General features: G+C 38.3%; 62 protein-coding genes (2 of these 62 only partly in view). 20 read left to right on the forward strand and 42 right to left on the reverse strand.

The features are described from left to right. The 3 genes in view from crcB (NY607_RS10085) to NY607_RS10095 are tightly spaced (at most 14 nt apart) and all read left to right on the forward strand, a layout consistent with a single transcriptional unit that may run on beyond the window. Positions 1 to 119, forward strand: partial view of a fluoride efflux transporter CrcB gene (gene crcB / locus NY607_RS10085; protein ID WP_131521435.1) — the final stretch only. It extends 247 nt beyond the left edge of the window; the window shows 119 of its 366 coding nt (coding positions 248-366); its start codon lies off the left edge, out of view; the stop codon is at positions 117 to 119. Continuing rightward, positions 116 to 445, forward strand: a complete 330-nt coding sequence (crcB, locus tag NY607_RS10090; RefSeq protein WP_131521436.1) for a fluoride efflux transporter CrcB — start codon at positions 116 to 118, stop codon at positions 443 to 445. The genes crcB (NY607_RS10085) and crcB (NY607_RS10090) overlap by 4 nt, the downstream gene beginning before the upstream one ends. A gap of 14 nt (positions 446 to 459) precedes the next feature. Beyond that, positions 460 to 807: a hypothetical protein gene (locus NY607_RS10095; RefSeq protein ID WP_048392463.1), complete on the forward strand. Its 348-nt coding sequence runs from the start codon at positions 460 to 462 to the stop codon at positions 805 to 807. A gap of 30 nt (positions 808 to 837) precedes the next feature. On the opposite strand, the gene NY607_RS10100 is transcribed toward NY607_RS10095, so the two are convergent. From NY607_RS10100 to NY607_RS10110, 3 genes are all read right to left on the reverse strand, one after another. Then, complete coding sequence (locus tag NY607_RS10100; protein ID WP_259419618.1) at positions 838 to 1,539, reverse strand: SIR2 family NAD-dependent protein deacylase; 702 nt, start codon at positions 1,537 to 1,539, stop codon at positions 838 to 840. 54 nt (positions 1,540 to 1,593) lie between these two features. Beyond that, a complete protein-coding gene (locus NY607_RS10105; RefSeq protein ID WP_259419693.1) occupies positions 1,594 to 2,220 on the reverse strand; it encodes a trimeric intracellular cation channel family protein in 627 nt (208 codons plus the stop codon). Positions 2,221 to 2,448: 228 nt separating this feature from the next. After that, the gene (locus NY607_RS10110; RefSeq protein WP_131521452.1) at positions 2,449 to 3,375 is read right to left on the reverse strand and encodes a helix-turn-helix transcriptional regulator; all 927 of its coding nucleotides are present in this window, start codon (positions 3,373 to 3,375) and stop codon (positions 2,449 to 2,451) included. A 163-nt stretch (positions 3,376 to 3,538) separates the two neighbouring features. On the opposite strand from NY607_RS10110, the gene modA reads away from it, so the two are divergent. Both modA and modB read left to right on the forward strand, forming a co-directional pair. Beyond that, on the forward strand, positions 3,539 to 4,318 hold the full coding sequence (gene modA / locus NY607_RS10115) for a molybdate ABC transporter substrate-binding protein (protein WP_259419619.1): 780 nt from the start codon (positions 3,539 to 3,541) through the stop codon (positions 4,316 to 4,318). Between the two features lie 3 nt (positions 4,319 to 4,321). Then, positions 4,322 to 4,978, forward strand: coding sequence for a molybdate ABC transporter permease subunit (gene modB / locus NY607_RS10120; protein WP_259419620.1), 657 nt, complete (start codon positions 4,322 to 4,324; stop codon positions 4,976 to 4,978). Between the two features lie 37 nt (positions 4,979 to 5,015). Here modB and moaD read toward each other — a convergent pair whose 3' ends face one another. Genes moaD through NY607_RS10145 form a run of 5 tightly spaced genes read right to left on the reverse strand, consistent with a single transcriptional unit; the run spans position 5,016 to position 8,526 of the window. Beyond that, a complete protein-coding gene (moaD, locus tag NY607_RS10125; RefSeq protein ID WP_131521454.1) occupies positions 5,016 to 5,249 on the reverse strand; it encodes a molybdopterin converting factor subunit 1 in 234 nt (77 codons plus the stop codon). Then, positions 5,246 to 5,722 carry a molybdenum cofactor biosynthesis protein MoaE gene (locus NY607_RS10130; protein ID WP_048392456.1) on the reverse strand — a complete coding sequence of 159 codons (477 nt, stop codon included), beginning with the start codon at positions 5,720 to 5,722 and terminating at the stop codon, positions 5,246 to 5,248. Before NY607_RS10130 ends, moaD begins: the two co-directional genes overlap by 4 nt. Continuing rightward, a complete protein-coding gene (mobB, locus tag NY607_RS10135; RefSeq protein ID WP_305799914.1) occupies positions 5,719 to 6,243 on the reverse strand; it encodes a molybdopterin-guanine dinucleotide biosynthesis protein B in 525 nt (174 codons plus the stop codon). Before mobB ends, NY607_RS10130 begins: the two co-directional genes overlap by 4 nt. Continuing rightward, the gene (locus NY607_RS10140; RefSeq protein ID WP_259419621.1) at positions 6,207 to 7,496 is read right to left on the reverse strand and encodes a molybdopterin molybdotransferase MoeA; all 1,290 of its coding nucleotides are present in this window, start codon (positions 7,494 to 7,496) and stop codon (positions 6,207 to 6,209) included. The genes mobB and NY607_RS10140 overlap by 37 nt, the downstream gene beginning before the upstream one ends. A 13-nt stretch (positions 7,497 to 7,509) precedes the next feature. Then, on the reverse strand, positions 7,510 to 8,526 hold the full coding sequence (locus NY607_RS10145) for a thiazole biosynthesis adenylyltransferase ThiF (RefSeq protein ID WP_103118322.1): 1,017 nt from the start codon (positions 8,524 to 8,526) through the stop codon (positions 7,510 to 7,512). A 107-nt stretch (positions 8,527 to 8,633) separates the two neighbouring features. Here NY607_RS10145 and NY607_RS10150 point away from each other — a divergent pair, with 107 nt between their 5' ends. The 3 genes from NY607_RS10150 to moaC are packed head-to-tail and all read left to right on the forward strand — an operon-like array spanning position 8,634 to position 10,190. Further along, positions 8,634 to 9,128 (forward strand): MogA/MoaB family molybdenum cofactor biosynthesis protein, encoded by a 495-nt coding sequence (locus NY607_RS10150; protein WP_131521458.1) that lies wholly within the window; start codon positions 8,634 to 8,636, stop codon positions 9,126 to 9,128. After that, a complete protein-coding gene (gene mobA / locus NY607_RS10155) occupies positions 9,125 to 9,715 on the forward strand; it encodes a molybdenum cofactor guanylyltransferase (protein WP_131521459.1) in 591 nt (196 codons plus the stop codon). Before NY607_RS10150 ends, mobA begins: the two co-directional genes overlap by 4 nt. Further along, a complete protein-coding gene (gene moaC, locus NY607_RS10160) occupies positions 9,708 to 10,190 on the forward strand; it encodes a cyclic pyranopterin monophosphate synthase MoaC (RefSeq protein ID WP_048392450.1) in 483 nt (160 codons plus the stop codon). The genes mobA and moaC overlap by 8 nt, the downstream gene beginning before the upstream one ends. Before the next feature lie 50 nt (positions 10,191 to 10,240). Here the strand turns inward: moaC and moaA are convergent, their stop codons facing one another. The 3 genes from moaA to NY607_RS10175 are packed head-to-tail and all read right to left on the reverse strand — an operon-like array spanning position 10,241 to position 12,433. Further along, positions 10,241 to 11,257: a GTP 3',8-cyclase MoaA gene (moaA, locus tag NY607_RS10165; protein ID WP_259419622.1), complete on the reverse strand. Its 1,017-nt coding sequence runs from the start codon at positions 11,255 to 11,257 to the stop codon at positions 10,241 to 10,243. Continuing rightward, entirely contained in the window at positions 11,258 to 12,073 is an 816-nt protein-coding gene (fdhD, locus tag NY607_RS10170) for a formate dehydrogenase accessory sulfurtransferase FdhD (RefSeq protein WP_376748060.1), read from the reverse strand. It abuts the gene before it with no gap. Between the two features lie 12 nt (positions 12,074 to 12,085). Continuing rightward, a complete protein-coding gene (locus tag NY607_RS10175) occupies positions 12,086 to 12,433 on the reverse strand; it encodes a Na-translocating system protein MpsC family protein (protein WP_004230595.1) in 348 nt (115 codons plus the stop codon). Positions 12,434 to 13,007: 574 nt separating this feature from the next. On the opposite strand from NY607_RS10175, the gene fdhF reads away from it, so the two are divergent. From fdhF to NY607_RS10190, 3 genes are read left to right on the forward strand one after another with little or no spacing between them, the layout of a single operon-like run. Beyond that, positions 13,008 to 15,944 carry a formate dehydrogenase subunit alpha gene (gene fdhF, locus NY607_RS10180; RefSeq protein ID WP_259419623.1) on the forward strand — a complete coding sequence of 979 codons (2,937 nt, stop codon included), beginning with the start codon at positions 13,008 to 13,010 and terminating at the stop codon, positions 15,942 to 15,944. Between the two features lie 4 nt (positions 15,945 to 15,948). Further along, the gene (locus NY607_RS10185) at positions 15,949 to 16,428 is read left to right on the forward strand and encodes a helical membrane plugin domain-containing protein (protein ID WP_048392447.1); all 480 of its coding nucleotides are present in this window, start codon (positions 15,949 to 15,951) and stop codon (positions 16,426 to 16,428) included. 12 nt (positions 16,429 to 16,440) lie between these two features. Beyond that, on the forward strand, positions 16,441 to 17,487 hold the full coding sequence (locus NY607_RS10190) for an Mrp/NBP35 family ATP-binding protein (protein ID WP_259419624.1): 1,047 nt from the start codon (positions 16,441 to 16,443) through the stop codon (positions 17,485 to 17,487). 528 nt (positions 17,488 to 18,015) lie between these two features. Here NY607_RS10190 and NY607_RS10195 read toward each other — a convergent pair. The 9 genes from NY607_RS10195 to NY607_RS10235 all read right to left on the reverse strand — a co-directional run bounded on the left by NY607_RS10195 (position 18,016) and on the right by NY607_RS10235 (position 28,411). Further along, on the reverse strand, positions 18,016 to 19,668 hold the full coding sequence (locus tag NY607_RS10195) for a M20/M25/M40 family metallo-hydrolase (RefSeq protein WP_259419625.1): 1,653 nt from the start codon (positions 19,666 to 19,668) through the stop codon (positions 18,016 to 18,018). A 30-nt stretch (positions 19,669 to 19,698) separates the two neighbouring features. Then, entirely contained in the window at positions 19,699 to 20,421 is a 723-nt protein-coding gene (locus tag NY607_RS10200) for an amino acid ABC transporter ATP-binding protein (RefSeq protein ID WP_004230601.1), read from the reverse strand. Then, positions 20,396 to 21,091, reverse strand: a complete 696-nt coding sequence (locus NY607_RS10205) for an amino acid ABC transporter permease (protein ID WP_048392444.1) — start codon at positions 21,089 to 21,091, stop codon at positions 20,396 to 20,398. Before NY607_RS10205 ends, NY607_RS10200 begins: the two co-directional genes overlap by 26 nt. 207 nt (positions 21,092 to 21,298) lie before the next feature. Next, on the reverse strand, positions 21,299 to 22,126 hold the full coding sequence (locus NY607_RS10210) for an ABC transporter substrate-binding protein (RefSeq protein WP_259419626.1): 828 nt from the start codon (positions 22,124 to 22,126) through the stop codon (positions 21,299 to 21,301). Positions 22,127 to 22,147: 21 nt separating this feature from the next. After that, positions 22,148 to 22,894 (reverse strand): SDR family NAD(P)-dependent oxidoreductase, encoded by a 747-nt coding sequence (locus NY607_RS10215; protein ID WP_259419627.1) that lies wholly within the window; start codon positions 22,892 to 22,894, stop codon positions 22,148 to 22,150. A gap of 12 nt (positions 22,895 to 22,906) precedes the next feature. Then, positions 22,907 to 24,490, reverse strand: coding sequence for an aminomethyl-transferring glycine dehydrogenase subunit GcvPB (gene gcvPB, locus NY607_RS10220; protein WP_115673320.1), 1,584 nt, complete (start codon positions 24,488 to 24,490; stop codon positions 22,907 to 22,909). A gap of 22 nt (positions 24,491 to 24,512) precedes the next feature. Next, positions 24,513 to 25,901, reverse strand: a complete 1,389-nt coding sequence (gene gcvPA, locus NY607_RS10225) for an aminomethyl-transferring glycine dehydrogenase subunit GcvPA (RefSeq protein ID WP_115673321.1) — start codon at positions 25,899 to 25,901, stop codon at positions 24,513 to 24,515. 27 nt (positions 25,902 to 25,928) lie between these two features. After that, entirely contained in the window at positions 25,929 to 26,699 is a 771-nt protein-coding gene (locus tag NY607_RS10230; RefSeq protein ID WP_048392439.1) for an SDR family NAD(P)-dependent oxidoreductase, read from the reverse strand. Positions 26,700 to 27,019: 320 nt separating this feature from the next. Continuing rightward, positions 27,020 to 28,411, reverse strand: a complete 1,392-nt coding sequence (locus NY607_RS10235; protein WP_054550437.1) for a sigma-54 interaction domain-containing protein — start codon at positions 28,409 to 28,411, stop codon at positions 27,020 to 27,022. A 503-nt stretch (positions 28,412 to 28,914) separates the two neighbouring features. On the opposite strand from NY607_RS10235, the gene rpoN reads away from it, so the two are divergent. Further along, positions 28,915 to 30,234, forward strand: coding sequence for an RNA polymerase factor sigma-54 (gene rpoN, locus NY607_RS10240; protein ID WP_233732810.1), 1,320 nt, complete (start codon positions 28,915 to 28,917; stop codon positions 30,232 to 30,234). Between the two features lie 113 nt (positions 30,235 to 30,347). Here the strand turns inward: rpoN and NY607_RS10245 are convergent, their stop codons facing one another. From NY607_RS10245 to NY607_RS10260, 4 genes are all read right to left on the reverse strand, one after another. Further along, positions 30,348 to 30,638, reverse strand: a complete 291-nt coding sequence (locus tag NY607_RS10245) for a hypothetical protein (RefSeq protein WP_259419628.1) — start codon at positions 30,636 to 30,638, stop codon at positions 30,348 to 30,350. A gap of 93 nt (positions 30,639 to 30,731) precedes the next feature. Beyond that, positions 30,732 to 31,841, reverse strand: a complete 1,110-nt coding sequence (locus tag NY607_RS10250; RefSeq protein WP_259419629.1) for a PQQ-like beta-propeller repeat protein — start codon at positions 31,839 to 31,841, stop codon at positions 30,732 to 30,734. A gap of 25 nt (positions 31,842 to 31,866) precedes the next feature. Further along, complete coding sequence (locus tag NY607_RS10255; RefSeq protein WP_115673324.1) at positions 31,867 to 32,697, reverse strand: CbrC family protein; 831 nt, start codon at positions 32,695 to 32,697, stop codon at positions 31,867 to 31,869. 25 nt (positions 32,698 to 32,722) lie between these two features. Further along, entirely contained in the window at positions 32,723 to 33,031 is a 309-nt protein-coding gene (locus NY607_RS10260; RefSeq protein ID WP_016991657.1) for an antibiotic biosynthesis monooxygenase family protein, read from the reverse strand. An 88-nt stretch (positions 33,032 to 33,119) separates the two neighbouring features. On the opposite strand from NY607_RS10260, the gene NY607_RS10265 reads away from it, so the two are divergent. Then, positions 33,120 to 33,806: an ArsR/SmtB family transcription factor gene (locus tag NY607_RS10265; RefSeq protein ID WP_066037762.1), complete on the forward strand. Its 687-nt coding sequence runs from the start codon at positions 33,120 to 33,122 to the stop codon at positions 33,804 to 33,806. A gap of 19 nt (positions 33,807 to 33,825) precedes the next feature. Here NY607_RS10265 and NY607_RS10270 read toward each other — a convergent pair whose 3' ends face one another. From NY607_RS10270 to NY607_RS10335, 14 genes are all read right to left on the reverse strand, one after another. Beyond that, complete coding sequence (locus NY607_RS10270; protein WP_259419630.1) at positions 33,826 to 34,698, reverse strand: DMT family transporter; 873 nt, start codon at positions 34,696 to 34,698, stop codon at positions 33,826 to 33,828. A gap of 177 nt (positions 34,699 to 34,875) precedes the next feature. Further along, entirely contained in the window at positions 34,876 to 35,814 is a 939-nt protein-coding gene (locus NY607_RS10275; protein WP_237898160.1) for an alpha/beta hydrolase, read from the reverse strand. Between the two features lie 151 nt (positions 35,815 to 35,965). Next, positions 35,966 to 37,363: a sensor histidine kinase gene (locus NY607_RS10280; RefSeq protein WP_259419631.1), complete on the reverse strand. Its 1,398-nt coding sequence runs from the start codon at positions 37,361 to 37,363 to the stop codon at positions 35,966 to 35,968. Next, a complete protein-coding gene (locus NY607_RS10285; RefSeq protein WP_131521471.1) occupies positions 37,360 to 38,034 on the reverse strand; it encodes a response regulator transcription factor in 675 nt (224 codons plus the stop codon). The genes NY607_RS10280 and NY607_RS10285 overlap by 4 nt, the downstream gene beginning before the upstream one ends. A gap of 141 nt (positions 38,035 to 38,175) precedes the next feature. Further along, a complete protein-coding gene (locus NY607_RS10290) occupies positions 38,176 to 38,964 on the reverse strand; it encodes a lipid II flippase Amj family protein (protein WP_310794746.1) in 789 nt (262 codons plus the stop codon). A 564-nt stretch (positions 38,965 to 39,528) separates the two neighbouring features. Continuing rightward, entirely contained in the window at positions 39,529 to 40,020 is a 492-nt protein-coding gene (locus NY607_RS10295) for a kinase (RefSeq protein WP_237898163.1), read from the reverse strand. Between the two features lie 16 nt (positions 40,021 to 40,036). Beyond that, entirely contained in the window at positions 40,037 to 41,305 is a 1,269-nt protein-coding gene (locus NY607_RS10300; protein ID WP_259419633.1) for an MFS transporter, read from the reverse strand. 153 nt (positions 41,306 to 41,458) lie between these two features. Further along, positions 41,459 to 42,646, reverse strand: coding sequence for an MFS transporter (locus NY607_RS10305; RefSeq protein ID WP_036077291.1), 1,188 nt, complete (start codon positions 42,644 to 42,646; stop codon positions 41,459 to 41,461). A 220-nt stretch (positions 42,647 to 42,866) separates the two neighbouring features. After that, a complete protein-coding gene (locus NY607_RS10310) occupies positions 42,867 to 43,736 on the reverse strand; it encodes a metal ABC transporter permease (RefSeq protein ID WP_048392426.1) in 870 nt (289 codons plus the stop codon). Continuing rightward, complete coding sequence (locus tag NY607_RS10315; protein WP_131521473.1) at positions 43,733 to 44,605, reverse strand: metal ABC transporter permease; 873 nt, start codon at positions 44,603 to 44,605, stop codon at positions 43,733 to 43,735. Before NY607_RS10315 ends, NY607_RS10310 begins: the two co-directional genes overlap by 4 nt. 11 nt (positions 44,606 to 44,616) lie before the next feature. After that, positions 44,617 to 45,345, reverse strand: a complete 729-nt coding sequence (locus tag NY607_RS10320; protein ID WP_048392425.1) for a metal ABC transporter ATP-binding protein — start codon at positions 45,343 to 45,345, stop codon at positions 44,617 to 44,619. Between the two features lie 9 nt (positions 45,346 to 45,354). Then, entirely contained in the window at positions 45,355 to 46,269 is a 915-nt protein-coding gene (locus NY607_RS10325; protein ID WP_259419635.1) for a metal ABC transporter solute-binding protein, Zn/Mn family, read from the reverse strand. A gap of 152 nt (positions 46,270 to 46,421) precedes the next feature. After that, positions 46,422 to 46,583, reverse strand: coding sequence for a hypothetical protein (locus NY607_RS10330; protein WP_004230657.1), 162 nt, complete (start codon positions 46,581 to 46,583; stop codon positions 46,422 to 46,424). Between the two features lie 206 nt (positions 46,584 to 46,789). After that, complete coding sequence (locus NY607_RS10335) at positions 46,790 to 47,398, reverse strand: TetR/AcrR family transcriptional regulator (RefSeq protein ID WP_066037768.1); 609 nt, start codon at positions 47,396 to 47,398, stop codon at positions 46,790 to 46,792. 160 nt (positions 47,399 to 47,558) lie between these two features. Here NY607_RS10335 and NY607_RS10340 point away from each other — a divergent pair, with 160 nt between their 5' ends. Together NY607_RS10340 and NY607_RS10345 are read left to right on the forward strand one after the other, a co-directional pair. Next, complete coding sequence (locus NY607_RS10340; protein ID WP_016991666.1) at positions 47,559 to 48,296, forward strand: SDR family NAD(P)-dependent oxidoreductase; 738 nt, start codon at positions 47,559 to 47,561, stop codon at positions 48,294 to 48,296. Positions 48,297 to 48,421: 125 nt separating this feature from the next. Next, entirely contained in the window at positions 48,422 to 49,450 is a 1,029-nt protein-coding gene (locus NY607_RS10345; RefSeq protein ID WP_066037769.1) for an S-layer homology domain-containing protein, read from the forward strand. A gap of 22 nt (positions 49,451 to 49,472) precedes the next feature. On the opposite strand, the gene NY607_RS10350 is transcribed toward NY607_RS10345, so the two are convergent. Then, complete coding sequence (locus NY607_RS10350; RefSeq protein ID WP_259419695.1) at positions 49,473 to 50,372, reverse strand: LysR family transcriptional regulator; 900 nt, start codon at positions 50,370 to 50,372, stop codon at positions 49,473 to 49,475. A 262-nt stretch (positions 50,373 to 50,634) separates the two neighbouring features. Continuing rightward, a complete protein-coding gene (locus NY607_RS10355; protein WP_237898170.1) occupies positions 50,635 to 51,174 on the reverse strand; it encodes a flavodoxin family protein in 540 nt (179 codons plus the stop codon). 508 nt (positions 51,175 to 51,682) lie between these two features. Between NY607_RS10355 and NY607_RS10360 the strand changes: the two genes are divergently transcribed. Together NY607_RS10360 and NY607_RS10365 are read left to right on the forward strand one after the other, a co-directional pair. After that, on the forward strand, positions 51,683 to 52,693 hold the full coding sequence (locus NY607_RS10360; protein ID WP_259419636.1) for an AraC family transcriptional regulator: 1,011 nt from the start codon (positions 51,683 to 51,685) through the stop codon (positions 52,691 to 52,693). A 111-nt stretch (positions 52,694 to 52,804) separates the two neighbouring features. Continuing rightward, positions 52,805 to 53,599, forward strand: coding sequence for an SDR family NAD(P)-dependent oxidoreductase (locus NY607_RS10365; protein ID WP_131521477.1), 795 nt, complete (start codon positions 52,805 to 52,807; stop codon positions 53,597 to 53,599). Positions 53,600 to 53,774: 175 nt separating this feature from the next. Here NY607_RS10365 and ade read toward each other — a convergent pair whose 3' ends face one another. Next, positions 53,775 to 55,520 carry an adenine deaminase gene (gene ade, locus NY607_RS10370; RefSeq protein WP_259419637.1) on the reverse strand — a complete coding sequence of 582 codons (1,746 nt, stop codon included), beginning with the start codon at positions 55,518 to 55,520 and terminating at the stop codon, positions 53,775 to 53,777. A gap of 94 nt (positions 55,521 to 55,614) precedes the next feature. Next, positions 55,615 to 56,037: a pyridoxamine 5'-phosphate oxidase family protein gene (locus tag NY607_RS10375; RefSeq protein ID WP_259419638.1), complete on the reverse strand. Its 423-nt coding sequence runs from the start codon at positions 56,035 to 56,037 to the stop codon at positions 55,615 to 55,617. A 162-nt stretch (positions 56,038 to 56,199) separates the two neighbouring features. On the opposite strand from NY607_RS10375, the gene NY607_RS10380 reads away from it, so the two are divergent. The 3 genes from NY607_RS10380 to NY607_RS10390 form a co-directional block, all read left to right on the forward strand. Further along, the gene (locus NY607_RS10380) at positions 56,200 to 56,826 is read left to right on the forward strand and encodes a YczE/YyaS/YitT family protein (RefSeq protein ID WP_004230690.1); all 627 of its coding nucleotides are present in this window, start codon (positions 56,200 to 56,202) and stop codon (positions 56,824 to 56,826) included. A gap of 145 nt (positions 56,827 to 56,971) precedes the next feature. After that, complete coding sequence (locus NY607_RS10385; RefSeq protein ID WP_259419696.1) at positions 56,972 to 57,259, forward strand: PadR family transcriptional regulator; 288 nt, start codon at positions 56,972 to 56,974, stop codon at positions 57,257 to 57,259. Next, positions 57,246 to 57,671 carry the 5' portion of a DUF2812 domain-containing protein gene (locus NY607_RS10390; protein ID WP_259419639.1) on the forward strand. 168 nt of this gene lie beyond the right edge of the window, so the window shows 426 of its 594 coding nt (coding positions 1-426); the start codon lies at positions 57,246 to 57,248; its stop codon lies off the right edge, out of view. The genes NY607_RS10385 and NY607_RS10390 overlap by 14 nt, the downstream gene beginning before the upstream one ends.

Raw genomic sequence — 57,671 nt, forward strand, 5'->3', positions numbered from 1 at the left:
TATTACTCCTAGAAAATAGCGAGTGGCTACAGGCTGTACTCTATGTTACAGTGAGTGTTTTAGGTGGATTAGTTTGCACATGGCTGGGAATACGACTTGCTAGGGGGCGTATTGCATGATTTTAGTTGGAATTGGTGGATTTTTTGGCGCTCTTTCTAGATTTTATTTAGGAAAATTACTTGTACATCCCTATCCATGGGCGACTTTTATGATTAATTGTACAGGCTCCTTTGCGCTTGGTTTCTTATTTGCCCTACATCTTAGTGATTGGTTATGGCAATTAATGGGCATAGGTTTTTTAGGAGCCTACACAACTTTTTCTACTTTTGGATTTGAATGTCTACAGCTTATAGAACAACAAAAATGGAGACAAGCCATTAGCTATATTGCCAGTACCTTGCTAATTGGCGTACTTTGTGCAGCTATTGGTTATCTAGTCGTATAAAAGAGGGTGAACTAGTGACACAGCCGTCAAAAGAGTTATTGGAGGAATTAGAAGTTGAAATAGAGCAAACGCTCTATGCATTGATTGACCTAGAATTAGAGGAAAATTACGCTACCATGAATACACAATTTGCGCAATTACTTGCCAAGGTTCAGACAGCCCAGTTAATTAATTACAAGCTGGATGTTCTCGTTGAACCTCAAGCTTTTGCAACTGAAACTTGTATTCTTTTACAGAGCCTCATAGAAGCAAAGGCGAGACCAAATAAAAGGCATAAACTGTTAACACATCGCATGATTTTGAAGATATGGTTACGAAAAAATCAACGATTCATGAGGGAATTTCTACCTCAAATGTTTTAGGCGCCACTTGAAATTGCCAGGGCGCCTTTTTTAAATTTGAAGTTTTTGCAACACTTCTTTTATTTTCCCCCTCACTGTCAGATCAAATGGGGTTGTCTGCTGTGAAATATCCATATTAATATACACGGTTTTTCCTGTTGTCATCATAGGTAGTTGGTTGACGGGATACACCTCAAGACTCGTTCCAATGACAAGGACAAGTTCAGCTGTTTTAATTGCCGCCATAGAACGGTGCCAGCTTGCTTGTGGCAGGCTTTCTCCGAAGAGCACAACATTTGGACGAAGTTTCCCACCACAATGGGCGCAACTAACCTTATTCAAGAAGCTTGCCATGACAGCCGCCTGCTGGCAACGATGACAACGAATAGACCGGATCGAACCATGTAACTCCTCGATGGATTGACTTCCTGCCAATTGGTGAAAACCATCCACATTTTGAGTAGCGATTAGTGACACTAAACCTCTTCGTTCCCAATCAGCTAATATATGATGTCCCTCATGGGGAGCCACCTTTTCTAGGTTTTCGATACGTGTTTTATAAAATTCATGAAATAATGAGTAATGATCTGTTAATGCTTCCGTTGTCGCGACAATTCTTGGATCCATTTGTTTCCACCAACCAGATGCTGAACGGAAATCAGGAACTCCACTTTCCGTTGACATGCCCGCTCCTGTTAGAATCACTGTATTATTTGAGGATAGTAACCACTCACGTAAACGTTCTATTGCCATTTTCCCCCTCCTTTTTTCGAATTAAAACTACCTTCACCTATTTCGACAATCAACCTATTTTTCCTCTGCATTCTTATAGGAATGTTTAAAAGGAAGCTTCCATTTTAATTTATTATTCACCGATAACATGCGAATCACTACTATAAAAATAACAATGACTGACAATTCAAGCGGGCTGTCCCACCCTAACCATATACAAAGGGCACATACAAATGTTAGGACAGCATGGATTTCTTCTCTTAATGCAAGCGGTGTTCTACCAGCTAACAAATCTCGAATCATCCCTCCACCAACACCAGTAAACATCGACGCTATAATAATGATACCTAGGTCGTGATGTAAGCTTTTTGCTAACAATCCGCCTTGTATTGCGAAAGAAGCTAGGCCAATTGAATCAAAGAAATAGCCCCAGCGGTTCCAATGATGAATCCAGTTCCTTTTGACAAATAAAATGGTCGTCAGCGTGACTAAAACGACTAATAAGGATTGCCGTTCCCATATATCTGACACAGGGATATCCAGTACAACATTGCGGATAATGGAACCACCATAAGACGTTGTCAGACCAAGCACAAATATGCCAATAAAAGAATAGTTGGCCTGTAACGCAACAAATGCTCCACTAATGGCGTAGGCAATAATGCCAATGATATGTAATACTGACCATGTCACATCATCCATCTCCTTTTTACTATACAAAAAAGCCCACCATAAAATAGTTGCGCATTGAGTACGCAAGCTATTTTATGGTGGGCTAATATCCTAGCAGTAGTACCTACTAATTTATCCATCTCACCATGTATCATAAAAAATATAGCTGCTGTGCCATACTAATTGACACAACGACCATAAAATTTCCTAGTTAGAATTGTAATTGATTTTTTTATTAAACTCAATATGAATTTTTGATTATAGCGTTTCATACATGACTTGGCCCATTAAAGAGATGTCATAATCTCCTAATGCAGCTACTTCAGATTGGAAATCAGGTGTATTTAAAATCTCCTTCACCATATCGATGAGCGGTTGATTTTCTGGTGTTTTTAATAACACAATATCGTAACGTTCAGTGACCATCGGTATAAAATCGACCTGAATAAGCTTGGCGATTTTTTCAATGCCAATCCCAACATCTGCACGTCCATTGGCAACTGCAGAGGCGACATCGAGGTGGCTCATTTCTTCATGGGTATAGCCTGCAATCGTGGATGGAGCGATACCGTGAATGCGCAATTGCTCATCTAACAGAGTACGAGCACCTGAGCCTTTCTCACGGTTGATGAATGTGAATGTCTTTGTTTGGAAATCTTCAAATGTGCGTATCTCCAGCGGATTCCCCTTTTGAACATAGAAACCTGCTTTACGTGATACAACATTGATGAGAACAAAGGCATGGCTGACAAAGATTTTTTTTACATAAGGAGTATTATAATCTCCTGTATCCCCATCAAACATATGTAAACTCGCAATATCACAGTCTCCGTGATACAACGCCATTACACCATTAAAACTACCTTCATGTGAGCGTAATACTTTCGTAGATCGTCGTTTCTCGATATATTTTGCTAAAATATCTAATACTAAATCTTGCCCACTCACTATAATTTTCGCGTGATTTTTAGTCGGAGTGGCTATGGAAGCCTGTGCCAAAGCTGGCATACTACCTGTTTTTCGATTTTGTATATAGGTTTGCAAGTCAGCACGATCTACCCGCATTTGTCGCCCTACGCGGAAAACTGGCAAATCACCCTTTTTCACTAAATCATAAATTGTTAATTTTGAAACCTTTAATAATTGTGCAACCTCTTCAATCGTATAGGATTGTTCTTGTGACATGTAAAAGTTCTCCTCCTATAAGCCTCTATTTTACATGGTAACGTATTTATAGCCTTATGAACATCTTGACATTTTCTACCCTTACTAACTTTCTTTTTTATTTATATCTGATTATAATTAGTTATGTCTTGTTATAACGAGTAATAAAAGGAGTATACTCATCGTGAAAAAATATTATCGTTTATTTGCGACACTGTTAGTACTAGTTGGACTATTAGTAGCCTGTGGTAACCAAGAGGCGGCAACAAACGAACCAGTTGAACTAACAATTTCTGCGGCAGCTAGTCTACAGGATGCCTTAGAAGAACTGAAAACAACTTATGAACAACAACACGATACAATCAAAATCCTCTATAACTTTGGAGGTTCAGGTGCTTTACAGCAACAAATTTTACAAGGGGCTCCTGCAGACCTTTTCTTTTCAGCAGCAAAGGATAAATTTGATGCGCTTGTAGAGAAAGAAATGATCGATCAAAAGCTAGGAACGGATCTTTTAGCCAATGATTTAGTATTAATCGTGCCTAAAAGCAATGAAAAGCAAATTCAATCCTTTGAAGATTTACAACAAGCAGGAAAAATTGCACTCGGTACGCCCGAAACGGTTCCTGCCGGACAGTATGGTGTGGACACATTAAAAAATATGCAACTGTGGGATTCACTCGAATCAAAAGTAGTGTATACAAAAGATGTACGTCAAGTACTTACTTATACAGAAACAGAAAATGTGGATGCAGGTATGGTCTATAAAACAGATGCCCTTGTCTCTGATAAGGTCAATGTCGTGGCAACTGCCGATGATGCTATGCACGCACCGATTATTTATCCTGTAGGTGTTCTAAAAGCTAGTAAACATGCACAAGAGGCGGAGGATTTTTATCACTTCTTACAAAGTGATGAAGCTATGGATGTCTTTGAAAAGTATGGATTTAAAGGGGCTCAATAAAAGATGAGTACCGATTTTTGGTCTCCACTTAGGCTTTCGATCGAAATTGCTTTTGTTGCAGGGATCATCGCTATTATAGCAGGTATTTTAATGGGTAAATGGATGGCAACCCATGATTTCAAAGGCAAAATAGTGCTAGAAACGGTATTGCTGTTACCATTGGTATTACCTCCTACAGTAGTCGGTTTCCTGCTTATCGTCATTTTCGGGAAAAATAGTATGTTAGGAGATATCATTATCTGGCTATTCGATCAACCTATCATGTTCACATGGTGGTCGGCCGTCATCGCTTCTACAATCGTTGCCTTTCCATTAATGTATCAATCAGCTAAAACTGGCTTTGCCTCTGTCGATCGAGATATTGAAAATGCAGCACGTGTGGATGGAGCGAATGAATGGCAGGTCTTTCTTTATGTGTCCATTCCCCTTGCATTAAAGGCACTTGTTTCTGGTGGGATTCTAAGCTTCACACGAGCTTTGGGTGAGTTTGGAGCGACACTTATGTTTGCGGGAAATATTCCAGGGAAAACACAAACAACACCGCTAGCAATATATATGGCCATCGATTCTGGAAACATGACCCTTGCCTGGACATGGGTTCTGTGTATGATCGCCATTTCCTTCCTTTTACTTCTTAGTATCCATATCCTGAAAGTATAAAAGAGGTAGTTGGCTCTAGCCAACTACCTCTTTTTGCTTATCCCCCACTGATCGGTGGAATAAAGGCGATTGTGTCGCCAGATTTGACAATCGTCGTATCCGTTGCAAATTCTTCATTAACCGCTGTCATGATCTGTTGTAATGATAGCTGAGGGTAGCGCATTTCCATCCACTCTTTTAACTGCGCAACTGTCACATCTGACAGCTCTACTGATAGCTTTGATTCACCTAGTGCTTCCTGTAGGTGGGCAAATAATAAAATGTTAATCACAGGTTTTCCTCCTCCTGAATGGCTGGTTTCCCTTGCGGATAGGGAACATTTTCTAATTGATCACCAATCCACTCTGTCCCGTCCTCCCAATGTTCTTTTTTCCATATGGGCACGATTTGTTTTATGCGATCAATTGCATATTCATTCGCCATGTAAGCTATTTTACGATGCGGTGATGACACAGCAATCACTACGGCAATATCGGAAATAGCTAAATGACCGACACGATGGGTGATGGCTACTTTTGCTTCTGGCCACTCTTCTTGTATTTCCTTTGCAATCTGTTCAAACATTTTAATCGCCATTGCTGGATAGGCTTGATATTCCAAATGCATCGTTTTTTTACCATTTGTCATTTCACGCACTGTACCGATGAATAATGTGATGGCTCCAGCATTTCGACTAAGGACTTTTTGTCTTACTTCCTCCACATCTATTGGTTGATCGATAACTTCAAATAACGCTGTCGTCATAGTTTTTCCCTCATTTCTGTCAACAAAAATTCCATATATTGTGATTCTTCATGAATCGAAAAAGCAGGGATTGCAAGGGATAGATCAAGCGGACAGCTTGGCCAATAAATCACACAGCGGATATTGGTTACTTGCTGTAGTAGTACTTGATCCTGTGCAGTGCGCAGCAGCACAGCCTTCGGATAATGTTCATTTTTATACCCTTCAATTAGCATGATATCCAGTGGAAGGGACTCATAAATCGCTAGTATATCAGCCAATTGCCAGCTATTTTGGTGGATACTCATACGTAAAGTACCCGCCCCCTCCACTGCTGTAACAACCGCACCTGCTTGCTCATGCCGACTACTATCCTTGGAAGTTTCGATCGTCGGTACTCCACCATGTCCATGATGCTTAATGGTTCCTACCCTTAGCCCTTCCATTGTAGCCTGCTTGATCAATTGCTCCATCAATGTTGTTTTCCCACTATTTTGATAGCCAACTATCTGTAAGATTTTTCGATATTGTCCCAAGGCCACTCACTTCCTTGCAGATCTTCTAGCAAAAGGACATCCACTTGCATACCCTTTTCATAGCCTCTAGAGCCACCTGGTAAAACAATGAATGCATTGGCTGTCGCTAAAGATGAAACTGCACTCGATTTATCGAACCCAGATGGGACAGTTACGAGCTTCCCTTTTTCATATTCGATACGAGCTCGTACAAAGCGTGTAAAGGGATTTGGCTTTGTAAAATCAGCCCCTAAAATAGCTTGCTCCCTGCGTAAATGTGGTTGAGTATGCCCATATGCAGAACGTATAATCGGACGTACAAATAGCTCAAAGCCAACATAGCAGGCTGAAGGATTACCAGAAAGACCAAATAATAATTTGTCGTTGCGAGCAGCAACCGTTGTCACACTACCTGGACGCATCGCTATTTTATTAAACAATACCTTTGCATCGATCGCCTCATAAATAGCTGGTAAATAATCATAATCACCTACGGAAACGCCACCCGTTGTAATTAAAATATCTACTTCCTGTAAGGCTTTTTCTACGTTTTCAATACATAATGTAAGATCATCGCTCAACTTGCCGAAATATTTCACTTCTGCCCCAGCACGCTCAATTTGCGCCATCATCATATAGGCATTACTATTGCGAATCTTACCTGGCTGTAAAGCTTCACCTGGCTCTAGTAATTCGCTACCAGTGGCAAGCACACCAATAACTGTTTTACGATAAACAGGTACTTGCTCGTAGCCAAAAGTAGCAAGTAAGGCCATCACACCCGGGTTAATATATTGGCCTTGTTCAATGAGGACTGCGCCTTGCTGCACATCTTCCCCTTTATAGGAAATATTAGTACCTGCTTCAAAAGGTCGTTTAATCGACATGTACTTTTGGTGATTTTCTTCGAATGTTTGGGTTAATTCTAGCATGACCACTGCATCACATCCTTGCGGTATCGGGGCCCCGGTCATAATGCGGACTGCTTGATGATCGCCAACTACGTCTTCATAGACATAGCCTGCGCCAATTTCTCCAACGACTTGAAAGCGGACTGGACGCTGTGAAGATGCCTCTTGGCTATCGACGGAACGAATGGCATAGCCATCATACGGTGAACGATCAAAAGCAGGTACATCATGATCGGCTCTAATAGCTTGTGCTATAAAGCGTCCATGTGCTTGCGTTAATGACACATGCTCCTTTTTTGCTTGAAAGGCATAGTCCATTACACGATGAACGGCTTCTGCCACAGGAATTGGTTCTCTTTTTTCTACCATTTGGTACACTCCCTTAACCTAATAAACGATAATAAATGCTTTTGGCTTTCTGTATATCTTGTATACCATGTATCACAACTCGCCCATCTTGGAAAATAACGATTCGGTAATCGTCCGCTTGGCAAGATAGCAAATAAGGATTAACCTGGACTTCTCCGTGGGAACAGAGCTGATTTGCCAGCTGATCAAGCGAATAGTAAATGGGCTTTGGTGGTCGAATTTGTACCGCGTCTCGGCCACAAAGGATCTGTAATTTCGTTTGATTTTCATAGGATAGGTAAGGATAGGTCGGCTTGTCGCCACAAGATGGACAATCACCTTGCCTTATTTTCTCCACATTGATTTCATAGTGTTGATTTTGCCAAACATCAAACGTTAAGTAGCTTTTTCGTAAGGCTTTGTCATCTCCAACAAGCAGCTTGAAAACCTCTGCCACCTGATAAGCAGCAACAATTTGAACTGCTGGACTAATAATGCCAACGGTATCACAAGTCATCCCTGTATGGGGCATCACCTTTAATAAGCAATGCAAACAAGGCGTTTTACCTGGTACAACCGTGTAAGTCGCACCATAACTACCAACACAAGAGCCATATACCCAAGGAATACGATATTTTTGCGCAAGGTCATTCATGACAAAACGAACATCAAAATTATCGGTCGCATCGACCATCACATCAACATCTTCTAGTAATGGTAGCAAGGTCTCTGTACAAGCATCCATAATGCCGACATGAATTTCTACCTCTGTGTTTATTTGTTGGAGACGCTTTTTAGCTGCGATAACTTTGGGCATTTTTTCTTGTGCATCTAGCTCTGTATATAATTGCTGTCTTTGTAAATTACTCCACTCTACATAATCACGATCAATGAGTGTCAGCCTGCCAATACCTGCTCGCACAAGCGCTTCTGCACTAGCACTCCCCAATGCCCCCGCACCTATAATAAGGACGTGTTTTTGCTGAAGGGATTGTTGCCCAGTTTGTCCGATAGGGTGAAATAATTGTTGTCTAGAATATCTATTTTGCATACGTATGTGGCCTTTCTTTCTATGAATTTTCGTTTGACCTTTTCATTTATAGCATTATAATAAAAGCAATGTTTTTTAGCAAAAACGCATTTGAAGGAGGTCTTACTGTGCATCCCACACATCAGCAGCAACCAATTCAAGTTGCCATTTTAACGGTCAGTGATACACGCACAAAGGCAGATGATCATGCTGGTCAGCGTATTCAGTCCTTACTACAAAAAGCTGCATTTGAAGTTATAGACTACCAACTCACAAAGGATGAACCGCTCGATATCGCTCATCATGTTAAAAATTGGTGCAGCGATCCAACAATTAATACCATTATCGTTACTGGTGGAACAGGATTTACACCAAGAGACCAAACCTATGACACCATTCTGCCTCTGTTTGAAAAAGAAATGATGGGGTTTGGTGAATTATTTCGAATGCTCAGCTATGAAGAAATTGGCCCAAAGGCGATGTTTAGTCGTGCCACGGCAGGAAGTCTCCAGCAAACAGCCATTTATGTTTTACCAGGCTCCACAAATGCGGTGACTTTAGCTATGACGAAGCTCATAGTACCTACAGTCCAACATTTTGTTGGTGAGTTGAAGCGCTTATGAAAATTGCAGGTATAGTGTTAGCTGGCGGTCAATCCTCTCGCTATGGACAGCCAAAAATGTTTGAGAAGTTTGCTGGACTGCCATTATATAAACATAGTCTCATAGCCCTGCAAAAAAATCAGCTAAACCCTCTTATTATCGCTACAAATGCGCACTTACAACATCAGTTTGGACAGGAAAATGTCCACTGGGTTATTGAAAAGCAGCCACATCAAGGCCCTCTTTTTGCTTTGCATCATATCATGACAGCCTATCCTGATGTGGAATGGTTTTTTGTCGTAGCAAGCGATATGCCTTATATGAATGCAGAATTTATCCAAAAAATGGTAGGCTTGATTAATGACACGTATGATGCTATTGTTCCGACACAAGCGCTACGCGATCAGCCATTAGCTGCATTATATCGACGTACTGCTTTACCAAAGGCGACACAATTAACGACACAAAATAAACGGAGTATGAAAGTGCTTTTAGAGCAACTTCGTGTTTGTTATGTCCCTTTTGATGACAATAGCTCAACATTTATCAATATCAACGCACAACAAGACTGGTCACAAACAAGTAAAAAGGAGTTTAATAATGAATAATTTTACACACTGGAACGAAGAAGGTCGTCCTAAAATGGTCGATATCTCCGCAAAAGAAATCACAACACGTACAGCCATTGCGCGCAGTACGATTCTTTTATCCGATGCGGTCTATGAAGCCATCCAACAAGGTGGCATTAAAAAAGGTGATCCGACGCAAGTTGCGCAAATTGCAGGGATTATGGGCGCTAAAAAAACAGCTGATATCATTCCCATGTGCCATCCCATCATGCTACAGGGTACGGATTTCCAGTTTGACTATGAAAAAGCAGAGAATGGCTATGAGCTCCATATTCAAGCCACTGTTAAATGCAGTGGAAAAACGGGTGTTGAAATGGAAGCTCTCACTGCTGTGTCTGTCGCAGCACTAACTTTTTATGATATGTGCAAAGCCGTTGATAAGACGATGGTCATCAAAGAAACTTACCTTGTTGAAAAAACAGGTGGGAAAAGTGGCACTTTTGTGCATAAATAAACAGAAAAAATTCGGCATTATTGTGCCGATTTTTTTCTGTTTTTTACACGCTACCCCCCAATATGAGACATTTCAATTTTTGACGTTTTCCTTTTTGCCATCGTTTGTTCATTGCGTTCATCTGAATAACGATCATTTCTTGTTTCCCAAACGTTCGTTATGCACTTGATGATGGCAGCATCATCTTGCCCTGAACGTAACAATTCCCTTAAATCCGTGCCTTCTGTTGCAAATAAACAAGTGTATAATGAACCTTCTGCAGAGAGACGAGCACGTGAGCAATTGGAGCAAAATGAATCCGTTACAGATGAAATTATACCAATCTCACCTTGAGCATCTTGATACTGATAACGCGTTGCCACCTCTCCTTTATAATTGGGCGCTACTGGTTGTAACGGCGTAAACCGATGGATTTGCTCAATAATCTCTTTTTTGGACACCACATCATCCAAACGCCAGCCGTTCGAATTCCCTACATCCATATATTCAATAAAGCGTAGAATATGCTGTTTTTCTTTAAAAAACTGCGCCATGGTAACAATATCTTGTTCGTTTTTCCCTTTTTGAACAACCATATTAATTTTTACTTGTAAGCCCGCTTCTGCAGCCTTTTCAATTCCCTCTAACACTGGCAATACCTTGCCTCTATGACCATTCATCTCGAAAAAACGCTCATCATCAAGCGAGTCTAAACTAACAGAAACTCGGGCTAAGCCTGCCTGTGCCAATGAATGTGCGTATTTTTTTAATAACGAACCATTGGTTGTTAAAGCAATATCTTCTACACCTTTTATGCGGTGAATACGGGCAATTAATTCGGGCAAATCACGACGTAGTAAGGGTTCCCCACCTGTAATCCGTATTTTTTTCACGCCCAATGAAACAAAGATTTTTACTAATCGTTCAATTTCATCAAAACTTAATATTTTATCAGACGGTAAAAATGCGTAATCTGGACCAAATACTTCTGCTGGCATACAATATCGACAGCGAAAATTACAACGATCTGTCACGGATATTCTTAAATCTCTTAACGGTCTGTGTAATTGGTCTTGTAGATTCGTCATCTAATCTCCTTCTTTCAATTCATTAGCTGGTAATAGGATGCGTTGTGGGTGTGTATAAATATTCAATGTCTGTTGCCGAATAAAGCCAACCGTCGTAATACCAAGCTGCTCTGCTAATTGCAATGCTAATTCTGTGGGTGCTGATTTAGATAGCACGATGGCACAGCCTATTTTGGAAACCTTTAGTAAAATCTCCGATGATATTCGTCCGCTAAAGACGATAATTTTATCTTCCATACGGATGTTGTTGCGTAGGCAATAGCCGTAAATTTTATCCAAAGCATTATGACGTCCAATATCCATGCGACTTAGGACGATGCCATTTACATCACATAGTGCAGCATTATGCACCCCACCCGTTTTCTTAAAAATATCTGCACTATCCTGCATCGCATACATTAAACGGAAGCAATCTTCGGTCGTTATTTGCACATGGACTTGATCCATTTTTTTCGCTACTAATGCATCGTTCGTAAACACAAAGCCTTGTCGACTCATCCCACAGCAAGACGTAATATAGCGCTTGTTTTGCGTCTGTTGGTAATAAGGATTAATATGCTTTGTTTTAATATGCACAAAACCCTCTTTCTCTTGGTGCCAAATTTCCTCAATATCCTCAAAACTACGAATCACTCGTTCAGAAGCTAAGTAGCCAATAACCATATCTTCTACATACTCGGGTGTACAGACCATCGTGACAAATTCCTGCTGATTAATTTTTACGGTAACAGCGTATTCTGAAACAATTAAATCAACCATTTCTGTCACTCGTTGTCCTTCAACACGCACAATTTTTCTTGTCATTGCTCGATCCATAAGGCATCCCCTTTATTCACTGATATGCTTTTCAAAAACAAAGACGGAAATCGCAAAATCCTCTTCAATTTTAATATCTGAAAATAAGTGAAGTAATTTGCTGCCCATCAATTCTTCCATACCCTCTGGTGGCGATTGTCTATATAAATCTTGAATCATACTCGTCCTTGCAGCATGCACCATTTTCAGCCCTTCTGGTGTACTGGCAATAAATTTTTCTGTCGGAGTGATATTTCCGTATAAGGTAGATACAGCCATATTCTCGACAAAAACAGTATGAATACGTTCAGGACCTTTACCAAATACTTCCTTTCTTAACTTTCGAATCATGTCATTAAATTCGTGGATTTTTTTAGACATAGCAACGATTCTCCCATCATAATTAAACTTTTTTAGGCAAATGGTTATGTAGGCCACCCTTACAGTTTGTTAATGATATAGCAACTTTTAAAAAAATAAAAGAGAAAATACTTTTTGATAATAATTCTCATTTAATAAATTTTATGATAAATATTGTTCATTTTGAAGGAAAGGGCTATAATATTCATATCACAAATGGAATTAATTTATTTTGAACCCTATGTTACGATGTTGCATAGTGTTTTTAATAGTTGAATTCTATTGTAATTAAAAAATAAAAGTAGATTGAGTTTTTAGCAAGACCTGCTAAGAATTTTATCCACCATGAATTATTAGCATGTCTCGGACATGTAATTTCATGGTGGATTTTTTTATTTTTTCAAAACCGAGACATGGATAACATGTTATGATCTAGCAATTTACCTATTTTGAGGTAGCTTCAAGAACCATTGGGAATTACAATGATAACAAGACAATCTTTTCAACAATCACCAACTCGATTTGTTATTCCCTTTTGTCTTAAGCTGTACCATGTTATCCGATTCGTCTCAAAGTGCAAAAGGAGGAAGTTACCTTGACTCAAATTAATATTAATGGCGTACCGTATGAAGTAAAAGAAGGAGCTACAATCCTTGATACCATTAATCAACATGACATTCCGCATCCACAGATTTGTCATGTGCCCGCTGTTGACCCCATTGAAACATGTGATACATGTATCGTGGAAGTGAATGGCCAATTAGTTCGTTCCTGCTCTACAAAGGCAGTAGACGGCATGAATGTACTCCTAACTTCTGACAAAGCAAAAGCGGCACAAACAGAAGCGATGGACCGTCTACTCGAAAATCATTTACTGTATTGTACAGTTTGTGATAACAACAATGGCAATTGTGCTTTACACAACACTGCCGAAATGATGGAAATCGAGCATCAAAAATATCCCTACCAGCCAAAAGTGGAACCTCATGAAGTAGACATGTCACATCCGTTTTATCGATATGATCCTAACCAATGTATCGCTTGTGGTCAGTGCGTAGAGGTTTGTCAGAATCTACAGGTAAATGAAACATTATCCCTTGATTGGGAAGCAGAAAGACCACGTGTCATTTGGGACACGGGCGTTGCTATCAATGATTCTTCCTGTGTAAGTTGTGGTCAATGCGTAACCGTATGTCCATGTAATGCCTTAATGGAAAAATCCATGCTTGGAGAGGCTGGATTTATGACTGGCCTCAAACAGGATATGTTAGATCCGATGATCAGTTTGATTAAGGAAGTTGAACCAGGCTATAGTGGTATTTTTGCCGTTTCTGAAGTGGAAGCAGCCATGCGTAGTAAGCGCACCAAAAAAACAAAAACAGTATGTACTTTCTGTGGTGTAGGCTGCTCGTTCGAAGTTTGGACAAAGGGTCGTAAAATTTTAAAAGTACAGCCTTCCGATGGTCCAGTAAATGCGATTTCTACATGTGTCAAAGGGAAATTCGGCTGGGATTTTATCAATTCTGAGGAACGTATTACAAAACCACTCATTCGTAAAAATAATGAGTTTGTGGAATCATCGTGGGATGAAGCACTTGATTTAATTGCAACAAAACTAAGTGGCATTCAACAACAATATGGTCCAGGTTCTGTTGGCTTTATCTCCTCTTCTAAAATTACAAATGAAGAGAATTACTTAATTCAAAAAATGGCCCGTCAATTATTTGGCACAAACGATGTCGATAATTGTTCTCGTTATTGCCAATCTCCTGCAACTGATGGTTTATTACGTACAGTTGGCATGGGAGGAGATGCTGGTACGATCAAAGATATTGCTAAGGCTGGACTTGTCATTATTGTTGGGGCTAATCCAGCTGAGGGCCATCCTGTTTTAGCAACACGTGTGAAACGTGCACATAAATTACATGGTCAGAAATTAATTGTTGCTGATATTCGTAAGCATGAAATGGCAGAGCGTTCCGACATCTTTATGCGTCCAAAGCAAGGTACTGACCAAGTTTGGTTAATGGCTGTTACCAAATATATCATTGATCAAGGTTGGCATGATGAAGCGTTTATTCAAGAAAACGTCCTTCATTATGATGATTTTAAACAAGTACTTGCAACCTATACACTTGATTATGCACAAGAAATGACTGGTATTAGTAAGGAAACATTGATCGAAGTAGCTGAAATGATTCGTGATGCAGATGGTACATGTGTTCTTTGGGGCATGGGTGTAACACAAAATACTGGTGGCTCCTATACATCCGCAGCGATTTCAAATTTACTTTTAGCAACTGGGAACTATCGTCGTCCAGGTGCTGGGGCCTACCCACTTCGCGGCCATAACAATGTGCAAGGTGCCTGCGATATGGGGACACTTCCAAATCTATTGCCAGGCTATCAAAGAGTCACAGATGACGAGGCACGTGCAAAATTCGAAAAAGCCTATGGTGTCCCTATTCAACCACAGCCTGGTCGAAATAATATGCAAATGTTAGATGCGATCATGGAAGGAAAAATGAAAGCGATGTATTTAGTGGGCGAAGATATGGCACTTGTTGACTGTAATGCCAACCATGTAGATGAGGTGCTTTCACAGCTTGACTTTTTCGTTGTCCAAGATTGTTTCCTATCACGCACAGCACAATATGCAGATGTGATTTTACCTGCTGCGCCTTCGCTTGAAAAAGAAGGTACATTTACGAATACAGAACGTCGCGTTCAACGCCTGTATCAAGTATTACCAACACTTGGTGAGTCGAAAGCAGATTGGGAAATATTGCAAGCTGTTGCTCATCGTTTAGGGGCAGATTGGCATTATGATCACCCAAGCGACATTTTTGATGAAATGGCGAGCCTGTCTCCCCTCTTCTCACAAGCCAACTATGATGTTCTTGAAGGCTGGGGAAGCTTCTGTTGGGGTAGCCATGATGGTAAAGATACACCATTATTATATGAAGATGGCTTTAACTTCCCTGATAAGAAAGCTCGTTTTGCTTTAAATGATTGGGTGCAGCCTGTTGAGTTTGAAGCACAATACGATTGTCATATTAATAATGGCCGTATGCTTGAACACTTCCATGAAGGAAATCTAACAAATAAATCGAAAGGTATTCAATCGAAAGTACCTGAAATTTTCGTTGAAGTATCACCAGAATTGGCGAAAGAACGAGGCATTGCAGATGGAGCCCTACTTCGTTTAGTGTCTCCATATGGTGCCTTGAAGCTAAATGCTCTTGTTACAGATCGCGTACAAGGAAACGAATTATTCTTACCAATGAACTCTGTTAGCAAAGATTCAGCCATCAACTTCCTAACTGGTCCTGCAGCAGATGTGAATACGTCAACACCAGCTTATAAACAAACAAAAGTACGAGTAGAAGTGCTAAAAGCAAAAGGTAAATCACCACTTCCTCGCACAAACCCACGCTATAAAAAGCGTCATCCTCAAAATGGTGTTGAGGTACAACGAAAATGGAATCGTCCTGGCTACGTTCACTTAACAACCATAAACGAAAGAGAGTGAGAGCATGGCTGTACCCATTACAGGCATTAAAAAACAACAATTAACAGAAGAACAACTAAAAGAACAAAAATTAGATAATCTAAAAGAACTGCTTTCTGAAAATGAAGAAGCCGTCAATCAGGTGTTTAGTATTATGGCTGAATTAAATGATATCGGTGCACTAGAAGCAGCAATGAAGCTACTTGAAGCCAAAGAGGAAGTGGCACATATTGCACTTGGACAATTAACACGTAAGCCTGTAACCAATATCATTAACAATTTAATGGGTGTTGCGGGAGCATTGACGGAGCTCAATCCTGAAACAACGACTAAGCTGATTGAAGGCTTAAATACAGGCGTAGATGAAGCAAGCAAAGCACTTGAATCTAATGAAAAGGTCAGTGCCTTTAAGCTCATGAAAATGATAAACGATCCAGATGTCAATCGTGCGCTCAATTTTGGGGTTCATTTCTTAAAGGGACTCGGCAAAGGCTTAAAAGAATAAGGTGGTTCCTAAATGTTAACAAAAGAAAATGTTGTAAACACATTGAAACAGGTGAATGATCCTGAGCTACATCAGAGTATTGTAGATTTGAATATGGTGCGAAACATTCAAATACATGACAACCATATAGCCTTGGATATTATTTTGACCATACCAGGATGTCCGTTAAAGGCGAAAATACAGCAAGATGTGGAGGAGGCCTTACAAGCGCTTGGTGCCTCCACTGTTACCATTAGCTTTGGCGCTATGACAGATCAGGATCGTCGCACTTTAACCGCCTCTCTACAGGCAAAGAATGTGACTGATCAAGGAATGCCAAACATGCTACTGCCTAATTCTGGTGTTCAATTCATTGCCATTACAAGTGGTAAAGGCGGTGTTGGAAAGTCTACAGTGACCATTAATTTAGCGGTTGCACTTGCTCGTCTTGGCAAACGTGTAGGTATTTTAGATGCTGATATCTATGGTTTCAGTATCCCTGCCATGATGAAGATTGATCAAAAGCCTACCATGCTTGATCAAACGGCGATTCCAGTAGAACGTAACGGCGTAAAAATAATGTCGATGGGCTTTTTTACAAATGACAACCAGCCTGTTATGTGGCGTGGTCCTATGCTCAATAAGTGGATTCGCAATTTCCTTGTCAACACGCTATGGGGAGATTTAGATTACCTCCTCATCGATTTACCACCTGGTACAGGAGATGTTGCAATTGATATGGCTGCGATGATTCCACAAGCCCAAGAAATCATCGTGACAACACCGCACCTTGCTGCTTCTCATGTTGCATCTCGTGCTGGCTTGATGGCGCAACATACGAAACACAGGATTCTTGGTGTTGTTGAAAACATGGCCTATTTTGAAGGTGCTGACGGTCAAAAAAACTATCTATTTGGACAAGGCGGAGCCGAACAATTAGCAGATTTATTACAGACAGATGTAATCGCTCAAATTCCTTTTGCTCAACCTGAGGAAAATACAGGTTCCTCGGTCTATGATGAAGTGTCGATAATCGGTGAAGTGTTTACTCATTTAGCAGAAGATCTACTCTATAAATAACCCTTGATTTGTTTTTTTACCATGCACTAATCTAAAAACTGATACAAATGAAAACACCTTACGTTGAAATAAGGGGATAAGAAGCATCCCGAACAATCAACGTGAAGGTGTTTTTTATGTGAACAAGAATAAGTTATTATATAGAAGAAAAAAATAAGATAAGTAAAAGCCTCGCCAAACAAGTATGAGAATAAATTAGAGTTTAAAAATTATTGCGTCTACATTTTTGTACACTTCTTCAGTCACATCATCTGTCAGAAAAAGTTACCTTGCATATAAATTAAGACTCTATAATTTGTATTATCAACAAGAAGTAAAAAAAGAATGACCATGAGCATGTCCCGTAATGGCACGATTAATCATCCTCCAATCGAGATGTTTCTGACCTAACCCTCGCTTAGATCCAAAACGTTCTATAATCACTAAAACGGATGCATGTAGAACAGGTCATTGAAGGTCATATTAATTCGTCACAGCAGCTATCTCCTTTACATGTTCATGATGCTACTTTAAATGAATATTAACTCTTTAATTTTCAAGTAATTTATCTATTACTAGCTTTGTTAAATTAGGCATTATTTCCATAGTGTATTTCAATTCTGTTCTTTCATATCTATTATGTGCATCATATCCATATGGTCCAATATTGATTGCAGGGATATTTAGTTCTCTAATGGCATCATAATTTACATAATGTTTAGTTCTCCAGCTAGGGTTATTGTTAACAACTGAATTCACACTATCTTCATCGACATTTATAGCCACGCAACTCATATCACAAATATGAGGGAAATAATTTTTCTGTACAATAGGCTTATCATAATGTGGTTGAACTTTTTCTACTGCATAATCTAAAGCGGTTAGTAAATTTTTTTCTTTTTCATTTTTACCAGTTACTTCTACACATGGTGAGTACAATGAAGAATAAAAAATAATGATTGCAGGACTCTTATCCTTGGTCCACTTCCAAACTTCTTCTACCACTTTTGCAGAAAACATGCGTACATCTAACTCTTTATTTTTTAATAATTCGTGTTTAAAATTTTTTATATGCTCTTTGTAATTGTCCCCATATTCAACAATAATTGATTGTTCTAATTCTTCATAGAATAATACCCTCGTCTTCCATGGCAATTTTGTGTATTCCTGCCCACTAATTTCGCAATATCTCTTATAATGATTATTTAAATTAGCTATTGCATTATTAAATGCAATTTTAGCATGGACTTTTAGCTTTTCTAACACATCTTTAGGTGACCATGATTGCACAAAGAAATTATAATATACATATGAAGCAAGAGCTGTCTGAACTGTATAAGTCTCTTTAAAATCCGTTTGCTTCAAACTTACAGGTGGCATCGGTGTTTCTCCTAACGATTTATCACATAACTCTGGGTTATATGCAATTTGTCTAGTTAACTCCGCAGCAATATAGTTAGGGTCGATTCCTTCAAAACTAGAGCCTACATGGCTTTCCACCCCAGTTATATAAAAAGAAGGGAGTAGCTTACCAACGCTACCTTTATATATATATCTACTTTCATCCCCCTCATACTTAGGAGCAACAAAATCGGAGTTAATTAATGCCGCGTAATCAAATCCATGCTCTACTTTTAACATTTTTAAATCATTTAAACCAGACAATACTCCATGAGAACTATCCTCTTCATCGCATTCAGCAAAAAATACGATATTTCCATTCAGTTCCTCTGGGTGTTCAGAATAATATTTTAATAGATAATAATGGCTTGCAACACCACTCTTCATATCAAGTGTTCCTCTTCCAAATAACCATTCATTTGATTCTAAATGCTCTCGAACCAACGGCGGAACTTTTTCACCCTTTAACGCTTCATGAAGTTCATTAGGTAAACAAGCCTTCTCTTTCAAACTATTATAATCATCGATACCCACCGTATCTGTATGTCCCATTAGCACAACCGTTTTATTACTATCTCCTTTAGTACCTTTTACAAATGCAAACACATTGTACCTTTCAACCTCATCATCTATTGTTCGTGAAGTAAACACATATTTAGGATTTTTCAGGAAATAAGGTAAATTAGAAATTGTTTTAGCCAATGACTTTGATATGTTAATTTCCCCTTCAGTATTAACAATGCTTTCAATATTTACAAGTTCGTTCGTAACCTTTAATACTTCTTCATACGTTTTTAACATCTCTCATCATCCCCTAATTAAAGATAATAATTATAAAACTTGTTGCAAAAACTTAATCGTTCTTTCTTGTTTTGGCGCTTTAAAAATTTCTACTGGAGAGCCCTCTTCAATAATTTTGCCATCTGCTAACATAATCACCCTATCCGCAACTTCCTTAGCAAAGCCCATTTCATGGGTTACGACGACCATCGTCATTCCGTCTTTAGCAAGGTTTTTCATCGTTTCTAAGACTTCTCCTACCAACTCAGGATCCAATGCTGATGTTGGTTCATCAAATAACATAACACTTGGATTCATTGCCAGTGCTCTAGCAATAGCAACTCGTTGTTTTTGACCACCAGATAGTTGTTCAGGATAGTAATTGGCTTTATCAGCAAGACCTACTCGTGTTAACAAATTCATAGCAAATTTAATCGCTTCCTCTTTACTTTGCCTTTTCACCTGAATTGGTGCTTCTATTACATTTTGTAAAACACTTAAATGGGGAAATAAATTGAAATGTTGAAATACCATCCCCATATTTTCTCTTACATGATTTAAATTAGTTCTTTTTACATCAATAATCTCATCATTAATGCTTATCGTACCTGAATCTAATATCTCCAAAAAATTCATACATCGTAATAAAGTGCTCTTCCCTGATCCACTAGCCCCTATTAGAACAACCACTTCTGATTTATTAATTTCAAGATTTATACCTTTTAAAACCTCTAAGTCACCAAATGATTTAGAAAGCGATTTCAACTTTATCACGTTTTTTCCTCCTTCCAACATCCAGTCGACTTTCAAGTTTATTAAATAACAGCGTGAATAATAAGACTAAAATTAAATAGTAAATTCCCACAACAAAGTATGTTTCAAGAGGCATATAGTTGTATGCTTGAGTTGACAGTGCATGGTTAAACAATTCTGATACTGCGATATAAGCTACTAAAGACGAATCTTTTAACCCTATGATAAATTGATTAGCTAATGCTGGAATAGCTCTTTTAAAACTCTGTGGTAAAATAATTCTTCTCATTGTTTTAAAATATGTCATTCCTAATGATCGACCAGCCTCCATTTGGCCTTTATCAATAGATTGAATGGATCCACGAAAAATTTCTGCAATATATGCTCCTGAATGAATACCGAGCGCAATGGATCCTGCTGCAAAGTCTGATAAAGTGAAAATACTAGAAATACCGTAATACAAGAACATAAGTTGTACTATTAATGGCATACCTCGAACAACAAAAATGTAGCCGTTAGCAATACTTTCCAAGATTTTTATATTGGATACTTTGAAGAAGGCAAACACTAACCCAATCACACAAGCAATAAATAAAGAAACAATGGTTAATTCAATCGTTAAAACTGTCGCTTTTAAAAACTCAATGCCATGCTTTTGAAATATTGATGTTACATTTGTGAGAAAATCCATATTAATCACCTAACCTCTTTTAAGTATGTGGACGTAAAAGACAAACACTCCTATAGATAGCTAAAATTTATTAATAAAATTAGATTTTGGTGGGAAGTAAAATAGAAAGAATTTTCAATCTATTTAGTCTACAATTTTAATATTTTAGAACAATTAATAGCTATGCCTAGTACGTCTTTAGCATACTAGGCACACTATTTTTAACAGTTATTCTAACAAGTCTTTCCCAAACCATTTCATACTTATTTCTTTATACGTTCCATCCTTAACCATCTCTTCAATCGCCTTATTAATCGCTTCTAATAAAACTTCATTATCTTTATTAATCGCCACTGCAATTTCTTCTCTTTTAATGACCTCTCCTAGGGCTTGAATCTTCAATCCTGATTCTTGCATTGCTGAAATACCTACAATTCTATCAGTAATTACTGCATCTAGCCGACCTGGTGGAAGATCCTGTAATGCATAGATTTCACTAGGGAATTCTTTGATTTTATCTGTATATTTCTTAGCATCTTCAACATACGTACTAGCTTGCATCACGCCTATCGTTTTTCCCTTTAAATCTTCTACCGTTTTAATCTCCTTATTTTCACTTGAGATAAATACTGTAGCACCTGAAACATAATAAGGGATTGAAAAGTCGACCTGTTTAGACCTTTCTTCAGTAGCTGTCATACTGCCAATAATGGCATCATATTTATTACCTCGTAACCCTTGAATAATTGTTTCCCATGGATTTGTTACAGGATTTGCTTCAAGCCCAATCCTTTTTGAAATTTCTTTCCCTATTTCAACATCAAAACCTACTAATTCTTGATTTTCCTTATAATTTAATGGTTTTAGTAAACCACTCATTGCAAATGTTAACTTGCCATCCTTAACCAATTTCATTTCTGTTGTTACACTTTTATCCTGATCCTCACTTTTTGCATCCGCAGTAGCTGGAACTTGTGTATTTGTTTTATTTTCCGAACATGCCGCCATTAGCGAAATAACCAACACCAATAATAAATAGAATCTATTTTTCTTCATTAAATAACCCCTTCCATTTAATTAAGCTAGTTCTCCACCATCAATAGCAATTGTTTGTCCGGTAATATAAGATGACTCATCCGAAGCAAGGAAAGCGTATAATGCTCCGACTTCCTTAGGATCTGCATGTCGTTTCAGAGGGATACCTTCATTTACAACTTCCAACATATCTGGTGTATACTCAGCCATTTGCATAGGGGTTAGTACGTATCCAGGGCATATCGTATTAACTCGGATATTTGGAGCAAGCTCCAATGCCATTGTTCGTGCTAAAAGATTAACCCCTGCTTTTGAAGCATTGTAGTCAGCATAGAATGGATGTCCTGTCACTCCATTTGTAGACGCTGTCATAAGTATGACACCCTTGCCCTGCTCCACCATCATTTTTGCGGCTGCTTGTGAAGTATAAAATACCCCGTTAAGATTAATGTTTAATACTTTACTCCATTGTTCAGGACTAATATCAAGAAACTTATTGCGAATGCTAATACCTGCATTCGCAATAAAAACATCTACACCACCTAAATCTCTTTTTATATTCTCAAAAACAGCGTTTACATTTTCAGGATTACTAACATCTACTACATAGCCTTTAGCAATTCCGGGATTTTCATTTATCGACTGTTCAATACCCTCTTTATTAATATCTAAAATAGCCACTATCGATTCTTCTTCTATAAAACGTTGTGCTGTGGCTAATCCTATACCACTAGCACCTCCTGTAATAACTACTCTCTTATTTTTTAAACTTCTATGATTGGTTCTCATTCAAACACCCCCCTAATGGTTATTAATTAATTCTTTTTTATTTTTCACCTTTTGTAGATATACCCTCCATGAAATACACCATTTAGAAGGCTCATCTAAATAGTCTGCTTCAATTAACTGATGAATTGTGCTATTTTGCGGTGCTGCTTTAACAATTTCTGGCGTTTCGTATGCTTCTTTAGAAATCTGCTCAAGCGCTTGAATATATTCATCTAAATCTGCCTTAGAATAAGATTCTGTTGGTTCAAGTGTAAATGGTTGTGGAACAATATAAGGATGATGACTAGTCCAGTAATGTAAACCAAAGTCAGTCATTCGGCGCTGTACATCCTCTGTTGTAACACCTGTTTCTTTCTCCAACTGCTCCCAACTATAACGAACTTGCTCTAATCTTTGCCCTTGTATATACGGCACACTTACACCACGAATTTTTGATACTTTACTATACAGATAATTGTTATTTAATACGGCTGTTTCTGCCACAGCTTTAAGTCCATCTGTGCCTAATGCTCTAATCCAAGCATAAGAACGCAAAATCGTTTGAGCTACCCCATGGAATGATCGTACTTTTCCAATCGAATGCTCTAATTGATCATTTAACACATATTGGTCTCCCTCTTTCTCAACAATTGGACCTGGCAAATAAGGCTTTAATTCTTCTGTGACCCCAAGAGCCCCTGTCGCTGGCCCTCCACACATGTGAGGTGCTGCAAATGTTTTGTGTAGATTGAAAAAACACATGTCAAAACCTGCTTCTCTTGCACGTGTGATTCCTAACAGTCCATTGGCATTTGCCTGATCGTAGTAACAAATTCCACCAACATCATGCACTATTTTCGTAAATTCTTTAATTTTAGAATTATAAATCCCTGTATCTTCAGGGTTAGCTACAACAAAACCAGCTGTTCTTTCGGATACAACTTCTTTCAATTTATTAATATCCGGAAAACCATTTTTATCTGGATGAATAGTTATTATTTTATAACCTTTTACTACTGCGGTTGCTGCTTGAGAAGGGTGTGAGAAGATGGTTGTAATAATTTCATTACGTTGATCTGCTTCACCTTTTACTTCAAAATATTTGCGTACAATCGATGCCATCGCAAACAATGCTTGTGTACCACCACTTGGTTGGAAAGAGAAACAATCCATCCCCGAAATTTCACGCATCGCTAAGTCCAAATTGTGAATAATTTCTAGCATTCCTTGGACAGTACTACCCTCTTGTAAAGGATGTAATTCCATTATTTTAGGATTACGAATAAGCAATTCATTAATTTTTGGAATATACTTCATCGTACAAGTGCCTTGTCCAATTTCAACATTAAAATCAGAGCCTAATGTTTCTTGCGATAGTCTTACATAATGTCGTAACACCCGCGCTTGTCCTATTTCTGGTAAATTTGGTTTATTTGCTCTTTTCATTTTCTGAGGTAAGGATGAAACACCATCACCGACTGCTGCTACAATCTCATTTGAAGGTTGCGGAACTTCTACTCCAACTTCTCCTGATTGATGTAACTCAAAAATGATAGGTTCATTCCATTTAGCTTGATGAAAATCTTTATTTACATTCTCTCTTAGAATCTTATCCACGTTAAAACTCCTTTCTTCCTATTTAATATCCAACAATTGTAGCTAAAGCATTGATTAACTTATCAATATCCTCTTTAGTGTGAACTTCAGTTACACAATAAAGTGCTGCTTGACCGTATTCAGGAAATTCCAACGATAAGTCTTTACCACCGAAGATTTTTTGCTCAAGTAATCGTGAATTGATTTCTTCTACTGTTAATCCTGTATCGTTAAAATCTATAATGAACTCTTTGAAAAATGGAGAGGTAATTCTTGAACCCCGAATATTGTTAATAGAATTCAATTGCATTACTGCATACTGACTGTTTTGCATAATGGCTTGACCTAACTCGTACATGCCGTTTGGTCCCATTAATGATAAATACACACCTGCTGTAATCCCCCAAAGAGCTGTTTGTGTGCCTACAGACTCCTTACCGTTTTCTCTATCTGCAAAGGACGTACGATCATAGGCAATGTCACCAAAACCATATTCACCTTTCTTTACAGTCGGAATAATACCGAACAATCGTGATGGATATTCATTAACAAATTTTGGATCATTATATGTTGCAATAAATCCAGCTTGCCCTCCACTATAATTCATGTGCATACCTAATGGTTGAAGATCTCCACAGACGATATCCGCTCCATATTGACTTGGTGGTGCCAATACCCCTAGAGAACTTGGATCAACTCCTACTATCATAAGTACCCCATATTTTTTAGCAAGTTGTGAAATTTCCTGACCTTGCGACTCGATAAAACCTAAATAGGATGGATTTTCAAAGTAAATAGCTGCAACTTCGTTTGACAACTTTGCTTCTAAATCGGCTAAGTCCATTAATCCTGTATTAAGATTGAATTTTATTCCTTCAAATGATAACTGTGGTGTACCATAGTTTGTAATAACTTTTCTGCGTTCAGGAGAAAGTGTATTAGCAAGTAATATTTTCGTACGCTTTGTAATCCGACTCGCCATACGAATTGATGTAGATGCAGCTTGGGCCCAATCGAATGTAGGAACATTCACTACTTCCATATCCACAAGCTCCGCCATTAAGCTTTGATATTCAAATAATGCTTGAAAGCGTCCATGATCCTCATAAGGCTCTCCTGCATAAGCTGTTAAAAATTCTGCACGTTGATTCACTTCATCACATACGGCTGGTATGAAGTGTTGCCAGCAACCAGCTCCTAGAAAATTAATATATTCATTGGTACTTACATTTTTATTTAAAAGACCCTCAATATGGCGTCGTAACTCTAATTCATTCAAAGCTTTTGGAATATTCATGGTACCTTTAAAATGTAAATCCTCCGGAATACACGAATAAAGCTCCTCAACGGAGTGAACACCAATTTCATCTAGCATTTCTTGCTTTACCTCAGATACCATATTAGGGATATATGGATGGACCTTTTTACTCATTTAATTTGCCTCCCTCTATAATTATTTTTAGGCTAAGCCGCCACCATCAACTGTTAATGTCGTTCCTGTAACCCAAGCAGATAAATTACTTGCAAGGAATAGTACCCCTTTAGCAATATCTTCAGGTGTTCCTAATCTTGCTAACGGTCTATCAACTGCTGAACTACGTAAGAAACTTGATTCATCTATATTTAATTGTTTTGCTTCTCCACGAAGTAATGGCGTATCTGTATCTCCAGGACAAATGCAATTTACGCGAATATTTTCTGGACCATGATCAATAGCCATAGCCTTTGTTAAATTTACAACCCCTGCTTTTGCAGCACAGTAAGATGCAGCTTTGTCTCCACCTTTGATTCCCCACCCAGAACCAGTATTAATGATACTGCCACCATTTCCTCTCATGAGTGGGATTAAGTATTTCGAAAGTAGATAGACCCCTTTTAGAGAAACATTAATAACAGCATCCCAATCCGCTTCCTCTAAATCCACCACTGTTTTTCTACGGATAATGCCTGCATTATTAAAAAGTACATCTACTTTTCCGTATCTCTCCTGTATAGAATCAGCCACACTTTTGCAATCTTGTGTATTCGTTACATCACATTTTAAAAACTCAACATCTAAACCAGCTTCTTGAAAGCTTTTTTCAGTATCCTTACCTTTTTGTTGATCAATATCTAAAATCACAGTTTTAGTTCCCAACTCACTTAATAATTTAGCTGTTGCAAGGCCAATCCCTGAGGCCCCTCCTGTAATCACAGCCACTTTACCTTCCAATTCAAAATAATCTACCAAATAAATCTTCCTCCTTCCCTTTGCTTACTATATATCTAGCAAAATACGTGCCAAGTGTAGAAACACAAATCCATTTACAATTTTAATCTACGAAATGTCAGAAAGTTCTGATGTTAAAGGATTTTCAAAATGTGTATAGTAAAAGATTCAAAAATATACTAAATTTCCTTTTTGCCATTTTTGTCAATTCCGTTGTCACTTTTGTCATTAAAATTAGCCATAAAAAAACACAAATACCTAGAAAGTTCATTTTAAATTCCCCTTAAGGAGGTGAGAAATTTAAAAATCTCTAAAAGCAAGGTATTTGTGTCAAACTTATACTATAAATTTACACTTTTTAGTTTTCTATAAAGCGTTCTTGTACTTATGCCTAATTCTTCAGCAACACGTTCTTTTCCAGCAGTGTCATTTCCATATATAGAGAGCATTTGGTAGATGACCTCCATTTCCGTATCTTTCAATAGATTAGAATTGCTATAAAGATTTTGTGCTTGATTATTCTCGATGATATATTTCGGTAAGCTTTCCCTTGTTAATTGTAGGGAATTTTCCATTACCATACTGTACTCTAATACATTTTCTAACTCTCTTATGTTCCCTGGCCAAGAGTATGATTTCAATTCCTCCAAAAATTCCTGCGAAAAATCTTTAATAAATTTCCCTGTTTTATGCTGAATCTTTTCAAGTAATTTTACAATCAAATATTCTATTTCATCTGTTCTTTCTTTTAAAGGAGGTAATGTTAAAGGGATCACATTTAGTCGATAATATAAATCCGAACGAAACTCACCTTTTCTCACCATATCTTCTAAAGGTTTATTTGTCGCAGCAATAATCCTTACATTTACTTTTCTAGGCTCAATTGCTCCGACTCTATAAATAAGCCCATCTTGTAAAACTGTTAATAGCTTCGCTTGTAAATGTAATGGTAATTCTGTAATTTCATCGAGGAATAAAGTACCTTTATCTGCTACTTCAAAATAGCCCATTTTCCCTTTTCTTCTAGCCCCTGTAAACGCCCCTTCATCATAGCCAAACAACTCGCTTTCAAACAAGTTTTCTGGAATGCTTGCACAATTCAACTCTATAAATTTCCCTTTGTGTGTAATGCTATTTGAATGAATATATTTCGCTAATAAACTTTTCCCTGTTCCCGTCTCTCCTGTTATGACAATTGAAGATGGGCTATTTGCAATACTACTTAACTTACTCTTTATAAGTTGTAAGTGAGGTGCGTTGCCTAATACATATTTCGTATCAAATCCTTTTTTATTTTCAAGCAATAAATAGGATCCTTCGTTGTTCAAGGCATTAATAATCATATCTCCCAACCGAGCTAACCAATACTGATATTCCTTCGGCTCAGATGAAAATTTTTTCTCCCCCTCATCTGTAAAACTGACAAATGTCAAATATCCGAAGTGACGATCTCCTTTTACTAAATTCATTAGCATTTCCACTTTAGATGGACAGTTATTTTGGAACCTACAACCAGAACACACTTTCATTTGACCAGGTTTTTGTAAATATTGAACAGATTTAGAATAATACTTCTGAAAGAACGGAAGGTGTACCTGTATCCCTTTTTGCTTTCTATATTCTTCCGTTGCTATAAAAACTTCACCATTCGAAGTGAAATAGGCCATTTCCAATTGTAATAGTTCACCAAATGCATCCAGCATAGATTGCACTAATTTTTCGGCATTCAACATGATATTCCCCCCACAAAAATCGAAAAAGTAATATAGCCAAATTGTTTATAGTGAAAATAGCTCGTAATAGTCCGTAAAATAGTTAATAGATTAGGTTTCATGAAAATTACACCTTTTACGGAAGTTTAATTTAATTATCTTATCTTTTTTAATTCGCCAAAAGTTACATCTTACCTTTATAATTTTCTTCAAGTTAGGATTATAGAGCATGAGAAATGCCATGCAAAATTGAATTGCCCCATAAAAGTTAAAGGAAAATCTAACTTTAAATGGGGCATTCCATGACTGTGTAGCTAACATTTATAACTATGTCTATATTCTAAATAAGAAGTTTATCTCATTCAACAACGTCATTGAACTTTATCTGCTTTCCTACTCATTGTAAGAACTATTTACCTTTAAGCATTATGTTTTTTTACTAAATATCTGATCCATTATAGACAAAATTTGTAGATTAGATAATAATAACATTACATAGAGAAAATGAGGTGATTCCCTTGAAAATGAATTTAAACGTCTCACAACAAATTACTCAAACGTTGACAACTGAACTCATTCATCAATTGGAACTACTACAATACTCCAGCTCCGAATTAGAACAACATATTTATGAGAAATCAAATGAAAATCCACTATTAACTGTCATTGAGAAAAACATGAATCACACAAAGGATATTGTAGACCTTGCCACAATGTCCATAAAAGGTATTCAACCTAAGCAAAAGCAACAGTATGATTTCATTCAAACTCGATTAACACAGCAACATTCATATATTACCCAACTACTCGATCAAATACCTTTACACCTAAATCTTACACCACATGACAGAGAAATTTTAAAATATTTCATACATAACCTCGATGAACATCTATTTTTAAATGTAGATTTATCCAAAGTTGCTAAATCATTTAACATCTCTTTAGACCATATAAATACACTGTTAGATCTATTACAAACATTCGAACCTCTTGGCGTTGGCGTTAGAAATATGAAAGAGTATTTATTAATTCAAATTTACAATGATATAGAAGCCCCACCATTTGCAGCTCCATTCATTCAACATCATTTAGAACAAGTAGCTAATTTATCAATTAAATTGTTAAGTACAACTTACGACATTTCAATAGAAGAAACTCAACGAACAATTCTATATATAAGAAACCTAAAACCCATTCCAGCTTCATTGGATAATAATGCTACTAGCGCGTATATTATACCTGATATAATCATTAGCAAATTGAATGGGGAATGGATAATAGAACTAAATAATCGGTTTTTACCTAAAATAGAAATTAATCAAGATTACGTAGATCTATTAAAAGAGTCCGTTGAAGATTATGCCTATTACCAGCAATGCATGAACGATATTATAGCTTTAACGCAAGGAATAGCTCAACGTGATAAAACTTTATACAGCCTGACACGATTACTTCTTGATTTACAAGCTTCATTCTTTGAACATGGAATAAAAGCCTTATCTCCTATGCGTTTAAAAGATGTTGCACAAGCATTAAATATGCATGAATCCACCATAAGTCGTGCGGTTAAAAATAAATTTATCCGTACACCACATGGAATCTTTGCACTCCAATCTTTATTTACAAAAGGAATTATCAACGATTCAGGAAAGCTTGATTCTGTGTCCTATATAAAAAGTCGCATTAAAGAATTAGTAGAAAATGAGAATAGAAAAACTCCTTTATCAGATCAACAACTAACTGAAAAATTAGAAACTGAGGGTATTCGAATTTCACGACGCACAGTTTCAAAATATCGTAAAGAATTGAACATAGCCAATTCATCTAAACGCATTTATTTATAAAAAACTTTATTATCAGTTACTTATAAGAGTATAAAGACAAAATAAATACCCTTCATTATGGGATTGACTGTCTCAAAAACGATAGTCAGTTCCCAAATGAAGGGTTTTTTCTATTACTTATAACCAGCCTTTTGTAACACCTGCATGAAATAAAAACGATACGTATTTTTTACAAATGTCTCTAGAGATAGCCCTACATTCACTTGATATTTTGTAAATATAAAATAAAATCGTTTATCCCACTTTAGGCGTAATAACTGGCCTGCTTCTTCGCCATACTTCATCGTAAATTCTTCCATCAAAGGTTCGATCATCTCATAACAATAATCTTTTAAATGGGCCAGTGCTTCAATATCCTTATCCCTTTGAAAGCGTATAATCCAATCTACTAATTGTTCATTCATATTTGCACGCCGTCCTTTTAAAAAGAGTTTCTTCCTATTAAATTATACTCCTTTTTTGGCGAATCAAAAAAAGAACGATTTTTCCAGTAGATTTCACTCATCAATAGGACGATTCCAACGTAGATGATAGTGAACAGACCTCTTTTTCGTATCTTTATCGAATACTAGTAATCTATCACCAGCTTGAATGACGTAGCTATTCTCTAATGTCCGAACAGTGGGCTGTTGTTGTTGGGAATTAATGATGCCAATATTGCGTTCCCACAATACCTGATGTTTGTTCATATCATAGAGCAATAACATGTGTTCAGCACTTTCTCGCTGTGTTTGCCTATATGAAACAAGAGCCGTTTTTTCTATGATATCTACATCCACCACTTTTGGTTGTAAATTTTCATAGGCTTGAATGGCTGGCTCGGTTAGGACAGCTTGACTAAAATCGCGAATGGCCTGATAATCCTCTACAGGCTGTGGATGTGTAGCAAAATAGCCCGGCAACTCTGTCTCGATGAAAAAACGGGCAGATAGGTAATCTTGAGCCTTCGCATCCTCACTTAATGTTTTACCATCAAAGCGATAGAATTTGCCATCGACCCCTTCCAAATATAAATGGTTCTCTAGGACAGCCATTTGATGTGCATTATTGCTCAATATCGCTATTAATGACGGATGTTGCGTTCGAAAATCTTTTTCAGAAAGTAGTTCTTTGCCTGTTTCCATATCTACCAAGGATAATTGACCAAACTCATCATCACGATGATGGACAAGAACACCCCCCATAAATTCCCCAAGCAGTGTTTCTTTATAGGAAGCTGATTTTGTCCATTGCTTTTCACCTGTTTGTAAATTCACAGCTACTAGGAGATGATGTGCGATTAAATGCGTAATTCCATTCGATGTCCCATTATTTTCTGAGCCTTGCACCATTTGAACAGCAATGCTTTGTGAATCATCTGTATAAATCGGCGAATCGGATTTAATGGGAAAGCCTCTCCCCGCTAAGCCAAAAACAATCATTAATAGATTACTGACGAATAAAAAGGCAATGAGCAAAATGCTAGAAATAACGAGTCGTTTTCGTTTCATGACGATAAACAAAAATAGTAGAAGTCCCGTACCTAGCACGATGCAGAAAAAAATATCGTGGATAAGCCAACCATTTAAACGCCATGAATAGATATATCGTTGTAGAAATTGTTCCACTTCTCTACCCCCCCTCAAACAACGACTAACTAAAATCTGAATAAAGCACATAACGGTCACATTCCAAGCATTGAAATAAATAGCCTTGATGATGACCATTGTTCATTAAGGATGCAGAAAGTTCTTCTTTTGAAAAGCCGGTATAATTATCAAATTGATCCTCAATTCCTAACTCTACTAAATCACGCCAACCAACATAGCCGATAAACGCACAATAGTCAGAGCAATGTGCCACCCAATTATTGCCCTGCCAGCTTACATAGCCAGGCGTCCGAAAGAGTACTTCCTCAGTAAACTTGGGGTTCGTAACCTGTTCATCCTCCATTAAGTCTTGCTGGAAAGAACCATCATATTTTTGAGCTGCTTCCCCACTATGGATGCAGGAAGGACAAAGATAATCTACTTCCTCAATTGCATAAATACCACCAGTATAATAGACATCCACTTCTTGCTCGCAACAATCACATACAACGATTTCATCTGTTTCAAAAATTTCAGCCTCTAGAGGGTTTGGTAGATATTTAAACGTTGGAATTTTCGTTTTAAGCTGCTGATGGTCTCTAATTTTTCTTGGCAGCAGAGGATTCACCGAATTTGGTTTATCTATGTAGGTCTGGAGAACGCCATACTTTTTTCGATCCTTTTTATCGTCTTTATTCATAATGACAGTAAATAACTGATATGCCTCAGGATACATCCTAAGTAAACAGTAGACCTCTACTAATATCCTTAATGTTTCTTCTGTTTGTTGAACCTGCTTTAATTGATCTTTAAAAATATGCATTTGATTAATGGTTATCGGATTGGAAGGATTAAATTTTTGTCTTAGTTCGTGCCATTCTTCCACAATCGTCATAAAAAATAAGCCTCCTTCTTACTTGCTATTTGGCAAATGAATAATCTTTTATCATTTGGCAGATTTCCACTTTATAGTTTGTGTACCATTTGTCTTTACCCAATTGTTGTGCTGTTAAATGCTTGGCATTGTCTTTCCATGCTTGGATAGCCTCTAGCGATTCCCAATAAGACACCGTTATGCCCTTTCCTTCCTCATTTCTAACACTTTCAACACGAATGAAACCAGGCTGTTGCTGTGCTAAGGCATCGATTAGGTCAGCCATCTTGCCATAGCCATCCCCATCTTGCTCAGTTCTTTGCGATGTAAAAATCACTGCATAATATGTTTCCATTTATTTCTCCTCCTCTATTACTTTTATTGTAAACCATAATGACTTTGACTAAAATCTAAATATAGGACACTGAAAGGATTGTGACAGAATGGGAATTAATCCAAACATGGCAGAAATAGCGGCACTTCTTGGTGAAACGTCAAGGGCAACCATACTTGCTAGTATGATGGACGGTCGTTTTCATACGGCTAGTGAACTAGCATATATGGCTGCCATCAAACCACAAACTGCTAGCTTTCATCTTGCTAAATTAGTAGAAGGAAAGCTGATAAAAGTTGAAAAGCAGGGACGTCATCGTTATTTTCAATTGGCTGGTGAGGACATTGCTCAATTTTTAGAGTCATTCCTAGCCATCTCTCCACCACCTGAAGTACGTTCATTAAAGCAATCGAGCCAAATCAAGTTATTACAGGATGCTAGAACTTGCTATGATCACCTTGCTGGTAAATTGGGTGTCCAATTAACGGAATCGATGCTCAAGGCAGGCTATCTTACATTGGAGGGTAAACAATTTGTCCTGACAGATGAGGGCATATTATTTTTTACGACATTCGGAATCGATTTAACTGCTTTAAAGAGAAAACGACGATCCTTTTCTCATGCTTGTTTAGATTGGAGTGAACGGCGTTATCATTTAGCTGGTGCACTAGGCTGTGAGCTATTAAATCAATTTTTCAACCTTGGTTGGCTTTTACGAGTTCCCTCTATTCGCGCCATTAAAGTGACGGAGAAAGGGAAAATAGGCTTTAAAGAGGTCTTTCATTTAGATTTGTAAAATAGGAAAGGGCACGGGGTTATCTCCTAGCCCTTTCTCCACTAAAAGTTCGGTTTACTAAATAAATGCCCATGATGATGAATAAGCCGCCAACCATTAGTGATGGTTTTAACGGTTCTTCCAATAACACCCAGCCTGTTAATACGCCAAAAAAAGGAGCTAAAAATAAATAGGCACTTGTTTTTCCTGGATCACTATTTTGCAGAAGATAATACCACCCTGCAAATTGTATGATCGAGGAAAAAATACTAAGCCACAACAGAATCAATAACGATTGTGGATTCACAATAAAAAATGGCTGTTCTAACAATGCGCTTCCTAGTAATAAGAGTAAGCCACCAAATAGCATCTGATATGCAGATAAAACCCACGTATCAAATAACACGCCCCATTTTTTCACTAACAGGGTGGCAGTAGCCCAAAAAACAGCTGATAGCAAGCCAAAAAGGATACCTACTTTCCATTCAACTTGTGCCCCCATCGTAATTATCACCCCGATTAAGCCAAACAAAACCCCGATCCATTGATAGAAACGATAGGACACTTTCATGAAAATGGTGGCAAAAATTACAACTAGTAATGGGTTTGTAAATGTTAAAATAGAAGACTCACTTGCCGTGATGGTGCGGAGACTTAAAAAAATACACCCCATCACACCTGCTGTTTGAAAGAGCCCGATCATGCATAACTTGAACCACTCACTCCTTGTACTAGGATGAGGTCTCTTCAAGATAATAACAACGATAGCCATGATTATACCAGCCAATATAAAGCGAAGTGCAGCTAATAATAAAGGCGAGGCATACGGTAAGCCTAATTTAACAATGGCAAATGATGAACCCATTAAAAAGGTCGTTACTACTAATAAAGCAATAAATTGATAATTTTTCATCCATTAGCTCCTTACCTGATAGAATAATTGTTCTACGTACATTATAATCAGGAAGTATTTCAATGCTCATCGAAGTATGGATTACAACTCAATTGAAAGATTTTATAAAATTTCGTAAGGAAGAGGATAGTATTAAAAAATCTTACCTCCAACAGCAAAGAGGTAAGAAACTATGGATTATTTATTTTGCATAAACGATCTGACGTTGTCTGCGATTTCCTCCGATTTTGTATGGTGTAAGTAATGATCCCCATCCAGTGTGATTACTTTGCCGTATACGGAATGTTTGACTTGTTCTTCATGAAGCGGTATCCAGTTCTTTTCAACTCCACCACTTTTCGCTTGGACAAATAAGAGAAGAGGTAGATCTTTAGGGAATGTAAGAGTTTTGGCTGCCGTGAAATTTTTGCTAATATGCTCTAATTCATTTGAAGTGCTTGTATTATAAAAGTTTTTGAGTGTAATCATCCTAATTTGCTCTTTTGTGTCGTCATCATACGGAAGACCTGCATAGGGATCATCTGAAAATTTTATAAGAATTCTTGCAATCCCTGATTTTTTTAGCAGCTGTAACGACTTAATTGGAAACTTCGTGTCCATACCACCCTGTGTAGGGACACTGCTATCAATCCCGACAAATCCAGTTACCTCATTCGGATATTTATTAACATAATCGAGTCCATAGATGCCTGCTATCGAATGTCCCATTAGCATATACCGATCAATCTTTAACTCCTGTAAAGCTTCATGGATTTCACTAACAATATTCTCTGTGCTTCGTTCTTTAGCTGTATCCTCACTTAAGCCATAGCCAAAGGGCTCTATTGAAACGATTTTATAATAGGGAGCTAGTTCATCTATCAATGGCTTAAAGTCGAGCGTTGGTGCTGCAGTACCGAAGCCTGGTAGTAATACGATGGTTTCAGCACCCTTACCTTGAATGGTGACATTCATTTTTTCCCCATTCACGGAGACGAGCTGACCATAAGGTTCTATTTTTCCTTGCTCTATTTTGTTGCAAATCATGTTTATTGTAAAAACAATGACAAGTAGCCCCACAATGGATATACCTAGGACTGCCATTGATTTCAGTAAAACACGCATAAATTTTTTCATGTTTGATGCACGAGAGGATCCACCTTTACTCGTGCCTCCCTCCTTTACTACGATTATTCCAGCTACTTTTGAGCTGTTAGTGCAACTATAAAGGAGAGAGATGTCTGCCGAATGACGACAATATGAACACAAGATGAACAACAAAAAAATGTTACGACATCTCTATAGGAGTCGTAACATGCTCTCTTTCATTTAAGGTAATAGGTAATGTGACAATGATTGTCGTTCCATGCCCAAGCTCACTCTCGACTTCAATTTCTCCTCGATGTAGTAAAACGATTTGCTTTACGATAGCAAGCCCCATTCCACTGCCTTCATACTTGTGACTATGGGAACGATCGGCCTTGAAAAACCGTTCGAATATACGTTGCTGATCCTCTAAAGAAATCCCAATGCCTCTATCCGTTATTCGGACTATCACATGATTTGCACTTTGCTTCATGCTGATCTCAATCGTCTCATTAGGACTTGAAAATTTAATACTATTCGTAAGAATATTTGCCCATACCTGATGTAATTGATCGTAATCAGCCATGAGGCGAACAGCCTTCAACTGGAGCTCAAAATCAATATTGCGAGAGGACCATTGAGGCTGGAGGGAGACAATGACACGTCTAATTTGTTCATCTAGACTGAACGTATCGAGATGTATTGGCTGTGTCTTTGATTCTAGTAAGCTCAGCTTTAAAAGGCTATCACTCATCTTAGACATTCGATTGGCCTCCGAAATGATGATATCAAGATAACGGTTTTTCTCGTCATCCGTTACATCAACTTGTTTCAGTGCTAATGCGTAACCAGAAATGGAGGTAAGTGGAGACTGCACCTCATGGGACACATTCGATACAAAATCTCTCCTCATTTGCTCTAGCTGCTGTAACTCCTCCGCCATATCTTCAAAGCTTTTAGCCAACGTACCTAACTCCCCTGATTGCTTAATATTTAATTCGACATTGAAATCACCACCAGCAATATGTTTAGTGGCTTGTGTTAGTTTTTTGATGGGCTTGACTAAAAACATCGCTGCAACTAAAAACACAACGCTTCCTATTACTAAGGCATAAGTAGCAAAATTCAGAATCAACTTGATGGAAAAGGAGGTTGAAGGTAAAGCAATCGTTTGGATAAACATCGCTCTTGTTCCCATTTCAGTTGTTAGAGGTATGCCGACAAGTATGGATGAAATACCACTTGGAATTACTTGAATGACCTCTCCATCCAGTACAGCTTGTACTTGTTCCATTGTTACAGGGGCTAACTCATTGCCATGAAGCTTTCCGTAAGCCATAAACTGCCCTGTTTCTTCATAAATGCGAACATGATAGGATTCAAGCTGATGCATATCGCGTATAAAACGATCGGCTTCATGATATGGCAATGTGTCAAAAATTTGTACCATGTCTTGTCCAAAATTTAGTAAGGGAATTTGCAAGTTTTCATTTAATTTATCTTTAAATACCCATGTTGCCATGAAAAAAGAGATAACAGTCCCCCCAATGACAGCAACTAGAAAGATTAAAACGACGCGAGTATATAAAGATTTAATCATTCCTCAACCTCAAGCCTATAGCCCAGACCCCTTATTGTGTCGATATGAAAATCAGTGATGGTGTTGAAGCGCTCACGCAGGCGCTTAATATGTACATCGATGGTTCGATTATCTCCCGCATAATCAATCCCCCAAATTTGATCGATCAGTTGTTCTCTTGTATAGACTTGTCCAGGTGTTTCGGCAAGCTTATATAATAATTCAAATTCCTTGAGCGGTAGTGAAATAACATCTTTTCCTCTCATAATTTTATAGGTCTGACGGTCCAGCGTGATTTGACCAAGTTGAATGGTCTGCGAATGGCCAATCCTGTAGCGCTTCAAAAGTGCCTTTACACGTACAGTTAGCTCTAACGGATCAAATGGCTTTGTTAAATAATCATCCGTTCCAAGCTCAAAGCCCTTCACTTTTTCCCATGTTTCCCCTCTTGCAGTCAGCATCAGTAGAGGAAGATCCGTATTCATTTTGCGGAGCTCCTTACATAGTGTCCAGCCATCCATTGTTGGCATCATAATATCCAGTACAACAAGATCAATAGATGTTGAGCCGTAGATGGCTAATGCTTCTTTACCATCCCCTGCCTCCATTGTAGTGAACCCGTCTTTGCGCAGAAAAAGGCAAACAAGTTCACGAATGTTCGCATCATCATCCGCAACAAGTATCGTCGGCATACATCCGTTCCCCTCTTTTCGAATCTATTATTCACCCACATTATACTATATAATTTCTTTATTTCTCCCCTACCACACCTCACGATTAATTGCTGTGGCCTAAAAAACCACTTCCTAAAAATAGAAAGGAAGTGGTTCTAATCAAGCAATTAACTTTGCAAACCATGCAACGTAATGAGCACCTGGAATCAATAATAACTGTGCCACAATGGTTCCTAAAAATCTGGAGAACATCATCATAACAGACATTCTTTTCAGGTCTAGATAGCTTCCTCTCTTATTGATCACATCATCTGCTAGAATGGATATTTTCGGGTCAATGAATAGGATTAATAGTATTGTTGCAATGCCATTAATTAATCCAGATGCCATAACAGCAGTAGTCTTTAATTCTGGTACTAATAATGTGGCATACAATGCAGATAAAACGCCAATCGTATAGATAGCTGTAATAACAATATTGATGACAAATAATTTAATCGGGATATCCTGTAAACGAATACCTTTTAAATAACTAAAATTGGGTGTATGAATATGCTTCATCCCCCGTCTTACATAGTCAAATGTAAAGCCCTTTTTCAATAAAGCCGGGATTGAGCCTCTTTCCTCAGCCAAATGAACGATAGCTCTTGAAAAAATGGCTACAAAGGTGGGGATAAGTAAGATTCCTACGATTGTTCCAAGCGAAGCCGCTCCAATAATTAGTCGAAATTGATGTTCTACAAATGCCATGGCATTATCCGTAGGTGCTGTATCAACAAGGCTCCCTGTGAATGGTTGTTGCATCATATTTGCTAACCTCGACACCATGACCATTACATTAAAAAGAGATAAAGCCGAAGCTAGTAATTTGACACGTGCTCCTGATAAACGAACTGCATATGCAAGCGTTTCAATCGCATGAATGATTAAAATAAATAAAGCAATCATGATTAATTTTTCTGTTATTAAATCCACATATGTACCTACTCTTTGCTTTCTAACGATTTAATATTGTAACGCTTATTCAATAAAATAGTTCCAATTGAAAAAATGTGCTGTCCACGCCATAAAAGGTAATTATAAAAGGCGAGAGGTTGATTTCCGTTCCGCCAGCGTACTTTCTAAGGGGTCGTCCGATTAGCCGCTTCACTCACTTGCGTTCGCTCCAGGGTCTCATCTGTGACGCTAAATCCCCAAGGAGTAACGCTGGCTCCTCTCCAATCAACCATTCTACAAAAGTGTCTTTTCCTCTTTCATACTGGCAGTAGTGATGAGTGACTACCCTCGCCATAAAGAGTAGTGAACACCTTTGTTTTATTTGAAAATTTTTTCTAAAAAAAAGAAACATTTTAACGGGTTGGAGTGGAAGGCTACTTGAATCTTCTTGAATAGCGATACAGGTAACCTCTAAACGGAGCTGTGTTCGCCCAGAGGAAAGCATGTAACCTGCACGGAAATTTTTCAACACTATGAAAAAACTTACCCTACGAAAGGGTAAGTTTTTTGTTACTTCTACAGTTGCTTTACCATTAATTTTAATAAATCATCCTGTGACATCTCTTCCGTCAGCAGCGTTTCACCATCCACCCCAAGATAATCATGCGGATTCCACCAAGCACGTAAAGAATCTTCTCCGAAGTCATTTTTTTTGGAGCTAGAATGATGACGAATAACGGTTTCCTCAAAAGATAAATCAAAATAATAAGTATTGGCCTTCTGATCATAGAAGTGGATTAAATCTTTTAACATAGCTCCATAACGACTGGCATATAATATTCCTTCTACAATGACAACTTCACAACGACCTTTACCATACTCTGCGATTTGACGAATTAATTCAATAGAAAGATTGCCTTCTCGATCATGCACCTTTAACATATCACGTCGGACAACATCTTGCGCAATCAAAAGTGTACCATGTCCCAGATGATGCTGAAGTTTCTTTGCAACTGTCGTTTTCCCACTACCTGAATTTCCTCGGATAATAATTAGCTTAGATGCCAATTTCCCCTTCTCCTTTTTAAGCTGCTCTCCTAGACCAAATGACAACAGGAATCAATACTAACGACAATAGCCCTCCTGCTAAGGACAACACTGCATAGCTTGAATTCGCCACTACCATACCTGATAGTGCACCACCTGATGCCCCTGCCAATGCCACAAAAACATCCATCTTCCCCTGTGTTTTTGCACGGGTAGAAGGCTCCGTCGCATCAACAATTTGAGCAGTTCCACTAATTAAGCCAAAGTTCCAACCTAATCCCAGTAAAGAAAGTGCCACAATGAGTAACACCATGGAATCGCTTGGTGCAAATGCAGCCACTACGCCAGCGAGTAGTAACGTAATACCTGAAGCTATACTCATTGCTGTACGTCCGATTTTATCAACAAGAATACCTGTGACAAGTGATGGCAGATACATAGCACCTACATGAAACCCTATCACAATACCAACCTCGGCTAATCCATGTCCATGATGTTTCATATGGACAGGTGTCATTGTCATGATGGCCACCATGACAATTTGTGTCAGGACCATAACTGTTGCTCCTACCGCTAGGCCTCTTTTATTGCTAGATATAGGCATGGATGGTGTTTGATTTTCTTTGTTCATTTTTTGCTTATGTGCCTCTATGGCTTTCGCTATTTCTAGCGGGTCAGGACGCAGCATCGTAAACAATACAAGCCCCGCCATAATAAAGGCCAAAGCTGATAATAGAAATGGACCCGCTAAAGCTGGAATACCGATAGACAGTGCTACTTTTCCCATCCATTCTACTAAATTTGGACCTAAAACAGCACCAAACGTGGTCATAAGCATGGTTGTACTAATCGCCGTAGCACGTTGCTTATTATTGGCTAAATCTGTCCCAGCGTAGCGTGCCTGTAAATTAGTTGCCGTACCAGCTCCATAGATTAATAGAGAGGCAAACAATAACACAATACTATTCATTAAAGTAGCTAGGACTACACCTATTGCACCAAGTCCACCCACTATAAAACCTGATGATAAGCCTATGCGGCGACCATAACGTTGAGATAGTTTTCCTACAATGAAAGCCGCACCCGCAGAGCCTAACGTAAATAATGCAGAGGGTACACCCGCATAGGCATCCGTTCCAAGCATTTGTTGTGCCAGTAGAGCGCCTACCGTTATACCCGCCGCAAGTCCAGCTCCCCCAAAAATTTGGGATAAACTAACAACTATCAGTACACGCCTATATAGGTTTTTTAGTTTTTCTGGTGACTCAATATAGGACGCAATTGACTCTTGAGATTTTTCAACCATTTTTCAACCTTCTTTCTCTATGTATATCAAATAAGATTACTTGAATTAATGAAGAAGGAACCGTCTCCATCTAGACAGTTCCTTTCCTATGCTACCACCTTTTTATACCTCTATCGTATGCCCCAATTGGTGTCATGCATAAAGGACATGATATTAATGTGCATGCATAACGACATTCTTTTTCTTAGCGTAAAATAAGAAAGTAGTGGTTAAACTTAAGCTTATGATTCCGAAAACAAGTCCCATACCACTTAAACCAATTAAATCTAGCATCATACCTGTCGATAAAAGCACGATTTGAAAGACGACGGAATCAATCATGTTGCGGAATGAGAAAAAGCGTCCATGAAACTGTTTGGGTACTTGTTTTTGGAAAATTACCATTGTCGTTGGGAAAAAACAGCCAACTGAAAAGCCAAAAACGCCAAATGCCACTAAAGCGAAAAATGGAATATCTGCCAGTAATAATAGGAGCTCCATTGAGCCGATAATAAAGGCCAATGAAAAAAGCAGTGTACCCATTTGTACACGGTCAGCAATCATTTTCAAACCAGCTGCACCAAGCATAAATCCGATACCTTCCACCGTATACAATAATCCTGAAATTGTGGTAGATTGATGAATTTCAGATATTTTCATAATCACTAAATTAAAAGAGCCTAAAAATAATGTAGGAATTAACATTAAGACAAGCGTCATCAAGACGACTGGATGCTCTTTCACCATCGGTAACACTTCTTTAAAATTCCCTTTTTCTTTGTTTGTCATCGTTTCCGTAGATGCTTCATCCAATTGCAATAAACTAGTAATGACAAACATGCCTAAATAGACAATAAATGAAATAATATATAACCATTTTAACTCAAAAAAACTGAGCATAAACCCGGCAGCGGCTGTACCGATGATCCTTGAAATGGTTCTCGCATTCATTTGCCAAGCATTTAATGTAATTAAATCCTGTTCCTTCGCAATCATGGGAATAATAGATTGCAAGGCAGGCATATAAAATGCTGCTGCTATTTGCAGCGTGATTAAAAATAGAATCATCCAAATGACCGAATTAGTATAAAGTGCGATAAACATAAATAAAACACTGATGATGCGTCCGATACTCGCCATCTGGACAACCGTTTTTTTCTTCGATTGGTCAATGATACGTCCTGCCATTGGACCAACAACTAAGCCTGCTAAAATACCACAAGAAATAATTAATGATTTGTGAAAGTCAGAAGGTACTACCTCTTGCATAAAGGCTAAATTGCCAATAATGCCAGCCCATAAGCCGAGACCTACGACAAATTCACCTAATAAAATAATCCATACGTTTCGATTTCTCCACATGCTGTTCTCCTTGTTGCTATCATAAAATTTATCGTAACAAAATTTTAAATATTCGTACATAAAAATATAGAAAAATTTGCTAGATGCTACTATTCTTTCTCTTTCTAGTTTATCTTAACGAGTATACTATTTTTCCTAGAAGGAGTACTCATTCAAAAGTTTGAACTTGTCCTCAAAAGAAAAAACATCGTTTGATGGGCGTATCAAACGACGTTTTTCATTAAGAAGTTTCTAGTTTATGAACAAGTACTTTTTTTCTACGCTCAACGATTTTTTGACAAATGAATGTCACGATAAAAATGAAGCCGACTGTTGTTGCCATCATACCTGCTATAGAGGTATCCCAAAATTTCGCTAAATAATAGCCAATGACGGAAGCAGCAGCTCCAAAGAGCATACTATAGACGAACATTTGCTTAATCGTCTTGCTGATTAAATAGGAGGTAGCAGCTGGCCCAATCAACATGGCAACCACTAAAATGGCCCCTACACTATCAAAAGCTGCCACTGTTGTAAACGAAATCGATGTCATAAAGCCATAATGAAGAAAGACAACGGGAATGCCGATGGTTGCTGCATACACAGGGTCAAACGTCGCAAGCTTCATTTCTTTAAAGAATAGGAGTAGGAACGCAATATTAATGACGAGGACGAGTAAGAGCATCCATACTGCCTTAGGCATTGCCAGCCCAAGCAATGTCCATTTATCCCAAGGAACAAAAGCAATTTCTCCCATTAAAACATGCTCAACATCTAAGTGCACATTGCCTGCAAATAAGGTGATAAGGAGAACACCTGCTGCAAACAGAGATGTAAACACTACGCCTATCGCTGCGTCTTCTTGAATACCAGAAGAATGTAATAATTGCACAAGATAGGCTGTTAAAATCCCTGCAAACGCAGCACCTACCAACATCCAAAAACCATTCAACGTTTGGGTAATAAGGTAAGCCATCACGATGCCAAAGAGCACTGTATGACTGATGGCATCTGCAATCATGGACATTCTACGCAAGATGAGGAAGACACCTGCAATTCCACAAGTTACCCCAACTAACAGTCCCGTGAATACAACCCAAAATTCGATCATCCTACACCACCCTGCTTTCGAAATTGCATTTTCCTACGATATTTACTAATTTGACCAGTTGGACTTATAAAATACGATAGAAAGAATATACCTGCTGCCACTAAGACAATTATAGGACCCGTCGATAACCCTGTTCGAATCGCACTAATAAAGGTTCCTGTTATGCCAGCGATACCTCCAATCGCAGCACTTAAAATGAGCATAGTGCTCAATTTTTTTGTCCATAACTTGGCACTGGCAGCAGGAATAATTAATAAAGCTGACATTAAAATAACGCCAACAGCTTGTATACCTGTAACAATTGTCATGACAATTAAAACCGTTAATGTTGCCTTTAAAGCCTCAATTGGTAAGCCAATCCCTTTTGCATAAACAGGATCAAAGATCAGTAGCTTCCATTCCTTATAAAGCAAGAGACTAACCACAATAATGATGGTTGCACTAATAAAGAGCCACATTAAATCTGCCTTGGTCATCGTCGCTGCTTTACCGAAAATAAAATTATTCAGACCACTCTGATTCCCCAGTGGGCTACGGTTAACCACTGTTAAAAATACAACACCAACACCAAAAAATACGGTGAGGACTAATCCAATGGCAGCGTCAGCCTTCATTTTTGAAAATGACACAATCCATTGAATACAATACACAGATAATGCAGATGTAATGCCCGCTCCTAGCATTAAAATTGGCAATTCCTTTTGACCTGTTAGCAGGAACGCAAGGGCAATACCTGGTAATGCTGCATGCGCAGCAGCATCCCCAACTAGACTTTGTTTCTGTAAGAAGGAGAATGTGCCTGTGATGCCTGCTGCAATGCCAAGTAACATCGTTCCACTCAGTACCCACAATAAGTTACCGCTTAACATTATGTCCCTCCTTACACATGCTGCATCATGAAAAGTTTACCACCATATGTTTTTTGTAATTGCTCTGGTGTAAAAACATCTTCCGTTGCGCCTGATGCTAAAATCGTTTTGTTTAATAGAATCGTATAGTCAAAGTATTCTTTGACGGTTTGAAGATCGTGATGCACAACAAAAATACTTTTTCCCTGTGCCTTTAAATCCTTTAGAATATCAATAATCGTTTTTTCTGTCGCAGCATCTACTCCTGCAAATGGTTCATCTAAAAAATATATATCTGCATTTTGTGCAAGGGCTCTAGCTAGGAATACACGTTGTTGCTGGCCTCCTGAAAGCTGCCCGATGGAACGCTCTGCAAAATCCTGCATCCCAACACTTGCTAAAGCTTGTCGAGCAACAATTTTATCCTGCTTAGACGGTCTTTTAAATAGGCCTGTATGGCCATAACGCCCCATGAGCACCACATCCAACGCATTTGTTGGGAAATCCCAATCCACCGCATTACGCTGAGGTACATAGCCTACGACTAAGCTCTTTGGCTCAAACACCTTCCCTAAAATTTCTACCTTTCCCACTTTATTAGGAAGCTGATTTAAAATGGCCTTTAAAAATGTGGATTTCCCTGCACCATTTGGGCCAATAATGGCAGCTAGATGACCTGTAGGCACTGTTACACAGGCATTTTCTAATACTGTTTTTTTATCATACGCCACTGATAGATTTTCCACTGTTAATGCATACATATTCTTCACCTACTTTAATGCATCGACGATCGTGTCGATGTTATGTTGATACATACCTATATACGTACCTTCTGTTGTTCCTTCAGCTCCCATAGCATCTGAGAATAATTCCCCACCGATGACAATGTCGTGGCCTTTCTCCTTAGCCCCTTCAATAACAGCTTTCATTGCCTTATCGGACACACTGGATTCTATAAAAAGAGCCTTAATCTTATTTTCTACTAAGAAATCAACCATCTCCTGGACATCCTTCACACCATACTCTGAATCCGTACTCAGTCCTTGCAAGCCACGTACTTCAAATCCCTGACTTCTGCCAAAGTAATTGAATGCATCATGAGCCGTTACTAATATTCTTTGTTGCTGTGGTATTTCATTCACACGCTTTTCTGCGTAGCTTTGTAAATCATCCAGCTTTTTCAAGTAAGCTGCTTCATTTGTTTGAAAATCTACTTTAAATTCAGGGTATTCTTCCTGAAGCTGCGTACTGATTGCCTTGACAACACCTTTCCAAAGCTCAACATCAAACCAAATATGTGGATCATGGAGCATGGCATCCGTATCACTGGCAAGCAGTTGCTTTTCATCTAATGTCTCGCCCACTGCCAAGACCGTTTTATCCTTCGCCATTTGTTCAAATATTTCGAGCATTTGTCCTTCTAAATGTAAGCCATTATAAAAAATGACTTCTGCTTTATCCAATTTCGATAAATCACTTTGAGTCGCCTTGTAGAGATGGGGATCTACGCCTGGACCCATCAATGCTGATACCTGTAAATGATCACCACTGATTTCTTTAATCGCATCTGCAATCTGTCCTGTGGTTGCAACCACAATGCCTTCTTTTTCACCCTCTGTTTCTGCTGAACAGCCAAATAATAGAAATGAGAGTGATAATACCACCACACCTAACCATTGTTTCATTTTCCTACCTCAACTTTCTCTTTATTAAGCAATTGTTTGAAAAAAGTGCCTAAACTACGAAGTAACCAATAGGCGGACAAGCCGTAAATTGTTTGTCATGCCCGCCCTAGTCGTATTTAACGCCAATATCCCAACTTTTTCCACGCAATATCTTAATTTATATTCATTTTCCTGATAAGCTGGCGCCAGCTCATCCAGAAAAGGATTAACATCATACCTGCGCCTACTGAATCGGTCAGTTTCCATACGATTGCTAAAATAATTAAAATGGCCATTGGAAGAATCGTCAGCTTGAAATCACCTAAATCTTTCATTCACGCACTCTTCTTTCTTTGGAGATATTTTGTTTCCCTTAGGAAAAATATATGCTTAATACAAAGAAAATTCAACTACTTTATGAAAATTTCTTTAAAAAATTTTTTTTCTTATACAAAAATTAGTTTAGCCCAAACAAAAAAACCCCTAATTCAGACATTAGAGATTCTTTTATAAAAATACATAGATCTATGTTAATATACTTTTATTCTTCTTTTTCTAGCGGCTTTCCTATAAATTCAAATGCATAAATATGTGTTTTTGTTAATTCAATAATATCCTTGATTAAAGCTTCTTCTGATTTTTCATAGCCGCTTGCAATCCATTGCATCATCAATCCATAAAAGCCGTAGGAAGTATAATGCTTGAACATGTTCATGTTGACAGGCTGCTGATTGATCGTCTCAAATTTAAATTGCTCTTGATAAATTTTTGTGATCGTTAAGGGCATACGGGTGTGCAACCCAGGAATCGTATCTTCCACATTCAGCAGCTCGAAAAACAAACGGTGCTTATAAATGTAATGAATAATATTAAAGGATGGTGCTTTCAATTTTGTCGTGTATACCTTTTCTCCATATAGGTAGGGTTCACCTACTGCCACTTCCAGACCATTCAGCATTTGTTCTAGTAAATTCTCTGCTAGTTCAAATTTATCTTGAAAATGCACATAAAAGGTACTACGGTTATAGCCCGCTCGTTCTACAATATCCTTCACTGTAATGGCTTGAAAACCATGTTGTTTCATTAAATCGACAAACGCTTCATAAAAATGACGGCGGGTTCTTTCTTGTCTTTGTGTCCATTTTGGCAATTTTACTTCCCCCTTTTAGACATTTCAGGCACATATGTCTACTAGTTAGATATTTACTACGACATTAATGATTGTTTCCGTTTTCAGGCGTTTTACAATAAAAGTACACCGTGATTTACACAGTGTGCAAGAAAAAAGTTTGTTTAAGGGAGTGTCATGTATGGGGAAATTACAAGATAAAGTCGCAATTATTACAGGTGGTGCTTCTGGTATCGGTGCTGCAACAGCCCAATTATTTGTAGCAGAGGGAGCAAAAGTGGTGCTTGTGGACCTAAACGAGGAAAAAGGCCAAGCATTTGCAGCTGAACTACAGGCAACAGGAGCAGAAGCCATGTTTATCAAAGCAAATGTAACGGATGAACAGGAAGTAGCAGCTATTTATCAAACAACTATTGAGGCATTTGGCAAAGTCGATGTCCTTTTTAATAATGCAGGGATTGGTCGTGTTACGCCAACTGAGGAGCTTCCTTATGCGGAATGGCGTCAAACTGTAAATGTAGACTTAGATGGTGTATTTTTAATGGCGCAGGCTGCCATCAAAGAAATGCTAAAAGCGAATGGTGGTACAATCGTTAATACAGCTTCGATGTATGGTTGGGTTGGCTCGCCAGGATCAGCTGCTTATAATGCAGCAAAAGGAGGCGTGATTAATTTAACACGTTCATTAGCATTAGAATTTGCTACGCGAGGGATTCGTGTCAATGCCCTATGTCCAGGCTTTATTGATACACCAATTATCCCAGAAGAAAGTAAGGAGCCATTACGTCAGATCACACCTATGCAACGACTAGGACAACCAGAGGAAATGGCAAAAGCTGTTTTATTTATGGCATGTGACGATTCAACGTTTATGACAGGGAACACATTAACAGTAGATGGTGGCTACACAGCCCAATAACGACGTTTAAAATAATCGCTACCCGACAAAGGGCAGCGATTATTTTTTCACTAGAAAAATTTGCAGTTTTTATCCATTTCCTGCAAACTATTACTAAAGCGAGCAAGAAAGGATGAAGACAACAAATGAAAAAATTAATAGGTACATTATTATTTTCTATTCTGATTATAGCTAGTGCAGGCAATGTACAAGCTGCTGGCTTTCGAGACGTATCAAAGGATCATTATGCATATGAAGCTATTTTATGGGCAGAAGAATATGATATTGTTAATGGCTTTACAGACGGTACATTTAAACCAAATGCTACCATTACTGAACAGCAATTAGCAAAACTATTAGCCAATTTTTATGAGCTCGAAACACCTATCGACGAATTAAAAAAGCAAACGCCTTCGGCAAACTGGTCGGATGAATTCTATAACCAACTCGCAAGCTATGGGGTGCCTTTAAATGGCTATTTCGACAACCGAATCCGAGCGGCTACTGTGAAGCGTGGTGTAGTGGCACAGGCTATTGCTCATTTAGCTAGCGGTAAGAAGGGCTTAGATCAATCTATTCAATTTTTACTTGATACCTATATTTCTTCAGGGCTAAATCCACAGTATGAAGAGCGCAATTTACAAAAGTTTTATGGCGTGACAAGCAACATGACCCGTGCGCAAGTTGTCACGATGCTCTATCGTATGGACGAACGAAATTATTATGAAATTTCAGCGGATGCACAGGCCATTCATGAGAATGCCAACAACGTATCTTTAAATAATAGGGCAAAAAATGCTCAAAATCAGCTCGACAAATCATTACAGCAGGCTACTCCTAGTAAAAGCGCATGGGAAGGTGTGTATACTTACTACTATAAATGGGGTAAGGGTACAAATGAGTTTAACCGCCGTGATGCTATAATCTCCAATGCCACAAACAAGAGCTTTTCTATTGCTTTAACGGCGAATGATGGCTCCGCTTCAGGTAGTGTAAATGGCACAGCCACAATTACAAGCAATACGAAAGCCCTTATGAATACATCCTCGAATGGCAATCGTTGTGTTGTCGAGTTTGAACGTTTATCTAATAATGCCCTAAAGGTGTCCGAGATTGATTGTCGTGCTGAACGTAATGAAGGCACCAATTTTTCGGGTACCCTCAAGCAGCAATAATTTGTAACAGAGTCTGAATCATTCAGGCTCTTTTTTCATCCTTAAAAGCTTCATAGCTATGTTTGGCGATGCCAATAAAATCTTCGAGACAGGGATGCATATGCTTATCTTTATGCCATGCAATATCTGTATAAATTGGCGCTAAATCAATTGTGGACGGTACTTCCATTAATTGCCCACTTTCCAGCTCCTTCTCTACAACCATTTTAGGTAAAAATGTAATACCTAACCCTGCCATCACACATTGCTTGATTGCTTCAATACTGGCGAATTCAATCATTTGTAAGGGATTGACACCCTCTTGCTGTAGCTGTGCTTCTAAATGATTACGATAGGAGCACCCTGTTTCTGTTAACAACATCGTTTCAGTTGAAATTTGTTGAGCCGATAGAGGCTGACTAATTTCTTTGGGGGCACTCACAAAAACAAGCTGTTCCTGAATCAATCGCTCTCGCTTGAGCATGGCTGTTTCCTGATAAGTGTCCGTTATCAATGCAATATCAAGTTTACCAGCTTGTAATAAATCCTTTGCAATAGCTGTTGTATGCACAGGCTTGAAAATGATTTTCACTTGCGGGTGTGCTTGTTGAAATTGCTGTAAAATACTTGGTAGTCGATAGACACACTGACTTTCCTGTGCCCCTACCTTCAATAGGACTTGCTCCTGCTCGTTGGATATAGCTTTTTTCATTTCACGGTCTAGCTCAAGCATTTTTTTTGCATAATGCTGTAGACGCTTGCCCTCTTCTGTGAGAATAATGCGCTTGCCAAGCCGCTCAAAAAGATGAACACCTAACTCTTGTTCTAATGTTTTTATCTGAGCTGTAATACTCGATTGAGCGTAGTCAAGAAGCTGAGCTGTCTGTGTAAAGCTTAATGTTTCAGCTGCAGTAAAAAACGTTTGAAGCTGCTTAATATCCATCACTTGAACCCCTTCATCTATTTCTTCGATAGTTTTTGTTGAAACATTCATCCTTTTCGATAATAAAATCCAATATACACTAGTTTGTAGCTGAAAGAAAGAGATGGCTGCATTTACCAATAGCGCAAGTAAATATCTAACATCAAAAGAACCTTTCATCATATAAAGAGAAACGAATTTGGAGACTTCTTTCCTCCAAATTCGTTTCATTGTATTGTGCTATAAAAATAGTCAATATCATCTAAAGGCCAATAAGGTCGACTTATTGTAATTCTTTTCTAAGATGATCAGCTGCAGACAATGCTTTTAGATCTTGAAGGATCTCGCCTGGCTTGTTTCCTTCTCCTAGAATATATCCCTCAAAGGTTATCCCAACAAAATCAAAAATATGTTGAAATTGCTGAATCATTGGTAACCCCTTTATATAAGGCTCATCTCCACCAACTGCAATGACATATGCTTTTTTAGAAGACATTAATGCTTTAAAATCAGGATAATTCGGGTCTCTTAAGGTTTGTGACCATCGATCTATAAAGTTCTTCATCGCTCCTGTCATACTATACCAATAAATAGGCGTAGAAAATATAAGAATATCATGTGGAAGAATACGGTCAATGACGGCGTTATAATCATCGCTGACATCAGTGAACCCTTCCGCAGCATGACGCTTATCGATTATTGGCTGAATAACACAGTCCTTTAGATAAATTTCTTCAATTATTAGGCCTTGAGTGGCTAATTTTGTTAAAGTCTCTACATTCCCATTCGGCCGATTGCCACCGTAAATAACTGCTATTGACATTTAGAATTTCCCCGTTTCCTTGAAGTTTTTACTATTGTTCCCGTATACCTATATCTTATTATGAATTTACAATTCGATAAAGATGATTATTTCGATAAAATCAATCGAAAAAAATGATTTTAAAGGGGTTGCTCTTTTGCAAAATGGATAAAGATAGAAACATTTTTTTGCTGTATTGAGCTTCTATACCCTATTCTGTATTAAATATCTTGAGAAAAATCAAAATGTCTCTTTAGTTTTTAAGAAACGAGGATAGTGTAAAAGAGAAACATGAATACTGTGAATGATAGTGATTGAGATATGCTAAAGTTAACAAAGTATTGCATTAATCCAAGCATTAATATTCTTGTTTTCTAAAAATTTGTCGCACATAGCAAGTTAGTAGTCACTGTTTGCTAGTTACAAGGCGTGATTGAAAAGATACTATATACACTGTCCCGTTCAAACAAAGCAGGGCAAAAATCACGATATGAACAATAAATATACATGATGAAGGAGCCTCAAATTGATGTTGTTACATACCTCTAATCGTATTAAAATGCCTTTGGGATTTTGGGAAGGATTACGTCAAGTAGGAATTGCCCCGCAAGACGTGGTTCGTAAAGCACGACTACCTATCACTATTATTAAGGAACCAGTCGTCTCTATAACCCAATATTTTTCGATGTGGCAGGCTTATTCCGATATCATTGACGACACTGCTAGAGGAATCATCAAACTAGCGACTAGCTTTGAACCAACTCATTACCCACCTACTGTCCTAGTAGCCTACCATGTACGTGATTATCGTGATGCGTTAAAGAGAATGGTACGGTACAAACAACTGTGTCCGCCTGAAAGCTTGCGTATCACTGAGGAAGGTGAGGATTGTACAATCGAACTAGATTGGGCGTATACTGAGCAACCTGGTCCACCTATGCTGGTTGGTATCACACTTGCATTTCTTCTTGAGCTCGGACGTCGGGGGACAGGTCAACCGATAGCAGCAAAGTTAGTTGAATTTTCACATCCTATGGGCGATGTACAAACGCTTGAAGAGTATTTCGGTTGCAGTATCCAAATGGGTGCAACGTGTAACCGGTTGACGATACACCGTGGGGATCTGGATCGTCCCTTTGCCTCATATAACTTAGAGTTACTGGAAATGTTGACCCCTCTTCTGGATCAATCGTTGAATGAGCACCAACATAGCAGCTCCTTCACTGAGATGGTTAAATGGATAATAAAACGTAGCTTAGCAGGAGGACGCCCTGACATACAGACAGTCGCGAGCGAGTTAGGAATGAGCGACCGTACCTTGCAGCGCAGGCTTACTAGCGAATGCACGAGCTTTAAGTTTTTGTTAACACAGGTTCGACGTGATCAGGCACGCGAGTATCTAGCAGACCCCTCGCTTGATATTAAAGATGTCGCCTTCCTGATTGGATACGAAGATCAGAACTCGTTTTACCGTGCCTTCCACCTTTGGGAAGGTGATACGCCTTCAAATTGGCGTTCTAAACATGTAGGAACAAATTAGATAAATATAAAATTTTGAAACACAATAGCAATAGTCAGACATTCAAAAAAGTTGGGGTTTTATTTTTACATCCACTTTAGAAAATCAGAATAGATAGAGGAGCAATGTAATATGGATATAGGATTGAACAATAAAACAGCTTTAGTGACCGGATCTACAAGAGGTATAGGGAAAGCAATCGCTATCGAACTAGCCAAAGAAGGTGTGAACGTACTAATAAATGGACGAAATGATGAAGAGGTACAACGCACTGTAAATGAAATTAAATTAACTTATCCATCTACTTTTCCACAAAATGCTACAGCCGATATTGCTGATATACAGCAAAGAGAAGCTTTATTTGAAAAATATCCCTGTATTGATATTTTAGTTAACAATATGGGTATCTATGAAATTATGCCATATGAAGATGTTGATGATGATACATGGGAAAAATACTTTCGTATGAATGTTCTTGCGGCAAATGGATTATCTAAATTTTACTTGCCTAAAATGTTGGAAAATAATTTTGGTCGCATTATTTTTATTGCAAGTGAAGAAGCAATTATGCCCTCGGGACAAATGCCTCAATATTGCATGACAAAAACGATGCTATTATCTTTGTCAAAAAGCCTATCTAAATTAACAATAGGAAGAGAGGTTACAATTAATACAATCATGCCAGGACCAACACTCTCCGAGAATGTGTATCAAATAATTGATGGTATGTTTCCTAATAAAGACATGAGTTTTTCTGAGAAAGAGAGAGAATTTATGATGACAAACCTACCTCAATCAGAAATCCAAAGATTTATCAAACCCATCGAAATAGGGAGAATAACTACATTTGTATGTAGTCCATTTGCATCTGCATTTAAAGGTTCACCGATTCGTATGGATGGTGGTATGGTACCGACAATTTTTTAACATTCCCCTCGTCTCCATGACGATAAATCGCATGGCTGCATATTGCTCGATGAAGGAGCAGAAGGAGCATCTGGGAAAATATATTTCCACGACGTAAAAAAGATTTACCTAATTACGGTATACAGAATGATAATAAACGACCTAATCGCTTACCGCAATTAGGTCGTTCTACCGTCTATGCTTCTACTGAGATATGCTGGAAGGTTGTCACATCAAATAATCCTGTATCTGTTAGCTTTAAAGTGGGAATAACTGGTAATGCCACAAAAGAAAATGTTAGTAAAAAATGGAAATCTAATGTTGGATTAAGCGTCTTTAATGCCCTGTGCAAGCCAGCTAGCTGCTCCTTTGCCTGCTGAGCTGGTACATCTGTCATCAAGCCACCAATGGTTAATGGCATCTCCGCTAGAATTTGGCCATCCGCAACGATCACAAAACCCCCTTGGATTTCCTGAATGCGCGTAAGCGCCAGGACCATATCCTCATCATTTGTACCTACAACAAGGGCATTATGTGAATCATGAGCTACTGTTGTGGCTACTGCTCCTTTTTGTAAGCCAAAGCCTTTGACGATTCCTAAACCTGTCGTGTGTAACTGATGATGACGTTCGATGACGGCTAGTTTCAATAAATCTTGTTCTACAGACGGGACAAAGACACCTTCCTTTACAGGTACATCCATTACTACATGATTGGTAATTAGCTGATTTGGCACAATCTCCATTACATTCGCCTTTGTACCCTTTGTGAATGCTAGTTGTAGCCTATCCTTTGTAATGGTTGGTAAATGGACAGATTGGTGGATATGAGCAGGTACAACTGGCTCTTGACGATTTGTCAGCATTTTACCATCTTCAGCCACTTTCTGCCCATTTTTCCATACAGCCTTTGCCTGCATTGTGGACAAATTCTCTACTAACACAAAATCTGCCTTATAGCCTGGTGCAAGTACACCTCGATCCAATAAACGATAGCATTCTGCGGTGTTTACGGTTGCTAACTGGATTGCTTGCAATGGTGGCATTCCTTCAGCTATTGCCATGGCGATATCATAATTGATGCTACCTTCGTCAATTAACTCATCCACATATTTATCATCTGTACAAAATCCAAAGCGACGAGCATTATGTGACTGGACAGCTGGCAATAAATCACGTAAGTTTTTCGCGGCTGAGCCCTCTCGGATTAGTACATACATCCCCTGCTCTACACGGTCAATGGCTTCCTCAGCCGTTACACATTCATGATCTGTGTGAATACCCGCAGCTCGATAGCCTGTAATTTGTTCGCTTTGTAGACCTGCACAATGCCCATCAATGACTAAATTTGCTTCCTGCGATAATAAAATTTTCTGAAGCATGTCCTCTTGTCCATTTAATACCGCTGGGAAATCCATCACCTCTGCTAATCCTCGAACCTGTTCATGTTGTAAAAATGGCGCCAAATCCTTAGCCGTTAGTGTAGCACCTGCATTTTCAAACTGTGTACCCGGTACACTGGATGGCAGCATCACAAAAATATCCATATCTGCCTTTTGTGCATCATCGAGCATAAATTGAATACCTTCTGCTCCTGCGACATTGGCGATCTCATGAGGGTCTGTCATCACTGTTGTAATCCCATGAGGAAGTAAAACGCGACTAAATTCCCCTGGTGTCAACATAGAAGACTCAATATGTATATGACCATCAATTAAACCAGGAATGACATAGCCTCCTGCCGCATCCTCTTCCTGTTTAGCGTGAAACTTATTCGTGCGATCTAGAGCAACAATCACACCATTCTTTACGACGATATCTGCTTTTTGCCATGTTAACGAAAAAACATCCGCAATTTGCGCATTTCTCAGTATAAAATCTGCCTCTAGTTTTCCTTGAGATGATAATACATTTTGTGTTAGCTGCTGTAATTTTATCGACATAACCTATACTCCTTTTTCTTTTAAGAACTATCATGCCAAAAAGATGCTAACCATTGCAACTATTTGTCGTTACATCAGTAAAAAACGACCATTGTCAATGGTCGTTTGAAAATTCTAGCTCTTTAGGTGGTTGCCCTTTTTTATTCATCAAGCGCATACGAATAGGCTCAATCTTTAATGTCACCATTTCATCCTGATTGCCAATAAAGATACTCGTAAAAAATTCAGCTAGTTTATTTTTTATCCCTTCTTCATGTACTTCCGTAAGCTTGCCTTCTATTTCTACATACGTATCACCAAAGCCACCATTTTCGTAGCCATATAAAATATGGGTATATGGTTTTTTGCGTAGCTCTTCCATTTTTTCTGAATGTTTATTCGTCACTGTATACAATACAAAATCTTCATGCTGGAATGTCATGTATCGAGAGTAAGGTTTGCCATTTTCTACAGTTGCCATTGTGCCAATCTTTTCTCGGTTTAACACTTCTAAAATTTCATCACGTACAGAAGTCATAGTATCCCATCCTTTCATATATATCTATTTTGCCCTCTCCCAAGAAAGCTAAACCGTCTTTTTTTGAAAAATGTGAAATGACAATCTTCGAGCATATTGAAAATCTATTGTTATAATAACTGGATGGACAACAGGAATTTTCGAATGAATGAGGGTTAAAAAATGAAACAAGCTTTTTTTACGCGCTGTTTGTTTTTCATAACAGGCATTATCGTGCTTTCTTTTGGTATCACATTAACAATTAAAGGCCAACTCTTTGGAGTGGGCTCATGGGATGTACTACATATTGGTTTAACAAAAACAGTAGGCCTATCAATCGGTTCATGGTCCATTATTTTGGGACTTGCTATTTTAGCGTTTGATATGCTGATTACAAAAAAATTCCCTTTACCTGGAACGTTTATCGATATGTTTTTGGCTGGCATTTTTATTGATATTTTCAACTATTGGCTACCCGATATTGATGGTTTTTGGATGCAACTTATTTCTTACCTTACAGGGTTAGTGTTGCTAGGCTGGGGCTGTGGGATGTATATGGTGGCGAATTTAGGTATTGGACCTCGGGATACACTCATGCTGATGATGGTCCATAAGCTTGGCTGGAGTGTGACTCGCTCTCGTACAACAATGGAAGTAACAGTTGCAATCATTGGCTTCCTACTTGGCGGTCCTATAGGCATCGGTACGGTATTTATGGCATTTGGACTTGGACCAATTGTACAATTTGCCTTATCCTATAACGAAAAATTATTTATGCGATGGACAGGCGTGAAAAGCGCCGTTGTCTAAACTTTAATGACAATGCAGTTTTTGCATTGTCTTTTTTTACGGTTGAAATATACAGTCCAACTATATATAATCAAACTATATAGTCCAACTGTATATTTGAGGTGAAGATGTGAAAAAACATAAATTATTACCTTTATCCGAAACCATGCATTATATTCTACTCGCCTTACGTGAACCGCTACATGGCTATGCGATGATGCAAAAAATTGAGGAAATGAGTGCTGGTACAGTCCGAATTGCTGCAGGTACGATGTATGGAGCCATTGACAATTTATTGAAATATCATTGGATTACACCTGTTGAAACCCAGGATACAAGACGCAAGGTTTATCAAACGACAGAAGAGGGTCTAGAAATATTAGCCGCAGAGCAACAAAGATTGCAGCACATTTTATCTTTATATGAGGGAGCTGGCGAACATGATAAAGTTTAAAGTCTTTTTTTATATCGAAAAGGAAGAGCGTTGGTTAAACGAAATGTTAGCCAAGGGTTGGCTATGCTCCAACATAAACTCAGCAGGTATTTATACATTTCAGCCTACTGAAGATCTTGAACAAGTTATTCGGATTGATTGTCAGCAGGAGCTTCGCAAAGAAAAGAAAGCGACCTATAAGCAATTACATGAGGATTTTGGCTGGCGTATAGTAAAAGAAAAAGCCTATGACGGCACCTACTATTGGTTAAAAAGAAAAGATGGCAATGATGAATTATTTTCAGATCATGATTCCCACATTGCGAAATATAAACGTTTAATGAAACAAGCAAGCAACTGGGCCATACTGTCATTTATCTTCTTAATGATTTTTTATGCCAACGATAGTTACTACTCCCTTTTCAGTATAAAA

Origin of the sequence: Lysinibacillus sp. A4, assembly GCF_024919535.1 — a bacterium.
Taxonomy (GTDB): Bacteria; Bacillota; Bacilli; order Bacillales_A; family Planococcaceae; genus Lysinibacillus; species Lysinibacillus capsici.

What these genes read in the sequence shown, in the direction of transcription:
- moaA (WP_259419622.1), bottom strand. Translation starts at nt 11,257, where the DNA reads ATGACGAATCTACAAGACCAATTACACAGACCGTTAAGAGATTTAAGA.
- NY607_RS10280 (WP_259419631.1), bottom strand. Translation starts at nt 37,363, where the DNA reads ATGATTAAATCTTTATATACTCGCGTCGTTTTAATCTTTCTAGTTGCT.
- NY607_RS10105 (WP_259419693.1), bottom strand. Translation starts at nt 2,220, where the DNA reads ATGGATGATGTGACATGGTCAGTATTACATATCATTGGCATTATTGCC.
- rpoN (WP_233732810.1), top strand. Translation starts at nt 28,915, where the DNA reads ATGAATTTAAACGTCTCACAACAAATTACTCAAACGTTGACAACTGAA.
- NY607_RS10355 (WP_237898170.1), bottom strand. Translation starts at nt 51,174, where the DNA reads ATGTCAATAGCAGTTATTTACGGTGGCAATCGGCCGAATGGGAATGTA.
- NY607_RS10385 (WP_259419696.1), top strand. Translation starts at nt 56,972, where the DNA reads ATGCATTATATTCTACTCGCCTTACGTGAACCGCTACATGGCTATGCG.
- NY607_RS10260 (WP_016991657.1), bottom strand. Translation starts at nt 33,031, where the DNA reads ATGGAAACATATTATGCAGTGATTTTTACATCGCAAAGAACTGAGCAA.
- NY607_RS10380 (WP_004230690.1), top strand. Translation starts at nt 56,200, where the DNA reads ATGAAACAAGCTTTTTTTACGCGCTGTTTGTTTTTCATAACAGGCATT.
- NY607_RS10255 (WP_115673324.1), bottom strand. Translation starts at nt 32,697, where the DNA reads ATGACGATTGTGGAAGAATGGCACGAACTAAGACAAAAATTTAATCCT.
- NY607_RS10235 (WP_054550437.1), bottom strand. Translation starts at nt 28,411, where the DNA reads ATGTTGAATGCCGAAAAATTAGTGCAATCTATGCTGGATGCATTTGGT.
- fdhD (WP_376748060.1), bottom strand. Translation starts at nt 12,073, where the DNA reads ATGGATCGAGCAATGACAAGAAAAATTGTGCGTGTTGAAGGACAACGA.
- NY607_RS10265 (WP_066037762.1), top strand. Translation starts at nt 33,120, where the DNA reads ATGGGAATTAATCCAAACATGGCAGAAATAGCGGCACTTCTTGGTGAA.
- NY607_RS10275 (WP_237898160.1), bottom strand. Translation starts at nt 35,814, where the DNA reads ATGAAAAAATTTATGCGTGTTTTACTGAAATCAATGGCAGTCCTAGGT.
- NY607_RS10285 (WP_131521471.1), bottom strand. Translation starts at nt 38,034, where the DNA reads ATGCCGACGATACTTGTTGCGGATGATGATGCGAACATTCGTGAACTT.
- NY607_RS10270 (WP_259419630.1), bottom strand. Translation starts at nt 34,698, where the DNA reads ATGAAAAATTATCAATTTATTGCTTTATTAGTAGTAACGACCTTTTTA.
- NY607_RS10100 (WP_259419618.1), bottom strand. Translation starts at nt 1,539, where the DNA reads ATGGCAATAGAACGTTTACGTGAGTGGTTACTATCCTCAAATAATACA.
- NY607_RS10305 (WP_036077291.1), bottom strand. Translation starts at nt 42,646, where the DNA reads ATGTGGAGAAATCGAAACGTATGGATTATTTTATTAGGTGAATTTGTC.
- NY607_RS10330 (WP_004230657.1), bottom strand. Translation starts at nt 46,583, where the DNA reads ATGAAAGATTTAGGTGATTTCAAGCTGACGATTCTTCCAATGGCCATT.
- NY607_RS10190 (WP_259419624.1), top strand. Translation starts at nt 16,441, where the DNA reads ATGTTAACAAAAGAAAATGTTGTAAACACATTGAAACAGGTGAATGAT.
- NY607_RS10375 (WP_259419638.1), bottom strand. Translation starts at nt 56,037, where the DNA reads ATGACTTCTGTACGTGATGAAATTTTAGAAGTGTTAAACCGAGAAAAG.
- NY607_RS10195 (WP_259419625.1), bottom strand. Translation starts at nt 19,668, where the DNA reads ATGTTAAAAACGTATGAAGAAGTATTAAAGGTTACGAACGAACTTGTA.
- NY607_RS10290 (WP_310794746.1), bottom strand. Translation starts at nt 38,964, where the DNA reads ATGATTGCTTTATTTATTTTAATCATTCATGCGATTGAAACGCTTGCA.
- crcB (WP_131521436.1), top strand. Translation starts at nt 116, where the DNA reads ATGATTTTAGTTGGAATTGGTGGATTTTTTGGCGCTCTTTCTAGATTT.
- NY607_RS10110 (WP_131521452.1), bottom strand. Translation starts at nt 3,375, where the DNA reads ATGTCACAAGAACAATCCTATACGATTGAAGAGGTTGCACAATTATTA.
- NY607_RS10350 (WP_259419695.1), bottom strand. Translation starts at nt 50,372, where the DNA reads ATGGATATTAAGCAGCTTCAAACGTTTTTTACTGCAGCTGAAACATTA.
- ade (WP_259419637.1), bottom strand. Translation starts at nt 55,520, where the DNA reads ATGTCGATAAAATTACAGCAGCTAACACAAAATGTATTATCATCTCAA.
- NY607_RS10205 (WP_048392444.1), bottom strand. Translation starts at nt 21,091, where the DNA reads ATGGATTTTCTCACAAATGTAACATCAATATTTCAAAAGCATGGCATT.
- NY607_RS10175 (WP_004230595.1), bottom strand. Translation starts at nt 12,433, where the DNA reads ATGTCTAAAAAAATCCACGAATTTAATGACATGATTCGAAAGTTAAGA.
- NY607_RS10325 (WP_259419635.1), bottom strand. Translation starts at nt 46,269, where the DNA reads ATGAAACAATGGTTAGGTGTGGTGGTATTATCACTCTCATTTCTATTA.
- NY607_RS10210 (WP_259419626.1), bottom strand. Translation starts at nt 22,126, where the DNA reads ATGAAGAAAAATAGATTCTATTTATTATTGGTGTTGGTTATTTCGCTA.
- NY607_RS10340 (WP_016991666.1), top strand. Translation starts at nt 47,559, where the DNA reads ATGGGGAAATTACAAGATAAAGTCGCAATTATTACAGGTGGTGCTTCT.
- NY607_RS10130 (WP_048392456.1), bottom strand. Translation starts at nt 5,722, where the DNA reads ATGACGACAGCGTTATTTGAAGTTATCGATCAACCAATAGATGTGGAG.
- NY607_RS10310 (WP_048392426.1), bottom strand. Translation starts at nt 43,736, where the DNA reads ATGATCGAATTTTGGGTTGTATTCACGGGACTGTTAGTTGGGGTAACT.
- NY607_RS10365 (WP_131521477.1), top strand. Translation starts at nt 52,805, where the DNA reads ATGGATATAGGATTGAACAATAAAACAGCTTTAGTGACCGGATCTACA.
- NY607_RS10245 (WP_259419628.1), bottom strand. Translation starts at nt 30,638, where the DNA reads ATGAATGAACAATTAGTAGATTGGATTATACGCTTTCAAAGGGATAAG.
- NY607_RS10315 (WP_131521473.1), bottom strand. Translation starts at nt 44,605, where the DNA reads ATGTTAAGCGGTAACTTATTGTGGGTACTGAGTGGAACGATGTTACTT.
- NY607_RS10185 (WP_048392447.1), top strand. Translation starts at nt 15,949, where the DNA reads ATGGCTGTACCCATTACAGGCATTAAAAAACAACAATTAACAGAAGAA.
- NY607_RS10215 (WP_259419627.1), bottom strand. Translation starts at nt 22,894, where the DNA reads ATGAGAACCAATCATAGAAGTTTAAAAAATAAGAGAGTAGTTATTACA.
- NY607_RS10320 (WP_048392425.1), bottom strand. Translation starts at nt 45,345, where the DNA reads ATGTATGCATTAACAGTGGAAAATCTATCAGTGGCGTATGATAAAAAA.
- NY607_RS10345 (WP_066037769.1), top strand. Translation starts at nt 48,422, where the DNA reads ATGAAAAAATTAATAGGTACATTATTATTTTCTATTCTGATTATAGCT.
- NY607_RS10140 (WP_259419621.1), bottom strand. Translation starts at nt 7,496, where the DNA reads ATGGTAGAAAAAAGAGAACCAATTCCTGTGGCAGAAGCCGTTCATCGT.
- NY607_RS10360 (WP_259419636.1), top strand. Translation starts at nt 51,683, where the DNA reads ATGTTGTTACATACCTCTAATCGTATTAAAATGCCTTTGGGATTTTGG.
- moaC (WP_048392450.1), top strand. Translation starts at nt 9,708, where the DNA reads ATGAATAATTTTACACACTGGAACGAAGAAGGTCGTCCTAAAATGGTC.
- NY607_RS10300 (WP_259419633.1), bottom strand. Translation starts at nt 41,305, where the DNA reads ATGGTTGAAAAATCTCAAGAGTCAATTGCGTCCTATATTGAGTCACCA.
- mobA (WP_131521459.1), top strand. Translation starts at nt 9,125, where the DNA reads ATGAAAATTGCAGGTATAGTGTTAGCTGGCGGTCAATCCTCTCGCTAT.
- NY607_RS10145 (WP_103118322.1), bottom strand. Translation starts at nt 8,526, where the DNA reads ATGCAAAATAGATATTCTAGACAACAATTATTTCACCCTATCGGACAA.
- modB (WP_259419620.1), top strand. Translation starts at nt 4,322, where the DNA reads ATGAGTACCGATTTTTGGTCTCCACTTAGGCTTTCGATCGAAATTGCT.
- gcvPA (WP_115673321.1), bottom strand. Translation starts at nt 25,901, where the DNA reads ATGAGTAAAAAGGTCCATCCATATATCCCTAATATGGTATCTGAGGTA.